54 protein-coding genes (1 of these 54 running past the window's edge) are annotated in these 56363 nt (G+C 66.8%); 35 read left to right on the forward strand and 19 right to left on the reverse strand.

The window, feature by feature from the left end; translation table 11 throughout:
- The first annotated feature begins 238 nt into the window (after positions 1 to 238).
- Positions 239 to 1006, forward strand: coding sequence for an exodeoxyribonuclease III (gene xth, locus AC3WTC_RS10565; RefSeq protein ID WP_032976774.1), 768 nt, complete (start codon positions 239 to 241; stop codon positions 1004 to 1006).
- A gap of 72 nt (positions 1007 to 1078) precedes the next feature.
- On the opposite strand, the gene AC3WTC_RS10570 is transcribed toward xth, so the two are convergent.
- Positions 1079 to 1330: a GlsB/YeaQ/YmgE family stress response membrane protein gene (locus AC3WTC_RS10570; protein WP_025878785.1), complete on the reverse strand. Its 252-nt coding sequence runs from the start codon at positions 1328 to 1330 to the stop codon at positions 1079 to 1081.
- An 84-nt stretch (positions 1331 to 1414) separates the two neighbouring features.
- Here AC3WTC_RS10570 and AC3WTC_RS10575 point away from each other — a divergent pair, with 84 nt between their 5' ends.
- From AC3WTC_RS10575 to AC3WTC_RS10615, 9 genes are all read left to right on the forward strand, one after another.
- A complete protein-coding gene (locus AC3WTC_RS10575) occupies positions 1415 to 2014 on the forward strand; it encodes a 4'-phosphopantetheinyl transferase family protein (protein ID WP_099785896.1) in 600 nt (199 codons plus the stop codon).
- A 39-nt stretch (positions 2015 to 2053) separates the two neighbouring features.
- A complete protein-coding gene (rsmG, locus tag AC3WTC_RS10580; protein WP_025878787.1) occupies positions 2054 to 2692 on the forward strand; it encodes a 16S rRNA (guanine(527)-N(7))-methyltransferase RsmG in 639 nt (212 codons plus the stop codon).
- A gap of 112 nt (positions 2693 to 2804) precedes the next feature.
- Positions 2805 to 3602 carry a ParA family protein gene (locus tag AC3WTC_RS10585; protein ID WP_032976776.1) on the forward strand — a complete coding sequence of 266 codons (798 nt, stop codon included), beginning with the start codon at positions 2805 to 2807 and terminating at the stop codon, positions 3600 to 3602.
- Entirely contained in the window at positions 3602 to 4525 is a 924-nt protein-coding gene (locus tag AC3WTC_RS10590) for a ParB/RepB/Spo0J family partition protein (RefSeq protein ID WP_025878789.1), read from the forward strand. The genes AC3WTC_RS10585 and AC3WTC_RS10590 overlap by 1 nt, the downstream gene beginning before the upstream one ends.
- A gap of 142 nt (positions 4526 to 4667) precedes the next feature.
- Positions 4668 to 5393 (forward strand): suppressor of fused domain protein, encoded by a 726-nt coding sequence (locus AC3WTC_RS10595; protein ID WP_032976777.1) that lies wholly within the window; start codon positions 4668 to 4670, stop codon positions 5391 to 5393.
- Between the two features lie 64 nt (positions 5394 to 5457).
- Positions 5458 to 6423 (forward strand): NAD-dependent epimerase/dehydratase family protein, encoded by a 966-nt coding sequence (locus tag AC3WTC_RS10600; protein WP_025878791.1) that lies wholly within the window; start codon positions 5458 to 5460, stop codon positions 6421 to 6423.
- A 90-nt stretch (positions 6424 to 6513) separates the two neighbouring features.
- Positions 6514 to 7236: a glycosyltransferase family 2 protein gene (locus AC3WTC_RS10605; RefSeq protein WP_025878792.1), complete on the forward strand. Its 723-nt coding sequence runs from the start codon at positions 6514 to 6516 to the stop codon at positions 7234 to 7236.
- On the forward strand, positions 7236 to 7583 hold the full coding sequence (locus AC3WTC_RS10610; protein WP_025878793.1) for a lipid-A-disaccharide synthase N-terminal domain-containing protein: 348 nt from the start codon (positions 7236 to 7238) through the stop codon (positions 7581 to 7583). Before AC3WTC_RS10605 ends, AC3WTC_RS10610 begins: the two co-directional genes overlap by 1 nt.
- A gap of 245 nt (positions 7584 to 7828) precedes the next feature.
- Complete coding sequence (locus AC3WTC_RS10615; protein WP_025878076.1) at positions 7829 to 9601, forward strand: DUF885 domain-containing protein; 1773 nt, start codon at positions 7829 to 7831, stop codon at positions 9599 to 9601.
- 122 nt (positions 9602 to 9723) lie between these two features.
- Here AC3WTC_RS10615 and AC3WTC_RS10620 read toward each other — a convergent pair whose 3' ends face one another.
- From AC3WTC_RS10620 to AC3WTC_RS10640, 5 genes are all read right to left on the reverse strand, one after another.
- Complete coding sequence (locus tag AC3WTC_RS10620; RefSeq protein WP_492711394.1) at positions 9724 to 12933, reverse strand: efflux RND transporter permease subunit; 3210 nt, start codon at positions 12931 to 12933, stop codon at positions 9724 to 9726.
- Positions 12934 to 12942: 9 nt separating this feature from the next.
- Positions 12943 to 14142 carry an efflux RND transporter periplasmic adaptor subunit gene (locus tag AC3WTC_RS10625; RefSeq protein WP_059065637.1) on the reverse strand — a complete coding sequence of 400 codons (1200 nt, stop codon included), beginning with the start codon at positions 14140 to 14142 and terminating at the stop codon, positions 12943 to 12945.
- Entirely contained in the window at positions 14139 to 15392 is a 1254-nt protein-coding gene (locus tag AC3WTC_RS10630; RefSeq protein ID WP_059065635.1) for a TolC family protein, read from the reverse strand. Before AC3WTC_RS10630 ends, AC3WTC_RS10625 begins: the two co-directional genes overlap by 4 nt.
- A gap of 56 nt (positions 15393 to 15448) precedes the next feature.
- Positions 15449 to 15793: a hypothetical protein gene (locus AC3WTC_RS10635; RefSeq protein ID WP_032976781.1), complete on the reverse strand. Its 345-nt coding sequence runs from the start codon at positions 15791 to 15793 to the stop codon at positions 15449 to 15451.
- A gap of 242 nt (positions 15794 to 16035) precedes the next feature.
- Positions 16036 to 16434 (reverse strand): RidA family protein, encoded by a 399-nt coding sequence (locus AC3WTC_RS10640; RefSeq protein WP_059065633.1) that lies wholly within the window; start codon positions 16432 to 16434, stop codon positions 16036 to 16038.
- 110 nt (positions 16435 to 16544) lie between these two features.
- On the opposite strand from AC3WTC_RS10640, the gene AC3WTC_RS10645 reads away from it, so the two are divergent.
- Positions 16545 to 17438 (forward strand): LysR family transcriptional regulator, encoded by an 894-nt coding sequence (locus tag AC3WTC_RS10645; protein WP_099589324.1) that lies wholly within the window; start codon positions 16545 to 16547, stop codon positions 17436 to 17438.
- Here AC3WTC_RS10645 and AC3WTC_RS10650 read toward each other — a convergent pair.
- The gene (locus AC3WTC_RS10650; RefSeq protein ID WP_492711395.1) at positions 17407 to 18639 is read right to left on the reverse strand and encodes a nucleotide disphospho-sugar-binding domain-containing protein; all 1233 of its coding nucleotides are present in this window, start codon (positions 18637 to 18639) and stop codon (positions 17407 to 17409) included. The genes AC3WTC_RS10645 and AC3WTC_RS10650 overlap by 32 nt on opposite strands.
- A 203-nt stretch (positions 18640 to 18842) precedes the next feature.
- On the opposite strand from AC3WTC_RS10650, the gene dnaQ reads away from it, so the two are divergent.
- From dnaQ to AC3WTC_RS10690, 8 genes are all read left to right on the forward strand, one after another.
- Positions 18843 to 19352 (forward strand): DNA polymerase III subunit epsilon, encoded by a 510-nt coding sequence (gene dnaQ / locus AC3WTC_RS10655; RefSeq protein ID WP_025878062.1) that lies wholly within the window; start codon positions 18843 to 18845, stop codon positions 19350 to 19352.
- A 240-nt stretch (positions 19353 to 19592) separates the two neighbouring features.
- Positions 19593 to 19829 (forward strand): 50S ribosomal protein L28, encoded by a 237-nt coding sequence (gene rpmB / locus AC3WTC_RS10660; protein WP_005411638.1) that lies wholly within the window; start codon positions 19593 to 19595, stop codon positions 19827 to 19829.
- A 10-nt stretch (positions 19830 to 19839) separates the two neighbouring features.
- Complete coding sequence (gene rpmG / locus AC3WTC_RS10665; RefSeq protein WP_170272460.1) at positions 19840 to 20007, forward strand: 50S ribosomal protein L33; 168 nt, start codon at positions 19840 to 19842, stop codon at positions 20005 to 20007.
- Between the two features lie 205 nt (positions 20008 to 20212).
- Entirely contained in the window at positions 20213 to 21631 is a 1419-nt protein-coding gene (gene cls / locus AC3WTC_RS10670) for a cardiolipin synthase (protein ID WP_025878058.1), read from the forward strand.
- Positions 21632 to 21655: 24 nt separating this feature from the next.
- Complete coding sequence (locus tag AC3WTC_RS10675; RefSeq protein WP_492711396.1) at positions 21656 to 23077, forward strand: FAD/NAD(P)-binding protein; 1422 nt, start codon at positions 21656 to 21658, stop codon at positions 23075 to 23077.
- A 9-nt stretch (positions 23078 to 23086) separates the two neighbouring features.
- The gene (gene uvrD / locus AC3WTC_RS10680) at positions 23087 to 25279 is read left to right on the forward strand and encodes a DNA helicase II (RefSeq protein WP_032976788.1); all 2193 of its coding nucleotides are present in this window, start codon (positions 23087 to 23089) and stop codon (positions 25277 to 25279) included.
- Positions 25280 to 25376: 97 nt separating this feature from the next.
- Positions 25377 to 25703, forward strand: coding sequence for a low molecular weight protein tyrosine phosphatase family protein (locus tag AC3WTC_RS10685; protein ID WP_492711397.1), 327 nt, complete (start codon positions 25377 to 25379; stop codon positions 25701 to 25703).
- Positions 25704 to 25913: 210 nt separating this feature from the next.
- Positions 25914 to 26468: a hypothetical protein gene (locus AC3WTC_RS10690; protein WP_492711398.1), complete on the forward strand. Its 555-nt coding sequence runs from the start codon at positions 25914 to 25916 to the stop codon at positions 26466 to 26468.
- A gap of 89 nt (positions 26469 to 26557) precedes the next feature.
- Here AC3WTC_RS10690 and AC3WTC_RS10695 read toward each other — a convergent pair whose 3' ends face one another.
- A complete protein-coding gene (locus AC3WTC_RS10695; RefSeq protein ID WP_442251881.1) occupies positions 26558 to 26716 on the reverse strand; it encodes a hypothetical protein in 159 nt (52 codons plus the stop codon).
- A 78-nt stretch (positions 26717 to 26794) separates the two neighbouring features.
- Positions 26795 to 28393, reverse strand: coding sequence for an RNA repair transcriptional activator RtcR (gene rtcR / locus AC3WTC_RS10700; RefSeq protein WP_492711399.1), 1599 nt, complete (start codon positions 28391 to 28393; stop codon positions 26795 to 26797).
- A 181-nt stretch (positions 28394 to 28574) separates the two neighbouring features.
- Here rtcR and AC3WTC_RS10705 point away from each other — a divergent pair, with 181 nt between their 5' ends.
- The 4 genes from AC3WTC_RS10705 to AC3WTC_RS10720 all read left to right on the forward strand — a co-directional run bounded on the left by AC3WTC_RS10705 (position 28575) and on the right by AC3WTC_RS10720 (position 33614).
- Positions 28575 to 30122, forward strand: coding sequence for a VWA domain-containing protein (locus tag AC3WTC_RS10705; RefSeq protein WP_223482973.1), 1548 nt, complete (start codon positions 28575 to 28577; stop codon positions 30120 to 30122).
- A gap of 528 nt (positions 30123 to 30650) precedes the next feature.
- On the forward strand, positions 30651 to 31877 hold the full coding sequence (locus tag AC3WTC_RS10710; protein ID WP_134833270.1) for an RtcB family protein: 1227 nt from the start codon (positions 30651 to 30653) through the stop codon (positions 31875 to 31877).
- A gap of 81 nt (positions 31878 to 31958) precedes the next feature.
- Positions 31959 to 32975 (forward strand): RNA 3'-terminal phosphate cyclase, encoded by a 1017-nt coding sequence (gene rtcA, locus AC3WTC_RS10715; RefSeq protein WP_025878045.1) that lies wholly within the window; start codon positions 31959 to 31961, stop codon positions 32973 to 32975.
- A 192-nt stretch (positions 32976 to 33167) separates the two neighbouring features.
- Entirely contained in the window at positions 33168 to 33614 is a 447-nt protein-coding gene (locus AC3WTC_RS10720) for a universal stress protein (RefSeq protein WP_025878044.1), read from the forward strand.
- A gap of 251 nt (positions 33615 to 33865) precedes the next feature.
- On the opposite strand, the gene AC3WTC_RS10725 is transcribed toward AC3WTC_RS10720, so the two are convergent.
- Positions 33866 to 34150, reverse strand: coding sequence for a DUF2782 domain-containing protein (locus tag AC3WTC_RS10725; protein ID WP_025878043.1), 285 nt, complete (start codon positions 34148 to 34150; stop codon positions 33866 to 33868).
- 97 nt (positions 34151 to 34247) lie between these two features.
- Between AC3WTC_RS10725 and polA the strand changes: the two genes are divergently transcribed.
- Positions 34248 to 37022 carry a DNA polymerase I gene (gene polA, locus AC3WTC_RS10730; protein WP_049466689.1) on the forward strand — a complete coding sequence of 925 codons (2775 nt, stop codon included), beginning with the start codon at positions 34248 to 34250 and terminating at the stop codon, positions 37020 to 37022.
- A 315-nt stretch (positions 37023 to 37337) separates the two neighbouring features.
- On the forward strand, positions 37338 to 37820 hold the full coding sequence (locus AC3WTC_RS10735) for a DUF421 domain-containing protein (protein ID WP_025878041.1): 483 nt from the start codon (positions 37338 to 37340) through the stop codon (positions 37818 to 37820).
- Between the two features lie 96 nt (positions 37821 to 37916).
- Here the strand turns inward: AC3WTC_RS10735 and hemF are convergent, their stop codons facing one another.
- The 9 genes from hemF to AC3WTC_RS10780 all read right to left on the reverse strand — a co-directional run bounded on the left by hemF (position 37917) and on the right by AC3WTC_RS10780 (position 48281).
- Complete coding sequence (gene hemF, locus AC3WTC_RS10740) at positions 37917 to 38813, reverse strand: oxygen-dependent coproporphyrinogen oxidase (RefSeq protein WP_093819539.1); 897 nt, start codon at positions 38811 to 38813, stop codon at positions 37917 to 37919.
- Positions 38814 to 38823: 10 nt separating this feature from the next.
- A complete protein-coding gene (locus AC3WTC_RS10745) occupies positions 38824 to 40005 on the reverse strand; it encodes a hypothetical protein (RefSeq protein ID WP_492711400.1) in 1182 nt (393 codons plus the stop codon).
- A gap of 41 nt (positions 40006 to 40046) precedes the next feature.
- Complete coding sequence (locus tag AC3WTC_RS10750; protein ID WP_492711401.1) at positions 40047 to 41240, reverse strand: hypothetical protein; 1194 nt, start codon at positions 41238 to 41240, stop codon at positions 40047 to 40049.
- 35 nt (positions 41241 to 41275) lie between these two features.
- Positions 41276 to 41839: a hypothetical protein gene (locus tag AC3WTC_RS10755; RefSeq protein WP_140225361.1), complete on the reverse strand. Its 564-nt coding sequence runs from the start codon at positions 41837 to 41839 to the stop codon at positions 41276 to 41278.
- A gap of 30 nt (positions 41840 to 41869) precedes the next feature.
- On the reverse strand, positions 41870 to 42289 hold the full coding sequence (locus AC3WTC_RS10760; RefSeq protein ID WP_059065604.1) for an NUDIX hydrolase: 420 nt from the start codon (positions 42287 to 42289) through the stop codon (positions 41870 to 41872).
- Entirely contained in the window at positions 42286 to 44658 is a 2373-nt protein-coding gene (locus AC3WTC_RS10765; protein ID WP_492711402.1) for a S9 family peptidase, read from the reverse strand. The genes AC3WTC_RS10760 and AC3WTC_RS10765 overlap by 4 nt, the downstream gene beginning before the upstream one ends.
- A gap of 462 nt (positions 44659 to 45120) precedes the next feature.
- Positions 45121 to 46209 (reverse strand): BsuBI/PstI family type II restriction endonuclease, encoded by a 1089-nt coding sequence (locus tag AC3WTC_RS10770; RefSeq protein ID WP_492711403.1) that lies wholly within the window; start codon positions 46207 to 46209, stop codon positions 45121 to 45123.
- Entirely contained in the window at positions 46210 to 47796 is a 1587-nt protein-coding gene (locus tag AC3WTC_RS10775) for an HsdM family class I SAM-dependent methyltransferase (protein ID WP_492711404.1), read from the reverse strand.
- 203 nt (positions 47797 to 47999) lie between these two features.
- Positions 48000 to 48281, reverse strand: coding sequence for a hypothetical protein (locus tag AC3WTC_RS10780; RefSeq protein WP_492711405.1), 282 nt, complete (start codon positions 48279 to 48281; stop codon positions 48000 to 48002).
- Positions 48282 to 48597: 316 nt separating this feature from the next.
- Here AC3WTC_RS10780 and AC3WTC_RS10785 point away from each other — a divergent pair, with 316 nt between their 5' ends.
- From AC3WTC_RS10785 to AC3WTC_RS10830, 10 genes are all read left to right on the forward strand, one after another.
- Positions 48598 to 49995: a cytochrome ubiquinol oxidase subunit I gene (locus tag AC3WTC_RS10785; protein WP_280884361.1), complete on the forward strand. Its 1398-nt coding sequence runs from the start codon at positions 48598 to 48600 to the stop codon at positions 49993 to 49995.
- A 1-nt stretch (position 49996) separates the two neighbouring features.
- Complete coding sequence (gene cydB, locus AC3WTC_RS10790; RefSeq protein ID WP_025878022.1) at positions 49997 to 51010, forward strand: cytochrome d ubiquinol oxidase subunit II; 1014 nt, start codon at positions 49997 to 49999, stop codon at positions 51008 to 51010.
- 229 nt (positions 51011 to 51239) lie between these two features.
- On the forward strand, positions 51240 to 51986 hold the full coding sequence (locus AC3WTC_RS10795; protein WP_492711406.1) for a beta-ketoacyl synthase chain length factor: 747 nt from the start codon (positions 51240 to 51242) through the stop codon (positions 51984 to 51986).
- Positions 51979 to 52776: a lysophospholipid acyltransferase family protein gene (locus AC3WTC_RS10800; protein WP_025878020.1), complete on the forward strand. Its 798-nt coding sequence runs from the start codon at positions 51979 to 51981 to the stop codon at positions 52774 to 52776. The genes AC3WTC_RS10795 and AC3WTC_RS10800 overlap by 8 nt, the downstream gene beginning before the upstream one ends.
- Positions 52763 to 53020 (forward strand): phosphopantetheine-binding protein, encoded by a 258-nt coding sequence (locus tag AC3WTC_RS10805; protein WP_005411610.1) that lies wholly within the window; start codon positions 52763 to 52765, stop codon positions 53018 to 53020. The genes AC3WTC_RS10800 and AC3WTC_RS10805 overlap by 14 nt, the downstream gene beginning before the upstream one ends.
- A 16-nt stretch (positions 53021 to 53036) precedes the next feature.
- Complete coding sequence (locus AC3WTC_RS10810) at positions 53037 to 53294, forward strand: acyl carrier protein (RefSeq protein WP_025878014.1); 258 nt, start codon at positions 53037 to 53039, stop codon at positions 53292 to 53294.
- Between the two features lie 22 nt (positions 53295 to 53316).
- Positions 53317 to 53868, forward strand: a complete 552-nt coding sequence (locus tag AC3WTC_RS10815) for a COG4648 family protein (RefSeq protein ID WP_099844437.1) — start codon at positions 53317 to 53319, stop codon at positions 53866 to 53868.
- The gene (locus tag AC3WTC_RS10820; protein WP_492711407.1) at positions 53861 to 55549 is read left to right on the forward strand and encodes an ApeI family dehydratase; all 1689 of its coding nucleotides are present in this window, start codon (positions 53861 to 53863) and stop codon (positions 55547 to 55549) included. The genes AC3WTC_RS10815 and AC3WTC_RS10820 overlap by 8 nt, the downstream gene beginning before the upstream one ends.
- Entirely contained in the window at positions 55539 to 56309 is a 771-nt protein-coding gene (locus AC3WTC_RS10825) for a glycosyltransferase family 2 protein (RefSeq protein WP_223482985.1), read from the forward strand. Before AC3WTC_RS10820 ends, AC3WTC_RS10825 begins: the two co-directional genes overlap by 11 nt.
- 1 nt (position 56310) lies before the next feature.
- Positions 56311 to 56363, forward strand: the 5' portion of a protein-coding gene (locus AC3WTC_RS10830; RefSeq protein ID WP_481446407.1) for a lysophospholipid acyltransferase family protein. The gene runs 889 nt beyond the window's last position; the window shows 53 of its 942 coding nt (coding positions 1-53); the start codon lies at positions 56311 to 56313; its stop codon lies off the right edge, out of view.

The following is a 56363-nucleotide window of genomic DNA, read 5'->3' on the forward strand; positions in this document are numbered from 1 at the left end:
CCCCCCCCCCCCCCCCCCCCCCCCCCCCCCCCCCCCCCCCCCCCCCCCCCCCCCCCCCCCCCCCCCCCACTACCGGTAGGGGCCAGCCCGCGCGGCCCGTTCTGGTAGGTGCCAACCTTGGTTGGCGCGCGTGAACCCCAGGCGCCGACCAAGTTCGGCCTCTACCAAGGCAACAGCGGGAAGCAAAGCGCCGACCAAGGTCGGCCTCTACCAAAGCCCACCCGGGTAGAATGCCCGCATGAAAATCGCCTCGTGGAACGTCAATTCGCTCAATGTCCGCCTGCCGCACCTGGAGCAGTGGCTCAAGGACTTCGGCCCGGACATCGTAGGCATCCAGGAAACCAAGCTGGAGGACCACAAGTTCCCGGACTCGGCGCTGGTCGCCGCCGGTTACCGCAGCGTGTTCGCCGGGCAGAAGACCTACAACGGCGTGGCGCTGGTGTCGCGCGAGCCGGCGCAGGACGTGCAGATCGGCATTCCCGGCTTCGAGGACGAGCAGAAGCGGGTCATCGCCGGCACCTTCGGCGACCTGCGGGTGATCAACCTGTACGTGGTCAACGGCCAGGACGTGGGCACCGACAAGTACGAGTACAAGCTGCGCTGGTTGGAGGCGGTGCACGCGTGGATCGCCGAAGAACTGCAGCGGCATCCGAAGCTGATCGTGATGGGCGACTTCAACATCGCCCCCGATGCGCGCGATGTGCATGACCCGGAGGTGTGGAACGACAACCACATCCTGACCTCGACTGCCGAGCGCGGCGCGCTGAACAAGCTGCTGCAGTTGGGCCTGCACGATGGCTTCCGCCTGCACAACGATGAGGCCGGCACCTTCAGCTGGTGGGACTACCGCGCAGCGGGTTTCCGCCGCAACCTCGGCCTGCGCATCGACCTCACCCTGGTCTCCGATGCGCTGAAGGGCACTGCGGTGGCCTCGGGCATCGACCGCGAGCCGCGCACCTGGGAACGTCCCAGCGATCATGCGCCGGCTTGGGTGGAATTGGGTTGAACGAACGGGGCCCGGCGATTGCCGGGCCCGTTGCGATGCATCTGCCGGCCAGCGGCCGGCACTACGGCCGCGTCAGCGTATGCTCTTGCGGGTGAACAGGTTGACGATGGCCAGAAGAATCACCGCGCCGATCAGCGAGAACAGGAACGTGCGCAGGGTGATCGCTTCATTGATGCCGCCGCCGAACAGCCAGCCGGAAATCAGTGCGCCGACGATGCCCACCACGATGTTGAGGATGATGCCCTGCTGGCCATCGCGCTTCATGATGATGCTTGCCAGCCAGCCGACGATGCCGCCGACGATCAGCCAGATGATGATGCCCATGATCGACTCTCCGGTGGATAACCGCGTCCAGTTGACGCGCAATGCCGTGAACCCGCTGTGCAATCCTGTGACGGGCGCGTGCGGATGAGCCTGCCAGCCACCCTTGAGGGCCCCTGGCGGTTTGGTCCGGTTACCGTCTGGCGCTGCCCGCACGTCCCCGGCCAGCGCGGTGAGCCGCAGGCCCGGCAGGTGCTGGCACAGGCCCTGGGGGGCGAGCCGGATGCGCTGCCGCTGGTGCGCGACGACAAGGGCCGGCCGGAACTGAGCGGCGCGCTCGCCCACTACGGAACCGGCTGGAGCCACAGCGGCGAGGTGCTGCTGGTAGCGCTGGGCGAGGGCGTGCGGCTGGGCGTGGACCTGGAACTGCTGCGGCCGCGCCCGCGCATGCTGGAAATCATCCAGCGCTTCTTCCATCCCGACGAAGTGGCCTGGCTGCAGGGCCTGGACGAGGCCGACCGCGAACATTGGTTCTTCCGCGTCTGGTGTGCCAAGGAAGCGATGCTGAAGGCACACGGGCAGGGCATTTCCTTCGGCCTCCACCGCCTGCAGCTGGCCCCGGCCAACGATGGCGCCCTGCACCTGCGCTGGTGCGACCCGGAGCTGGGCGAGGCCGCGCGCTGGCACCTGCACGAATGGCAGGCCAGCGGACAATTCCGCGCCGCATTGGCCTGGTATCCGCAGTGAATCGGCGAATCAACGGCGAAAACCGGCGATAATGCCGGCATGAGCGAACACGATCTTCCCGCCGGCGTAGCCAACACGCTGCAGCAGGGCCTGGCCAGCATGGGCCTGGCCGCCGAGCTGGCCCCGCCGCTGCTGCGCTACCTGGCGCTGCTGCACCGCTGGAACGGCACCTACAACCTCACCGCCATCCGCGATCCGCAGGAAATGGTCACCCGCCATCTGCTCGATTCGCTGGCGATGCAGCCGTTCGTGGCCGATGGCAGCCTGGCCGACCTCGGTACCGGCCCCGGGTTGCCGGGCATCCCGCTGGCGATCGCCTGCCCGGGCCTGCAGGTCACCCTGGTGGAAAGCAACGGCAAGAAGGCCCGCTTCATGCGCGAGGCCGTGCGCCAGCTGGGCCTGGGCAATGCCCGCGTGGCCGAATCGCGCGCCGAAGCGCTGGCCGAGCCGGGCAGCTACGACCAGCTGACCGCGCGCGCGATGGACACCCTGGCCGGCATCGTCCGCGTCGGTGGTCACCTGCTGCGCCCCGGCGGCGTGTTGCTGGCCATGAAAGGCGTCTACCCGCATGAGGAGATCGCAGCGCTGCCGGCCGGTTGGCAGGTGCGCGAGGTGGTCCCGCTGAGCGTGCCCGGCCTGGCCGGTGAACGCCATCTGGTCACCGTCACAGGTCCCTGAACCCCGCCGCCCGCCCCTTGTGGAACAAGCGGTTGGCGATCCACGATTTCCGCACGGGCCCGGTTGTACGCATAATGACCGGTCCCAGCACACGTCGACGAGGCACACCCGCATGGCCCGCATCATCGCCATCGCCAACCAGAAGGGTGGCGTCGGCAAGACCACGACCGCCGTCAACCTGGCCGCTTCCCTGGCCAACGCACCCAAGCGCGTGCTGTTGGTCGACCTGGATTCCCAGGGCAACGCGACCATGGGCAGTGGCGTGGACAAGCGCGAGCTGGTCTCCTCCACCTACGACCTGCTGCTGGGCGAGTCCAGCGCCGCCGACGTGCGCGTGCAGACCGCCGAAGGCTACGACCTGCTGCCGGGCAACATCGACCTGACCGCGGCCGAGATCCAGCTGATGGCGCAGAGCGAGCGCGAGCAGCGCCTGAAGCGCGCGCTGGCACCGATCCGCGATGAGTACGACTACATCCTGATCGACTGCCCGCCGGCGCTCTCGCTGCTGACCCTCAACGCACTGGCCGCCGCCGATTCGGTGATCGTGCCGATGCAGTGCGAGTACTACGCACTGGAAGGCCTGAGCGCGCTGGTGGAAACCATCGAAGCGCTGCGTGCCAACCTCAACCCGGCGCTGGAGATCGAAGGCGTGCTGCGCACCATGTTCGACGTGCGCAACAACCTGGCCAATGCCGTGTCGGCCGAGCTCACCGAGCACTTCGGCGACCGGGTGTTCCGCACCATCGTGCCGCGCAACGTGCGCCTGGCCGAGGCGCCCAGCCATGGGCAGAGCATCGTCGGCTACGATCGTGCTTCGCGCGGCGGCGTGGCCTACCTCGGCCTGGCCGGCGAGATCATCCGTCGCAACAACGAACGCAACAAGGCCAGCAAGGCCGTGGAGACTGTCTGATGACCAGCAGCAAGCCTGCAGCCAAGAAGCGAGGCCTCGGCCGCGGCCTGGACGCACTGCTCGGTCCGAAGGGCGCGGTCAGCCAGGTGCAGGCCAGTACGGCGGTGATCGAGCCGCTGCCCGGTGAAGTGCTGCGCAAGCTGCCGGTAGGCCAGCTGCAGCCGGGCAAGTACCAGCCGCGTCGCGAGATGGACCAGGGCAAGCTGTCCGAACTGGCCGACTCGATCAAGTCGCAGGGCGTGATCCAGCCGATCCTGGTGCGTCAGCTGCCGGCAGGCAACTTCGAGATCGTCGCCGGTGAACGTCGCTGGCGCGCCTCGCAGCTGGCCGGCCTGGACGAAGTGCCGGTGGTGGTGCGCGAGCTGGAAGACCGCACCGTCATCGCGATGGCGCTGATCGAGAACATCCAGCGCGAAGACCTAAACCCGCTGGAAGAAGCCGAAGCGCTGCAGCGCCTCATCAGCGAATTCACCCTGACCCATGCCGAGGCCGCCGAGGCCGTCGGTCGCTCGCGCGCGGCGGTGTCCAACCTGCTGCGCCTGCTGGAGCTGCCGATCGCCATCCGCCTGCTGCTGGAAACGCGCCGGCTGGAGATGGGGCACGCCCGCGCGCTGCTGACGCTGGCCCCGGAACTGGCCAGCAAGCTGGCCCAGGAAGCGGCCGACGAAGGCTGGTCGGTGCGCGAGGTCGAGCGCCGCGCGCAGGCGTTTGCCGCCGGCAAGGTGCCGAGCAACCGCCCGCAGCCGGTGGCCAAGGTGCAGCAGGCCGACATCGCCTCGCTGGAGACCGAGCTGTCCGAAGTGCTGGGGACTTCCGTTGCGATCAACCATGGCCGTGGCGGCAAGGGCAAGCTGATCATCCATTACGCCAACCTGGACACGCTCGATGGCGTGCTGGAGCGGCTGCGCACGCGCCAGGGCTGACCCCGGCGCATCTTCATGGGCGCACGGCCCGTTCCTGCCGTATGCCGTCGATTGCAGGGAACGCACCGCCGCGCGTGCCGGAGGCCGCGTCGTCCACCGCAGGTGGGCCGCTCCGCCCCGTGGCTCATCCAGGGAGCAGGACATGACCATTGAAGTAGACGACGTCAGCCCGGGCGGCAGCCCGATCCTCGTGCACAGCCGCGAGAAGGACTTCACCCCGGCCCAGGGCGAGTCGCACATCGAGGAGATCAGCGCGCACATCGAGCGCCATCTTGGCCCGATCTCCGGCGTCTTCCATGAAATCATCTCCGATATCGTGCACATCGACGTGCATGTGGTGCCCGCCACCGACGAGTGCCCGTACCTGCGGCTGGTGACCTCGGGCATGAGTGATCTGCCGATGGCCGTGCCAGACGAGGTGGACGCCCCCCGGCACATGGAACTGATGGTGACCCTGCCGGCGGATTGGCCGATCACCCAGGATGCCTTCGAGGATGAGCGCAACTATTGGCCGGTGCGTCTGTTGAAGACCCTGGCGCGGCTGCCGCACGAGTACGACACCTGGCTGGGCTTCGGCCACACCATTCCCAACGGCCATCCGTCCGAGCCCTATGCACCGGGCGTGGGGTTCGATGGGGCCATCGTGCTGCCGCCGGTCACGACCCCGGACGACTTCGGCACGCTGGCGCTGGAAGACGGCACCACCATCGAGTTCATGGCGATCGTGCCGCTGTACCCGGAAGAGATGGACCTGAAGCTGAAAAAGGACTCGGAAACCCTGCTGGATCGCTTCGATGCGAAGAACATCCAGGATGTCATCCAGCCGGGGCGCACCAATGTGGCCAAGAAGCGTTTCGGCCTGTTCTAGGCCCTGCGCGTACCATCAGACGCCATCACTATTGAATTGACCGTTGAATTCCAGGCTCACCGCAATGACCATCCTGCTCACCGGCGCAGCCGGCTTCATCGGTGCCTACACCGCCCGTGCCCTGCTTGATGCGGGCCAGTCGGTGGTCGGCCTGGACAACTTCAACGATTACTACGACCCACAGATCAAGCGCGACCGCGTGGCCGCGCTGTGCCCGACGCTGGATCTGCGCACGCTGGACCTGACCGACCGCGACGGCCTGGCCGCGCTGTTCGAGGAAGTACAGCCGACTGCGGTGATCCACCTGGCCGCGCAGGCCGGCGTGCGCTATTCGCTGGAAAACCCGCACGCCTACGTCGACAGCAACCTGGTCGGCTTCGTCAACATGCTCGAGCTGTGCCGCCACCGTGGCGTGCAGCATCTGGTGTATGCGTCCAGCAGTTCGGTGTACGGCGATTCGGCCACGCCGCCGTTTTCCGAAGACCAGCGCGTGGACCAGCCGCGCTCGCTGTACGCCGCCACCAAGGCCGCCAATGAACTGATGGCCTACACCTACGCACAGCTGTATGGCCTGCGTGCCACCGGCCTGCGCTTCTTCACCGTGTATGGCCCGTGGGGCCGGCCGGACATGGCGCCGCTGCTGTTCTCGCGCGCGGTGCTGGCCGGTCGTTCGATCGACGTGTTCAACGAAGGCCGCATGCAGCGCGATTTCACACATGTCTCCGACATCGTGGCCGGTATTCTCGGCGCCCTCGCGCATCCGGCGGATGGTCCGGTGCCGCACCGGGTGTTCAACCTCGGCAACCACACGCCGGTCGAGCTGGAGCGCTTCATCGGCGTGATCGAGCAGGCCGCCGGTCGCCCCGCGCAGAAGGTCTACAAGCCGATGCAGCCGGGTGACATGGTGCGCACGATGGCCGATACCCGGCGCGCACATGACGCATTTGGCTACGAACCGGTCATGCCGATCGAACAGGGCCTGCCGCCGGTGGTGCAGTGGTGCCGCGAGTATTTTGCTGATCGCGCCTGAAAACCGATCCTCACGCCGCCGGATTCATCTTCGGATAACCTCGGCTTCGGAAAATGCGCGGTCTTTGTCCCTCCTTGGCCGAGTCCCCCCATGAGCCAACCCGAGCTGTCCGTCGTTGTCCCCGTATTCAACGAGCGCGACAACGTCGCGCCCCTGGTGGCCGAAATCACCGCTGCACTGCGCGGACGGCTGCCGTTCGAGATCGTCTACATCGACGATCATTCGCGCGATGACACCTTGGCCGTGCTGCAGGGCCTGAAGGCCACCACGCCGGAGCTGCGCGTGCTGCACCACGTCTCGCAGAGCGGGCAGAGCACCGCGGTACGTACCGGCGTCAAGCACGCGCGTGCGCCGTGGATCGCCACCCTCGACGGTGATGGCCAGAACGATCCGGCCGACATCCCCAAGCTGCTGGACGCCCGTGATGCGGCCGATGCCCAGGTGAAGTTGTTCGCCGGCTGGCGCGTCAACCGCCAGGACAGCGGCAGCAAGCGCTGGGCCAGCAAGTGGGCCAATGCCATCCGCGCGCGCATGCTGCGCGATGACACCCCCGATACCGGCTGCGGCATCAAGCTGTTCGAGCGCAACGCCTTCCTCGATCTGCCGTACTTCGACCACATGCATCGCTACCTGCCGGCGCTGATGCAGCGTGCCGGCTGGAAGACCACCAGCGTGCCGGTCAACCATCGCCACCGTACGGCCGGCGTGTCCAAGTACAACAACCTGGGCCGCGCGCTGGTGGGCATCCGCGACCTGCGCGGCGTGGCCTGGCTGATCACCCGCAGCAAGCGCACCGCGGTGGAGGAGCGTTGATGGATCTGGAGCTGCACTGGCTGGACCAGCCGCTGACCTGGTTGTACTGGACCGGCCTGCATGTGACCGGTTGGAAGCTGATCGGCTACACCGGCGCGTTGATGTTCGGTGGCCGTTGGCTGGTCCAGTTCGTCGCCTCCAAGCGCGCCGGCAAGCCGGTGATCCCGCGGCTGTTCTGGTACATGAGCGTGGTCGGCAGCCTGATGACGCTGAGCTACTTCCTGTTCTCGGCCAAGCAGGACTCGGTGGGCGTGCTGCAGAACCTGTTCCCGGCGTTCACCGCGTTGTACAGCCTGCAGCTGGACATCAAGCATCGCGGCTGGAAGCGGGACAAGGCCAGTCACTGACGCCCCGGTAGATGCCGACCTTGGTCGGCGCTGGTTTTCTCCGGGTGCCAACCAAGGTTGGCAGCTACCCGAGCGGCCACGCAGGCACCGCTGTGCCCGGGTGATGCCGACCTTGGTTGGCCCGATGCGTCCGCGGCAGGAGCATCCACGCATGGCGTGGATCTACTGAGGCAGGACCTTCGTCCCATGCCATGCGCGGTGCGGGGTGCCATGATCGGGGTCTGCCTTCCCGGGAACCTGTGCTTGTGAAAACCCGTCTTGCCGTAGCCCTGCTGATCGCCCTGTCTGCCCCTGCCGTGGCCCTGGCCGCACCACCCACCGCCGTCGCGCCGGCCAGCGTGGCTACCGAGTCGCCCGCCGATGCCGCCTTCCGCGCGCTGTACGAGAAGGAATGGAAGTGGCGCCAGCAAGGCGGCGGCGAGGCCAGCGAGGACGAAGACGCGCCGGCCAATGCCACCCGCATGCCCGACGTCGGCCCGGCCGCGCAGCAGGCACGCCTGGAGGTATGGGACCAGACCCTGGCCGCGCTGAAGAAGATCGACCCGAAGACCCTTTCGCCCGACAACCAGGTCAACTACGCGATCTACCGCGACCAGGTGTTCAACCTGGCCGAAGAAGTGCGCCTGCGCGGCTACGAGATGCCGTTCAACGCCGATTCCTCGTTCTGGTCCAACCTGTCCTTCATGGCCCGGCGCGAAATGAAGACCGTGCAGGACTACCAGAACTACATCGCGCGCCTGAATGATGTGCCGCGCTACTTCGACCAGCAGACCGGGAACATGCGTGCCGGCCTGAAGCGCGGCTTCAGCGTGCCGCGTGCGGTGCTTGATGGCCGCGAGGTGTCCATCGCCACTGTCGCCGAACTGAAGGACCCGACCGAATCGCCGTTGTACGCGCCGTTCAAGAAGCTGCCCAACACCGTCCCGGCTGCCGAGCAGGCCAAGCTGCAGGCACAGGCCCGCGCGGCGATCAGCGGCAAGGTGGTGCCGGCGTTCCAGCAACTGCGCACTTTCTTCGTCAACGAATACGTGCCACAGGCGCGTACCACCCTGGCCGCCGAAGCGATGCCTGACGGCAAGGCGTACTACAAGCAGCAGATCCACGAATACACCACGCTGGACCTGTCGCCGGACGAGATCCACCGCATCGGCCTGGATGAAGTGGCACGCATCCAGAAGGAAATGAACGACATCATCAAGCAGGTGAAGTTCAAGGGCAGCTTTGCCGAGTTCCTGACCTTCCTGCGTACCGACCCGCAGTTCTACGCCAAGACGCCGGAAGAACTGCTGTCGCGCGCCGCATGGATCTCCAAGCGCGCCGATGGCCAGCTCGGCAAGTACATGACATTGCCGCGCGCGCGCTTCACCATCGTGCCGGTGCCGCCGGACATCGCGCCGTTCTGGACCGCCGGCCGTGGTGGCATGGGCACCTACTGGCTCAACACCTACAACCTGCCGTCGCGCCCGCTGTACAACCTGCCGGCGTTGACCCTGCACGAATCCGACCCGGGCCATGCACTGCAGGGTGCCATCGCTGCCGAGCAGAAGAACCTGCCGGAGTTCCGCCGCAATGCCTACATCTCCGCCTATGGCGAAGGTTGGGCGCTGTACTGCGAGAAGCTGGGCGTGGAAATGGGAATCTACGAAACCCCGTACGAGGATTTCGGTCGCCTGACCTACGAGATGTGGCGCGCCACGCGCCTGGTGATCGACACTGGCGTGCACAGCAAGGGCTGGAGCCGCGAGCAGGCGCTGGCTTACCTGCGTGACCACACGGCGCTGAGTGAGCACGAAGTGACCACCGAAGTGGATCGCTACATTTCCTGGCCGGGGCAGGCGTTGAGCTACAAGCTCGGCGAGATCGCCATCGTGCGCCTGCGTGCGCAGGCCGAGAAGGAGCTGGGCGACAAGTTCGACGTCAAGGGCTTCCACGACACGCTGCTGAAGCAGGGTTCGGTGCCGTTGCCGGTGCTGGAGCAGCAGATCCAGGCGTACATTGCCGAGCGCAAGAAGGCCTGATCGCCGCGCCGCCGGGCATGGCCCGGCGCTACCGGAACGTGCGGTGGTAGCGCCGGGCCATGCCCGGCGAGCGCGAAGCGCGGTAGACGGGGTCGGATCACAGGATCCGACCCCGTGATCTTTCAGCCCGCCGTCCGCACCTTCGCCACGCGCGCGGCGAAGGTCGGCAGCACCAGCAGGGTCAGCACCGTGGCGGTGATCAAGCCACCGATCACCACCGTCGCCAGCGGCTTCTGCACTTCCGCACCGGAACCACTGGCGATCGCCATCGGAATGAAGCCGACGATGGCCACCAGTGCGGTGGTCAGCACCGCGCGGATACGGCTGGAAGCACCGTTGATCGCGGCCATCATCGGCACGTCACCGGCGTCCAGGCGCTCGCGGATCGCCTGCATCAGCACCAGGCCGTTGAGCGTGGCCACGCCGGACACGGCGATGAAGCCCACTGCGGCCGACACCGAGAACGGCATGCCGCGCAGCAGCAGGGCGAGGATGCCGCCGACCAGCGCCAGCGGCACGCAGCTGAACACCAGCACCGCTTCCTTGCCGCTGCGCAGGGCCATGAACAGCAGGCTGCCGATCAGCAGGAATACCACTGGCACCACCGTGGCCAGGCGCTTCTCCGCGCGCTGCAGGTTCTCGAACTGCCCACCCCAGGTCAGGTACGCACCGGGCGGCAGCGCCACGTCGGCCACGGCGGCCTGTGCTTGGCCAACGAATCCGCCGAGGTCGCGGCCGCGCACATTGGCCTGCACCACCACCCGGCGGCTGCCGTTGTTGCGGCTGATCTGGTTCGGCCCTTCGCTGACGCTGATGCGCGCCACCGAGGACAGCGGAATCACCACGCCGGCCGGCGTGGCGATCGGCAGCGAGGCCAGCTGATCCGGGTCGTTGCGTGCGCTGTCATCCAGACGCACCACCACATCGAAGCGACGGTCGCCCTCGAAGATCTTGCCGGCTGCCGTGCCGCCGATGCCGGTGGACAGCGCATCGCTGACGTCGGCGGCGGTCAGCCCGTATTGCGCTGCCGCTACATGGTCGATCTTGACGTTGAGCGTGGGCAGGCCGGAAATCTGCTCCACCCGCACATCGGCCGCGCCCTCCACCGCGCGCAGCTTCAGCGCCACCTGGTCGGCCACCTTCTGCAGCTGGCTGAAGTCATCGCCGAAGATCATCACTGCCAGGTCGGTGCGCACGCCGGAAATCAGCTCGTTGAAGCGCAGCTCGATCGGCTGGCTGAACTCGAAGCTGTTGCCCAGCTGCTGGCCGGCCAGTTCTTCGAAGCGGGCCACCAGCGCCTCCTTGCCCAGCTTCGGATCGGGCCAGTCCGCACGCGGCTTGAGCATGATCACGCTGTCGGAGATGTTGGTCGGCATCGGGTCGATTGCCGCTTCGGCGGTGCCGGTACGCGAGAACACCGTTTCCACTTCCGGTTGCTGGGCGATGGCCTTCTCCAGTGCCAGCTGCATCGCCAGCGACTGCTCCAGCGAAGTAGACGGGACGCGCAGTGCCTGCATCGCCACGTTGCCTTCATCCAGGGTAGGCATGAATTCGCGGCCGAGCAGGCCGAACGAACCAATGCCCACCAGCAGCATCAACGCTGCACCGGCGATCACTGCGCGCGGCCGCGCGACGGCCTGGCGGATGATCGGCTCGATGCGTCCACGCAGCACGCGGATCAGCTTCGTTTCGTGCTGGCCATCATCACTGTGTGCCTCGCCTTCCTTCGGCTTGGGCTCGCGCACCATCAGCGCGGCCATCGCCGGCACGAAGGTGAAGGAGAAGATGAAGGCACCCACCAGGGCCAGCATGAACGTGGCGGCCATCGGGTGGAACGTCTTGCCCTCCACCCCTTCCAGGGTGAGGATCGGTGCGAACACCAGCAGGATGATCAGCTGGCCGAACGCTGCCGGGCGCGCCATCTTTCGCGCCGAATCGGCCGCTACGCGCAGGCGTTCCATCGCGGTCAACGCACGGCCCAGTTCGGCACGACGCTGGCCCAGCATCAGCAGCGTCGACTCGATCACGATCACCGCGCCGTCCACCAGGATGCCGAAGTCCAGCGCACCCAGGCTCATCAGGTTGCCACTGATGCCAAAGCGGTTCATGCCGATCACCGCGAACAGGAACGACAGCGGGATCACCAGTGCGGTGATCGTCGCCGCGCGCAGGTTGCCGAGCAGCAGGAACAGCACCACCACCACCAGCAGCGCGCCCTCGGTGAGGTTCCTGGCCACGGTCTTGATGGTGGAATTGACCAGCACGCTGCGGTCCAGCACCGGCGCGGCCACGATGTCCGCCGGCAGCGAGGCATTCACCTGCTGCAGCCGTGTGGCGGCCGCCTGGGCCACGGTGCGGCTGTTGCCGCCGGCGATCATCAGCGCGGTACCGAGCACGGCTTCATGGCCGTTGCGGCTGGCCGCACCCAGGCGCGGTGCGCGGCTGAGGCCGACATCGGCCACATCGGCCACCCGCACCACCACGCCGTTGCGGGTGGCTACCGGCGCCTGTGCCAGATCGTCGGTGGTCAGTGCCAGACCGTCGGCACGCACCACCAGGCCTTCGCCGGCGCGCTGCACGAAGCCGGCACCGGCCTGTACGTTGGAGCGCTGCAGGGCCGTCACCAGATCAGCCAGGCCCAGGCCATGCGCGGCCAACCGCGCGCTGTCCGGATGCACGCCGTATTCCTTCACGTAGCCACCGACGGTGTCCACGCCCGCCAGCCCGGGGCTGGAGCGCATCTGCGGCGCGATGATCCAGTCCTGCACGGTGCGCAGGTAGGTGGCACGTTCTTCCGGCGTGCGCAGCAGGTTGCCTTCCGGCGTGCGGTAGACCTCGCCGGCCTGCCAGCCGGCTTCACCGGGCTTGGCCAGCTTCGCAGAGTCGAACGCGGTGAAGTCCACCGTCCACATCAACACCTCGCCGAGGCCGGTGGTGACCGGCGACAGCATCGGCGAGGCACCCTCGGGCAGCGCTTCGGCGGCCTCGCGCATGCGTTCGGCCACCTGCTGGCGGGCGAAGTAGATATCGGTGGCATCGGTGAAGATCGCGGTGACCTGCGAGAAACCATTGCGCGACAGCGAACGGGTGGTGGTCAGGCCGGGGATGCCGGCCAGCGCGGTTTCCAGCGGATAGGTCACCTGCCGCTCGATCTGCTCGGGCGTCAGTGCCGGTGCCACCGTGTTGATCTGCACCTGGCGGTTGGTGATGTCCGGTACCGCATCGATCGGCAGCTTGCCGAGCTGGAACAGGCCCACGGCGGCAACGAGTGCAGCCAGGGCCACGACCAGCCAGCGGTGGCGTACCGCGGTTTCAATGATGAGCTTGAACATGGAAGGTCCTCAGTGCCCGTGCTCGGCTTCGCCCTTGGCCAGTTCGGCCTTGAGCAGGAACGCGTTGGCGCCGACGATGCGTTCGTCGCCGTTCAAGCCGCCGAGAATCTCGATGCGGTCACCGGCACGTCGGCCGGCCAGTACCGGCTGCACCTTGAAGCCGCCCTGGACGGCGACGAATACCGCGCTGCTGCCGCCGACGTTCTGTACCGCATCAGCCGGCACGCTCAACGCGCCGTCCTTGCCGTCGGTGACCACCACCGCCGACACCGGCGAACCGGCCGGTGGCAATGCGGCATCCACCGGCATGGCACGGATCACCGCCACGCCACCCTGCTGGCGCACATCGGCGGCCGAACCGGTGACGGTGGCACTGAAGCTGCCGCCCGGCACGGTCACTTCCAGCGTCATGCCCGGCGTGACCTGCGCGGCCAGCGCCGGTGGCGCGGTGAACACCAGCTCGTTCATCGACGGATCGGCGACGTCGGCCACCGGGCTGCCGGCCGCCACCACGCCGCCGGGCGTGACCTGCACGTTGCCGACGATGCCGGCCACCGGGCTGGTGACGCGCACGCGGCCGCTGCTGTCGGGCGAACCGTTGGCGGCGGCCTGTGCCTGCGCGGCGGCGGCCTGCGCCTGCGCCGCCAGCGAGCGCGCGCGTGAGGTTTCCAGTTCCTGGCGAGCGACCACGCCCTGTTCGACCAGCGCCTTGTCGCGGCCGTGGGCCAGGCGCGCCGCCTCTGCCTCCGCGGCGGCGGCAACCGCATTGGCGCGGAACACTGCCGCCTCGCCACTAACCACGATCGCCAGCGTCTGGTTCTGCTTCACTGCCGTGCCCGGTGCGACCAGCACGCGCTCCACGCGACCGGTCACGGTGGAAGCGACCGAGGCACGTGCACCGATCGACGGTTCCACCCGGCCGGACAGCCGCGTCGAACCACCGCCGCCGCGGCCGACGGCCACCACGTCGATGCCGGATGCCTTGATCTGCTCTGGCGTCAGCTGCACCACGCCTTCATCGGCATCTGCTGCGTTGCCGGTTTCGGCCTTGGCGTCGGTGCTGTCGGCGGCGTGGCCATGGCCATCGTCGGCCGTTGCCTTGCCGGCGGGCTCCGAGACTGCCGGGGCCTGTGTGTTACCAGAACAACCGGCCAGCAATGCAGTCAGCAACAAGCCGCCAACCAGCGGGAAAGAACGGGACAGGTTCATCGGGCCTCCACAAAGGGTGCGCGCCCTTCGAGGCGGGCGAGATCGATTTCCGCGCCGACGCGCGACAGGCGCGCGTCCACGGCGGTGCCGCGGGCGGCGATGAGGGCACTGCGGGTGCTGCGCAGTTCCAGCTGCGAGATGCGCCCGGCGTCGAAGCCGATGCGCGCTAGCCGATAGGCTTCCTCGGCGGCGACCACACTTTCGTCGGCGGCGCGGGTGCGGCTGCCGGCGGCCTTCAGGCCCGCTACCGCCGACAAGCGTTCGGCTTCGCTGTCGCGCCGCTGCTGGTCCAAGCGCGCTTCGGCCGCGCGCTGTTCGGCACTGGCGGCGCGGATGCCACCACGATTGCGGTCGAACAACGGGATCGAGAGACTGACGCCGAGCGTGTAGGCCTGTTCGCGGTCCTCGCGGAAACGCGTCTGCGCGGCGGTAACGCTGAGGTCGGGCAGGGCGCGCTTGCGCTCGACGTCGACCAGACGACCGGCCGCATCAACTTCGGCTTCGGCCACACGCACGGCCAGAGCCACATCGGTGGCGCCACGCGGTGCTGGCGGTGCGCGATCGAGCAGACTGTTGTCGATGGTCTGCACCGGTGCATCCAGCAGGGCCGCACCGGCCAGGCGGGCCAGCGCGGCGTCGCGGAAGGCCTGCGCCTCATCCAGCGCGGCGCTGGCATTGGCCACTTCACTCTGTGCCTGCACGGCACGCAACTGCGGCTCGCGGCCATGCTTGACCATGGCGGTGACCGCCGCCGCATCGTCGCGGGTGAGGCTCAGCGCTTCTTCGGCCAGCGTGTAGCGACGCAGGGCGCTTTCCGCCTGTGCGTAGATCGCCGCCAACTGGCTGGCGACATCGCTGCGGCTCTGCGAACCCCGCAGGGCAGCGGCCTGTGCCTCGGCGCGGGCGGCGCGGACGCGCGCGCCGCGCTGGCCCCAGACCTCCAGAGGCTGGGACAGGGTAAGCACGGTGTCGGCCCGGCCCATGCCGCCGTAGGAGCCTGTGCCCCAAGCGTTTTCGGCGGACCAGGAAAGGGATGGATTGGGCAGCGCCCGGGCCTGGTCGGCGCGGGCGTCGGCCGCCTCGGCCAATGCCGCGCCGACGCGGGCGCCGGGCAGCTGGTCCAGGCGTTCAAGCAGGGTGTCGTACGAAGGTGCGGCTTGTGCGGCGACCTGTGCGGCGGGGATCAGGCCCAGCAGCACGGCGACGACCAGCCCGGCCGCGCGCGGCGACCGACGTGTCAGGATCGACATAGGGGGATTCCGGTTGTGAGTGAAACGGGAGCCCGCGATTGCGGGACGCGCTCAACTCACGCCCGGGGAGGACGTGCCAGTTCGTCCTGGGCGACCGCATAGGTCGCCGCATCGCCTGCATTCGTCCAGCGCGCCGGTTGCGGCGTGCCAAAGGCGGCGAAGGTGCTCGCCGGCAGGCTCAGGTTGGAGTGGTGGCAGTGGTTGTGGCTGCAGGCAGCGGCGTGCTTGCCGTCGTTGTCAGTGTCACCGTCGGCATCTTCGGCACCGGCTTCCACATGCACCACGGTGCTGTCGTGCGGTTCCACCGCACACGCCAGCACATCAGCCACCGGCACGACCACGAATGCCGCCATCAGCAGCATCAGCAGGGTCGAACGAAGGTGGCGGGCGATCCGGCGCATGGAGGGGAGGCTAGCAAGCGGTTTTCGGTGGATACAATATCAATGGCCACCTCGGGAATTCGTCGGAACCTCCCGTTCAGGTGCGGGGTACGCCACTGGATGCCGCCTTCCGCTCTCGTAGGTGCCGAGCTTGGTCGGCACGCCTTTCGACGCCCAGCCTGCGATCCCAGGTAGTGCCGGCCGCTGGCCGGCAACCTCATGAGCGCAGGCAATCGCCCGCCGTTGCCGGCCAGCGGCCGGCACTACCTGTCCGCAGGCAGCTTGGCGATCACCTTGATCTCGAACTGGAACCCATACAGCCAGGTCACGCCGATGCCGGTCAGGGTCGGGTGCGGCGCTTGGCCCCAGTACTCGGGCACGATCGCCCAGGCCTTCTCGAAGTTCGTTTCCGGGTCGACCAGGAACACGGTCACGTCGATCACGTCATCGAACGTGCAGCCGGCCGCGGCCAGCACCGCGTTGAGATTGTCGAAGGCGCGGCGGACCTGGGTCTCGAAGTCCGGTTCGGGCGAGCCATCCTCGCGGCTGCCGACCTGGCCGGAAACGAACAGGAAGCCATTGGATCGGATCGCCGGCGAATAGCGGTTGCGCTCGTACAGCGCCTGCCGGCCGGCGGGAAAGACAACATCACGGTGGGACATGGGACGGATTCCAGACGGGAGCGGACCATCCTCCCCGCTGTCGCTGTCTGGATAAACCGTGATGATCGGTCTAGATTGATTGCAAATTCCAAACAATCACAGCCGCGGCCATGGACCGTTTCGAAGCGATGCGCGCGTTCGCCCGGGTGGTGGAGACCGGCAGCTTCACCCGCGCCGCACACACCCTGCAGCTCAGCCGCACCACGGTCACCCAGCTGGTGCAGCAGCTGGAAGCGCATCTGCGGTTGCGGCTGCTCAACCGCACCACGCGCCGGGTCAGCGTCACTGCCGATGGCGCGGCGTATTACCCGCGCATCGCTCGCCTGCTGGCCGAGCTGGAAGAGGTCGAAGGGGGGCTGGGCGAGGCCGCCGCACAACCGCGCGGGCGCCTGCGCGTCGACGTGCCGGGGCCGTATGCGCGCCTGCGGCTGGTGCCGGCATTGCCGGATTTCCAGGCGCGCTATCCGGAGATCCAGCTGGATATCGGCGTCAGCGACCGCGAGGTCGATGTCATCGCCGACAACGTCGATTGCGTGATCCGTGGTGGCGCGCCTGCCGATCCCGCGCTGGTGGCACGACCGCTGGCGCGCCTGCCGATCGGCTTCCATGCCAGCCCGGGCTATGTGCAGCGGTTCGGTGTGCCGGAACACCCGCGCGCGCTGGAAGGGCCGGACCACCACACGGTCGGTTTTCTCAGCCCACGCAGTGGCCGCGCCCGCGTGTTCACCGCGCAGCGTGGCGCCGAGCGCGTCGAGGTGCAGGGGCGTCATTCAATCGGCTTCGATGATGGCAACGCCTATCTGGCCGCTGGCCTGGCCGGCCTCGGCGTGGTCGCGCTGCCCAGCTACATGGCCGAACCGCATGTGGCGCGCGGCGAGCTGCTGCCCGTGCTGCACGATTGGCAGCTGCCGCCGATGCCGATGCACGTGATGTTCCCGCCGAACCGGCACATGAGCCAGCGGCTGCGGGTGTTCATTGATTGGGTGGTGGAGACGTTGGGCTGAGCCACCGCTCGAGTGCGGCCACGCCGCATGCCACTCCATCCTCGTTCGCCATTGCAGCGCCCAGCGCGGCCGCCCGTGCGCGTGTATTGGCATGCTCGGCGAACGCCAGTGCATCGGCCAACACCCTCGGCTGCAACCGCTTGGGTGACAGTGGCGCCGGTGCCACGCCCAGGTGCTGCAGTCGATCGGCCCAGAAGAACTGGTCGGCGGCGAACGGCATCACCATCGACGGTATGCCGGCGCGGCAGGCCGAATGCGTGGTGCCGCTGCCGCCGTGGTGGATCGCCAGTGCGCAGCGCGGCAACAACGCTTCATGCGGGGTCGGGCCGATCACCCGTACCGAGTCGGGCAGCGTCATGTCGGGCACGCCGACCCAACCGGGAAACAGCAGCACGCGGCGTGGCGCCAGCGCCGACAACAGCGCCGGCAGCACACGTTCGCGCTCGAAGCCGGTCATGCTGCCGAAGCCCAGATAGACCGGCGGCGGTCCTGCATCGAGGAAAGCCTGCAGTTCGCACGACGGATGCCACGGCGCAGCAGGGGCCGACCATTGGCCGCACACGAGGTGGTCGGCCGGCCAGTCCGAAGGCGGTGGCAGCAGCTGTGGCGAGATGCCATACAGCATCGGCAGGCCAGCCCAGAGGGAACGTCGTGGCAACTGCCCGGCGTGCTGGCGGGCCGCGTTGATCGGGCCGCGGAACTGACGCCAGATCAGGCCGTTGACCAGGCCATAACTGGCCCGGTTCAACCAGCCCGGCGAGCGTCCGGGCGGCAGGAAGGGCGAGCGGAACGCGCGCGTCGGCGTCAGCGGGATCATGCCGGCGCCGATCACCGGAAGATCGCGACGCTCGCCGACGCTCATGCCGACGAACGCAGCCAGGCCACCGGTCAGGATCGCATCGCAGCCGTCGGCTGCAGCATCGGCCTGGCGCATCCAGCCGGCGACGTGTTGCAGTGCCATCCGTGCCAGCCCGGTGCTGGCGGCGGCAACGCCATTGCCGCGTGAGACCAGCGCCACCACTTCGTCGTGGATGTCGCCTTCCAGCGCGGCGTGCGGGACGCCCAGGGCCTTCGCGCTGTCGAGGGTGCCGCCGTCGGCCAGCAGCATGACCTCATGACCGGCCGCGATCAGCCCATGGCAGAGCATGACCAGCGGGCGCGTATCGCCTTCGGTGCCGTAGGTGAGGGCCAGCAGTCGCATTGGAGCCTCCGCAGTGAATCACCAGTATGCCGACATCGCTGTGTTCATCCGCGCTCCTGCCGACGCACCGCGTGGGACAATCCCGCCTCATCTGCAACCGCCGCACGGGGCGCGCGCAACAGGATCCAGCACCGCATGACCGCACTGCCATCCCTACCGTTCCTTGTCTGCCGCATGCCGGCCGCTGCATACCGGCGCGCGCCGTGAGCCGCGTCGTCGCACTGGACACCGAAACCACCGGTATCTCGCATCGCCTGGGCCATCGGGTGATTGAAATCGGGGCGGTGGAACTGGTCGATGGACAACTCAGCGGCCGCCAGTTCCACACCTACCTGCAGCCGCAGCGGAAGGTGGACTGGGGCGCGCAGCGCGTGCACGGCATCAGCGATGCCATGCTGGTGGGCAAGCCGCTGTTTGCGAGCAAGGCCGCCGAACTGCTGGAGTTCCTGCGTGGCAGCGAGATGGTCGCGCACAACGCCACCTTCGACGTCGGCTTCCTCGACAACGAGCTGCGCCTGGCGGGGCTGGCCGGTGGGCTGGCCCAGCACTGCCGCGTGACCTGCAGCCTGAAGCTGGCCCGCAGCCGTTGGCCGGGCATGCCCAACAAGCTCGACGATGTGCTGCAGCGCCTGCGTATTCCCGGCACCCGCGGCCTGCATGGCGCACTGAAGGATGCCCACCTGCTGGCCCAGGTGGTGCCGCATCTGCGCTGAGGGCAGGGCGCCGTCAGCGTGTTCAGGCGTGGCCTGTGGGTAAGTTGCGCAAGGTCTTGATTGCGTGCATAATGCGCGGCTCGCTGTGTCCGGTTTCGTGCCGGGCGGCGCCCCCGGGAGCACGTCCCCGGCCGCCCAACGCCAGCGTAACCCTTTGATTCTCTTGACGTGTGGTGGGCAACCACCGAGGCCGCCGTCCCCCGGGCTACGGGGAGACACAACTTACTATCGAGGTGCGCCATGTCCCGCGTATGCCAGGTTTCCGGCAAGCGAGTGCAGACGGGTAACAACGTCTCGCACGCCAACAACAAGACCCGTCGTCGTTTCCTGCCGAATCTGCACGAGCGCCGCTTCTGGGTTGCCAGCGAGAACCGCTGGGTGAAGCTTCGTGTTTCCGCGCATGCACTGCGCACCATCGACAAGAACGGTATCGATTCCGTTCTGGCTGAGCTGCGTGCGCGCGGCGAAAAGGTCTGAGGAGTAGACGATCATGGCAGGCAAGCGCGATAAGGTCCGTATGATTTCGACCGCTGGTACCGGTCACTTCTACACGACCGACAAGAACAAGAAGAACACCCCGGGGAAGATGGAATTCTCCAAGTACGATCCGGTCGTGCGCAAGCACGTCCCGTACAAGGAAGGCAAGATCAAGTAATCCGCAAGGATTGCGGGTCGCTTCCGAAAAAACCCGCCCTCGTGGCGGGTTTTTTTGTGCCCCCGCCCCAGGTAGGTGTCGACCTTGGTCGACACGTTCCGACCCCGTGGGTGCCGACCGTTGGTCGGCACGCTGTCCCCAGCGCTGCTCGACTCTGCACACCCCGCTGGGCAGAATGGCCCCACACCTCCCAACGGGCGACGCGATGCTGTTCGAGTGGCTGCTGGGCTCGTACCTGCTGTTGATCGACTGGCTGATCCGGCTGGTGGCGCTGTGCTGGATCCCCACCCGTACTACGCCGGGCGCGGCGCGCAGCTGGCTGCTGCTGGTCGGCTTCGTGCCGCTGCTGGGCCTGCCGCTCTATCTGCTGTTCGGGCATCCGTGGCTGTCGCGCGAGCGCATCCGCCGGCAGGCCGAGGCCTCGCAGGTCATCCGTGAAGAACAGGCGCTGCAGCGCCGCCTGCGCTGGACGCCGCAGCCCGATTCGGCCAGCGCCGAAGTGGTGCCGCTGGTGCAGCGCCAGGGCGATTTCATGCCGGTGCACGGCAACGCGATCGACCTGCTGACCGACTATGACGAATCACTGCACACCCTGATCGCCGACATCGACCAGGCCCAGGACCGGGTGCACCTGCTGTACTACCTGATGTTCGATGACACGGTGGGCGAGGCCATCGTCGAAGCCCTGCAGCGTGCCGCAGCGCGCGGCGTGCAGTGCCGCGTGCTGCTGGATGCGGTCGGCGCCAAGCGGGGCCTGCGCGCATACAGCAAGCGGCTGCGGTCACGTGACATCGAAGTGCGCGCGATGCTGCCCGGCGGCCTGCGTTGGCGCCGCAGCGGACGCATGGACCTGCGCAACCATCGCAAGATCGCAGTGATCGACAACGAAGTAGGCTATGTCGGTTCGCAGAACCTGGCGCGCCCTGAATTCGTTGCCGGCCACCCCAACCGCGAGCTGGTGGCGCGCGTGCGCGGGCCTGCGGTGGCGCACCTTGAAGCGGTGTTCGCCAGCGACTGGTACATCGAAACCGGGCAGCGCCTGGAGGTCATCGCCGACGTGCCGGTGTGCAGCGAGGACATCGCCACCCAGCTGCTGCCCAGTGGCCCGGCCTACCCGTACAGCAACGCGCGCGATGCGGTGGCCGCGCTGATCCATCTTGCCCGGCGGCGGCTGGTGATGGTCACGCCCTACTTCGTGCCCGACGAAGCAACGCTGAGTGCACTGCGCATCGCCGCGCTGTCCGGCGTGCAGGTGCAGCTGATCCTGTCGGCCAGCAACAACCAGCGGCTGACCTCGTGGGCGCAGGAGGCCTACTACGACGAGCTGCTGCGCTGCGGTGTGCAGATCGCGCTGTACGAGCCGCAGTTCCTGCATGCCAAGCACATGAGCGTGGATGAGGACATCGCCGTGCTCGGGTCGATCAACATGGATATCCGCTCGTTCGCGCTGAATGCCGAAATCGGCCTGATCTGCTACGACCGTCAGCTGGTCACGCAGTTGTGCGCCATCGAGGACGACTACCTGCGCCAGTCGCGCCTGCTGGACCTGGAGCAGTGGCGCAAGCGCCCCGCGTGGCTGCGCAGCCGCGAGGGCATCGCGCGCCTGGCCGATGCCTTGATGTAGGCCAGCGCCAGCCGGGCAGGGCCGATGGCCTACAATCGGCGCATGACTGATTCACCGTTTAGTGGCGAACTGGACCTGGCGATCATCGGCGGTGGTGCGGCCGGGGTGCTGGTGGCGATCCAGGTGTTGCGCCAGGCCCAGGCACCGCTGGCACTGGCCATTTTCGAGCCGGCCTCGCAGCTGGCACAGGGCATTGCCTATGCCACGCCGTGGCCGGAGCACCTGCTGAACGTGCCGGCGGCGAAAATGAGCGCCTTCCCCGACCAGCCCGGCGACTTCCTCGATTTCCTGCAGGCCGCCAACGCGTACCCGGGCGAGGCGCGCGAAGTGCTGGGCGAACGCTATGTGTGTCGCCACTACTTCGCTGCCTACCTGCAGCAGCGCCTGCGCGAGGCCGAAGCGGCCAGTGCGGCGCGATTGCAGATCGTGGCCCAGCCGGTGCTGGCGTTGCATCCGGATGACCACGGTTACCAGCTGCAGCTGGGCGATGGCCAAACACTGCATGCAGCGCAGGTGGTGATCGCCACCGGCAACAGCATGCGGCCGCTGCCGGTGGACGGCGCCGATGCGTTGCCCGCCGATGACGTGGTCGAGGCCTGGGATTACGACGGCGTACGCACGCTGGCCAGTGACCATGCCCTGGCCATCGTCGGCTCCGGGCTGAGCATGGCCGACACCGTGCTGGCGTTGGTGGCCGGCGGCCATAGCGGACCGCTGCACGTGATCTCGCGCCACGGGCTGCTGCCATTGCCGCACGCCCACGGCGGTCTGCCGGCGTTCGACCCGCAGGAGCTGCTGACGATGAGCCTGCGCCAGCGCCTGCACGCGCTGCGCCAGCACGCGCGCAAGGCACAGGTCGACGGCATGCCCTGGCAGGGCGTGATGGATCGCATCCGCCCGCACGGCCAAGCGCTGTGGCAGAGCATGGACGCCGCCGACCAGCGCCGCTTCCTGCGCCACGTGGTGCGCTACTGGGACGTGCACCGCCATCGCATTGCTGAACCGGTGGCTGAGCAGTTGCAGGCGCTGCAGGCCAGCGGCCAGCTGCGCGTTCACCGCGCCCGCCTGCAGCGCGTGTGGCGCGACGGTGATGCCCTGCGGCTGTCGGGCCGCGAGGCGGGCGGCGGCAACGTGCAGTGGACGATCGCTGCGGTGGTCAATGCCACCGGTGTGGAGACCCGCGCCTCGGCACTGCGCAATCCCTTGCTGCAACAGCTGCAGGCCGATGGCCTGGCCCGCCCCGGCCCGCATGAGCTGGGCCTGGACAGCAGTGTGCCGGGCGACCGGTTGTGTGCAGTGGGTGGCCAGCCACAGGCGCGCCTGGGGGTACTTGGCAGCCTGCGCATTGGCAGCCTGTGGGAAAGCCTGGCGGTGCCTGAACTGCGTCAGCAGGCGCAGGCACTCGCCGCGCAGGTGGTCGCAGGAGCTGCGACCTCGATGCCGTAAAATGGAGGCATGGATGTCTCCCACTTGCTTGATGGCCTGAACCCGGCCCAGCGCGAAGCCGTCTCCGCTCCCCTCGGTCACCACCTGGTGCTGGCCGGTGCCGGGTCGGGCAAGACGCGCGTACTCACCCACCGCATTGCCTGGCTGCATGAAGTCGAAGGCGTGCCGACCCACGGCATTTTCGCGGTGACCTTCACCAACAAGGCCGCCGGCGAGATGCGCCATCGCATCGACGCGCAGCTGCCGCATGGCAGCCGCGGCATGTGGATCGGCACCTTCCACGGCCTGGCCAACCGCCTGCTGCGCCTGCACTGGCAGGATGCCAAGCTGCCTGAAGGCTTCCAGGTGATGGATTCGGACGACCAGCTGCGGCTGGTCAAGCGCGTGGTGCAGGCGCTGGAGCTGGATGACGGTAAGTACCCGCCCAAGCAGATTGCCTGGTGGATCAACGCGCAGAAGGATGAGGGCCGTCGCCCGCAGCACATCCAGCCCGAGCCGAACGATGCGTGGCTGGAAACCATGCGCCAGGCCTACGCCGAGTACCAGGCGCGGTGTGACCGTGCCGGCCTGGTCGATTTCGCCGAGCTGCTGCTGCGCGCGCACGAACTGCTGCGCGACAATCCGCCGTTGCTGTCGCATTACCGCGCGCGGTTCCGCGAGATCCTGGTGGACGAATTCCAGGATACCAACGCCATCCAGTACGCCTTCGTGCGGGTACTGGCCGGGCACGAGGGCCACGTGTTCGTGGTCGGTGATGACGACCAGGCCATCTACGGCTGGCGCGGTGCCAAGGTCGAGAACGTGCAGGGCTTCCTGCGCGATTTCCCGGGCGCGCAGACCATCCGCCTGGAGCAGAACTACCGTTCCACCGCCAACATCCTCAGTGCCGCCAATGCGGTGATCGCGCACAACCCGGACCGCATCGGCAAGCAGCTGTGGACCGACAGTGGTGACGGCGAGCCGATCGACCTGTACGCGGCGTACAACGAGATGGACGAGGCGCGCTACATCGTCGAGCGCGCACGGCAGTGGGTGCGCGACGGCGGCAGCTACACCGAAGTGGCCGTGCTCTACCGCAGCAACGCGCAGTCGCGCGCGCTGGAAGAAGCGCTGCTGAGCGAACAGGTGCCGTACCGCGTGTATGGCGGCATGCGCTTCTTCGAGCGCGCCGAAGTGAAGGATGCGCTGGCCTACCTGCGCCTGCTGTCCAACCGCAACGACGACGCTGCATTCGAGCGCGCGGTGAATACGCCCACCCGTGGCATCGGTGACCGCACGCTGGACGAAGTGCGCCGCGAAGCGCGCGCCCAGGGCATCTCGCTGTGGGAAGCCACCATGCTGGTGACCCAGGGCAGCGCACTGGCGGCACGTGCCCGCAATGCGCTGGCCGGCTTCCTGGTGCTGGTCAACGAACTGCAGGCGCAGACCCTGCAGATGACCCTGGCCGAGCGCGTGGACCATGTGCTGGTGCGCTCGCAGCTGCGCGAGCACTGGAGCAAGGAAAGCCGCAACGCGCTGGACTCGGAATCGCGCACCGACAACCTCGACGAACTGGTGTCGGTGGCCTCGCGCTTCGTGCGCCGTGCCGACGACATCGAGGAAGTGGGCGAGGACATGGACGAGCTGGTCGCGTTCCTGGCCTACGCGGCGCTGGAGGCCGGTGAGGGCCAGGCGCAGGCCGGCGAGGAAGGCGTGCAGCTGATGACGCTGCACTCGGCCAAGGGCCTGGAATTCCCGCTGGTGTTCCTGGCCGGCGTGGAAGAGGGGTTGTTCCCCAGTGCACGGTCGCTGGAGGAAAGCGGGCGGCTGGAAGAAGAGCGTCGGCTGGCCTACGTCGGCATCACCCGCGCGCGGCAGAAGCTGGTGCTCAGCTACGCCGAATCGCGGCGCATCCACGGCCAGGACAACTACAGCCTGCCTTCGCGTTTCCTGCGCGAGATCCCGCGCGAGCTGCTGCACGAAGTGCGGCCGAAGGTGCAGGTCTCGCGGCCGGCGTCGATGGGCGCAAGCCGGGTGATGGGACACGCCGCCATCGAAACGCCGCCGATCAAGCTGGGTGCGCTGGTCAACCATCCCAAGTTCGGCGAAGGCATGGTGACCGACTACGAAGGCAACGGTGCCCACGCACGCGTGCAGATCGAGTTCGCCGACGCCGGCAGCAAGTGGCTGGTGATGGCGTATGCCAACCTGACGGTGATCTGATCACCGCCGGGGTCGGATCCCTCCCGTAGGAGGGCTCTGACCCCGACGCGATGGAAAGCAGCCGAGCACGGGCTCGGCTCTACAAAGGCGAGTGCTGATGACCCGCAACGTGCTCTTCCTCTGCAGCCAGAACCGTCTGCGCAGTCCGACGGCCGAGCAGGTGTTCGCCGATTGGCCGGGCGTCGAAACCGCCTCGGCCGGGTTGCTTGCCGACGCCGAGGAAGTGCTCAGCCCCGAGCTGCTGCAATGGGCCGATCTGGTGTTCGTGATGGAGCGGGCGCACCGCAACCGGCTTTCCAGCCGCTACAAGGCATGGTTGAACGGCAAGCGGGTGATCTGCCTGGATATTCCCTATGACTACGAGTACATGGATCCGGTGCTGGTGGAACTGCTCAAGCGCAAAGTGATCCCGTTCCTGCGCTGACCGGAGTGATTGCAGGGCCGAGCCCACGCTCGGCTGATTCTACGGGGAAAGGCAGCCGAGCACGGCTCGACTCTACAAAAGGCAGCCGAGCATGGGCTATGCCGCTCGTGCTGACCGTCACCCTTCGGGCCGTCGCAAGCGACGTTGGCAGCGGTTCCTGCCGCTACCTTCGGCTCTACAATGGCGTCCACATCTCCCAGGAACGCCCTCATGACCGAACCCACGCTGCATGTCACCGTGAAGTTGAACGCCAGGCTGCAGCCCGAGCATCGCCATGAGCTGTTCGAGGATCCGCTGGACGCGCTGCTGCAGGCGGCCGATCTGGGCGGGATCACCGGAGGCGGTACTGCGATGTCCGACGAGGGCGAAGTCGAGTACGGCGATATCGAAGTGGCACTGGCCGATGCCGGGGGCGTGCCGAAGCTGGTCGACCTGCTGGAGCAGCTGGGGGCACCGAAGGGGTCGCAGGTGCAGGGCGCAGGCGAGGCCGACCGCAGCTTCGGCGTGACCGAAGGCCTGGGCATCTACCTGGATGGCCTGACCCTGCCGGACGAGGTGTACGAGCAGTGCGATTCGAACCACGTGTTCGAGCAGCTGTCCGAGCGCATCGATGGCCTGGGCGAGATCTGCAGCTGGTGGCAGGGCCCGAGCGAGACCGCGCTGTACATGTACGGCAGGTCGTTCGAGGCGATGCGTGATGCGATCGCTGAATTCGTCGGCAGCTACCCGCTGTGCCAGAACGCACGCGTGGTGCAGATCGCCTGAAGCTGCGGTTTCGGGTGGAGCGGGCCGGCTGCTCCAGGTGCCGGGATAGCGGCGGCTGCCGGCCAGCGGCCGGCACTACCGGAGCGGGGTCAGCGTGCTGGCTGGGCGGCCGCAGCCTGCTGAGCGTTGTCGGCCTTGGCCAGTGATTTGCCGAACTGGTAGCCACCCACGAGCAGGACGACGGCAGCGACACAGGCCAGCACGATGATCAGGCCGGTTCTGGAAGTCGAGCGGGGGCGGTCCTGCATGGGAAATCTCCGTTCAGGTAGGGGGTCGCAGCCGGAGCATGCGCCGTGACCGGTGCACGCGCAAGCCGGGCCGTCGCGCTACCGGGCCGGCCCCCGCACCTGCTCCCAGTCCAGCCCGAACTTCGCCAGGTACTTGCGCAGGCGGTCGGCATCGTTGGTGCTGGCGCGCTGGGTGCGCGAGACCGCAAACAGCTCGCGCCCGGCGGCGGACAGCGACTTCGAGCGTGCACAGACCCGCACCACTTCTTCCAGCTGCACGCGGTCGAAACGGTCCAGCGCGTCCACGGTATCGCCCAGCAGGGCATCCAGCGGAGACGGCGCATCGCCGCCGCGCCACTGTGCCCGCAGGCGCGCGATCTCGTCCTCCACGCCCTCGATCTGGATGCGCCCGGCGCTGGCCAACGTGGCCAGGCGCATGATCGACGCGCCCAGGTCGCGGAAGTTGCCACGCCACGCCGCTTCCGGGCTGGTGGCGAATGCGAGATAGCGCGTGCGCGCCTCGGTGTTGAAGCGTACCCGCGCATGTTGGTCCTGCGACCAGCGCTCCAGCTCGAACTCGATGTTCGGCTCGATGTCTTCCATGCGCTGCGCCAGCCCGGGCAGGTGGTACGTCCACAGGTTGAGGCGCGCCAGCAGGTCTTCGCGGAAGCGGCCTTCCAGCACCGACTGCTGCAGATCGCGGTTGGTGCCGGCGATCAGCTGGAAATCGCTCTCCACTTCGCGGTCACTGCCGACCGGCAGGAAGCGCTTCTCTTCCAGCGCCCGCAGCAGCATCGCCTGTTCGTCCTGGCCGAGTTCGCCGATCTCGTCCAGGAACAGCAGCCCTTGGTGCGCTGAGCGCAGCAGGCCGGCACGGTCGCTGGAAGCGCCGGTGTAGGCGCCTTTGGTGTGACCGAACAGGGTGCTCATCGCACCGTCGCCGCGCAGTGTTGCGCAGTTCACTTCGACGAAGCGACCGGGCAGCTGGTGCTTGAGCTTCTTCAGCTCGAACACGCGCTTGGCCAGCTGGCTCTTGCCGGCACCGGTCGGTCCCATCAGCAGCATCGGCGCACGTGAGCGGGTGGCCACCGTCTCGATCTGCTCGATCATCCGGTTGAAGGCGGCGTTGCGGGTGGCGATGCCGCCCTTCAGCAGGTCGCGATCCAGCAGCTGCTGCTGGGCGAAGCGCTGGGCGATGTGGTCGTAGCGCGACAAATCCAGGTCGATGATCGCGTACGTGCCGGCGGCACCGTCCTGCTTGCGCGGTGGCGAGGTCTGCAGCAGCCGTCCGGGGAAATGACGGCTCTCGGTCAACAGGAACCAGCAGATCTGCGCCACGTGCGTGCCGGTGGTGATGTGGACGTAGTAGTCCTCCTCCTCCGGCTGGAACGGGTAGCGCGCGAGAAAGTCGTGCAGGGAGGCGTAGACCCCCTCGAATTCCCATGGATCGGCCAGGTAGGTGTCGTGACGCTGCACGCTGATGCCCGGCGCGGCCTGCGCCAGGTCCTCGCAGACCACGCGCGCCAGCTTGCTGTAGCGGCGCTCATCCAGCAGCAGCTCGATGCGGTCGGGCAGGAAATCCTCATGCATGCCCAGCGAAACGGTCGGGCGCCACTTCTGCCAGCGGCCCGGACCCTCGCCTGCGTCGAGCTGGGTGCCCAGCATGCCGAATACTACCTGCCGACGCGCCATATCCATTCCTATAAAAGAGGCGCGGGAAATATATATCTTTTCGCCGGTGTCCGCTGGGTAGGATGGCCTTCTTCTATTGAAATCACTTCAAAATCAATAGCATGCGATGGTTTCGCAAAAGTTGGCACGGCCATTGCTCTATATCCGGCAAGACACGACGCGGGCTGTTCCCGCCGAGGACATCAGCATGGCCAACCTTTCGCTCTTCTCCTGGATGCGCACGCCGCAGCCGCCGCAGGCAGACACCGTCAATGAAGCCGGTGGCCTGGCCTACCGCCGCGACCCGCGTGCCGCGCTGGCGCTGTATGCGGCCACCGGGTGCCTGAACAACACCTTCTACAGCGACGCCGAGGCACAGCTGCAGCAGGTGCTGGCGCTGACCGCGCAGGTCGAGCCGCGCTTCATCGCCCGTACCGCCCTGTACGCCCGCCAGGTCGCACACATGAAGGACATGCCGGCGCTGCTGCTGGCGGTGCTGAGCCTGCGCGACCCGGAGGCGTTCGCCCTGGTTTTCCCGCGGGTGATCGACAACGGCCGCCAGCTGCGCACCTTCGTGCAGATCATGCGCAGCGGCCAGGTGGGGCGCCGCTCGCTGGGCTCGCTGCCCAAGCGCAGGGTGCGTGAGTGGATCCAGCAGGCGTCGGCGGAAACGCTGGTGCGTGCGGCGATCGGCCAGCAGCCGTCGCTGGCCGATGTGATCCGCATGGTGCACCCGAAGCCGGCCAACGCCGAGCGCAAGGCGCTGTATGCATGGATCATCGGTCGTCCCTACGACGAGGCGCAGCTGCCGGCAGTGGTGCAGGCGTACGAGGCGTTCAAGCGTGACCCGCGCGGACTGCCGCCGGACCTGCCGTTCCAGTACTACAGCACGCTGCCGCTGGACGCGGCGCAGTGGTCGGCACTGGCCCGCAATGCATCGTGGCAGTCGATGCGGATGAACCTCAACACGTTCGCCCGCCATGGCGTGTTCGACGATCCGGCGATGGTGCAGGTGATCGCAGAGCGCCTGCGTGATCCGCAGCAGGTGTGTCGTGCCCGCGTACTGCCCTACCAGCTGCTGATGGCCTTCCACGCCGGCGGTGGCTTGCCGGCGCCGATCCTGGAAGCGTTGCAGGACGCGATGGAGATCGCCACGGCGTCGGCCCCGGCATTGCCCGGGCGGGTGGTGGTGGCGGTTGACGTGTCCGGTTCCATGCAGTCGCCGGTAACCGGCTACCGCAAGGGCTCCAGCACGGCGGCGCGCTGCGTGGACGTGGCGGCGCTGGTTGCAGCCTGCGTGCTGCGCGGCCAGCCGCAGGCCAAGGTGTTGCCGTTCGATACCGAGGTGCGCCACGTGCGCCTGAACCCGCGCGACAGCGTGATGACGTTGGCCCGCCAGCTGGCCATCAACGGCGGTGGTACGTCGGTCAGCGCGCCGCTGCACTACCTCAACCTGCGGCGCGAGCCGGTGGACCTGGTGGTGCTGGTGTCGGACAACGAAAGTTGGCGTGACACCCGCCAGGGCGGCCAGACGGCCACGATGCTGCAGTGGGATGCATTGAAGCGTCGCTGCCCACAGGCGCGGCTGGTGTGCATCGACCTGCAGCCGGTGGCCAGCAGCCAGACCGTGCAGCGCGGTGACGTGCTGCACATCGGTGGCTTCAGCGATGCGGTGTTCGACCTGATGGCGCAGTACGCCGCTGCGGCCGAGGACGGCAGCAGCTGGGTCGAGCGCATCCAGGACATGGCGTTGTAAGGCGGCAGGGAGGCCGCACGGACCGCCCGGCTGGCAATGGGGCCAGCCGGGCAGGGCCAGGAATTCGTTTTCGCGGTGAATGCTGGTGGAACTACATTGGTTGTCCCTTCGGGGTCGGGTTCGAGTCCCGCGTTTCCTGCCTGTCGTGAGGAAGCAGACGTTCCACCTCCCTTGTCACCGCACTTTTTCAAACGGCACCGGCAACGGTGCCACCGCTTCAATGCCGGCAGCGCGAATGCCGGAGGAACTACAGCCCCTTAAGCTCCAGGTCGCGGGTTCGACTCCCGCCTGCCACGGCAACGCGGCAGTAGCTCAGTGGTAGAGCAGGATGTTCCTCCAGATTCTTGTCGTGCTGCCGGCACCTTCGCTTTCGTTGCGCGGGGAATGCAGGTGGAACTACATCGGAAGCCCTTCGGGGTCGGGTTCAAGTCCCGGCCGTCCTCCGCGGCAACGCGGGTGACGGAATGTTCCACCTCCTTTGTCACCGCACCTTCTTTGTTTTTGCTTTGGATGAAAGGAAACATCACCATGACCACCCTCAATTACGACGTGATCCAGCAGCCGGGCGCTGCACCGATCAAGCTGTGGACCCGCGGCGTGCCGCTGGAAGACCAGGCGCGCGAGCAGCTGCAGAACATCGCCAAGCTGCCCTTCATCCACAAGTGGATCTCGGTGATGCCCGACGTGCACCTGGGCAAGGGCGCGACCGTGGGTTCGGTGGTGCCGACCATCGGCGCGATCATTCCTGCAGCGGTGGGCGTGGACATCGGCTGCGGCATGATCGCGGTGCGCACCACGCTGGTCGCCAGCGACCTGCCGGACAACCTGTCGGCGGTGCGCAGCGCGATCGAGCGGGCGGTGCCGCACGGCCGCAGCGTCACCCGCGGGGGCCGTGACAAGGGCAGCTGGGACACGCCGCCCGAATTGGCGGTGGAAGGCTGGGCGCAGCTGGTGGATGACTTCGCATTGATCTGCGAGCGTCACCCGCGCCTGAAGAACACCAACAACCTCAAGCACCTGGGAACGCTGGGTACCGGCAACCACTTCGTCGAGGTCTGCCTGGACCAGGAGCAGCGCGTGTGGTTCATGCTGCACTCCGGTTCGCGTGGCGTAGGCAATGCCATCGGCACCTACTTCATTGAGCTGGCCAAGCAGGAAATGCGCCGCTGGATGATCAACCTGCCCGACCAGGACCTGGCCTACCTGCCCGAGGGCAGCCAGCACTACGGCGACTATGTGTTCGCGGTGGACTGGGCGCAGCGTTTCGCACGCATGAACCGCGAGGTGATGATGCGCAACGTGGTGGCTGCGGTGCGCACGGTGATCAGCAAGCCGTTCGAGGCCGAGGCCGAGGCGGTGAACTGCCACCACAACTACGTGAACCGCGAGACCCACTTCGGCAAGGAAGTGATGCTGACCCGCAAGGGTGCGGTGAGTGCGCGCAAGGGCGAACTGGGCATCATTCCGGGCAGCATGGGGGCCAAGAGCTTCATCGTGCGTGGCCTCGGCAACGAGGACAGCTTCCACAGCTGCAGCCACGGTGCCGGCCGCGTGATGAGCCGTACCCAGGCACGCAAGCTGATCACGGTGGATGACCACGCCAAGGCCACCGCGCACGTGGAGTGCCGCAAGGATGCGGAGGTGGTGGATGAATCGCCGGCGGCCTACAAGCCGATCGAGGCGGTGATGGAGGCCCAGCGCGATCTGGTCGAGATCGTGCACACGCTGCGCCAGGTGGTGTGCGTGAAGGGATGAGGCAACCCGTGCGCGGCGTACACTGCGCCGCGCACGGCAGCAGGGCCCGGCATCGAACAACGGGCACGGAGGAACAGACAGATGGACATGATTGAACTGGATGGCGGGCACGGAGGCGGACAGCTCCTGCGCTCGGCACTGACCCTGAGCCTGTGCACCGGCACCGGCTTCACGCTGCACAACATCCGCGCGATCCGGCGCAAGCCGGGGTTGATGCGCCAGCACCTGACCGCGGTGAACGCTGCGGCGCGGGTCGGCAACGCCTGTGTGCACGGTGCAGAACTGGGCGCTACCTCGTTGCGCTTCGAGCCGGGGCGGGTGAGCGCCGGCACCTACCACTTCGCGACCGGCAGCGCCGGCTCGGCCACGCTGGTGCTGCAGACCGTACTACCCGCGCTGTGGCGCGCGCAGGGGCCGTCGCAGCTGCGCCTGGAAGGCGGTACCCACAACCCGCTGGCACCCAGCGCGGATTTCATCGCGCAAAGCTATCTGCCGGCGCTGGGCCGGATGGGCGTGCAGGCGTCGATGCAGCTGCTGCAGCACGGTTTCCATCCAGCCGGTGGCGGCGTGATGGAGGTGCAGGTGCAGCCGTGCGCGGCGTTGCAGCCGCCGTCGTTGGAGGTGCGTGCACCGTTGCAGGCGATCGAGGCACAGGTGCTGATGTCCGGCCTGTCCAGCGGCATCGGCCTGCGCGAACTGCAGGTACTGGCCGAGACGCTGGGCGTGGACCCGCACCCGCGCAACGTGCAATCGATACGGCCGGCGCTGGGACCGGGCAACGTCGCCCTGGTGCGCGTGCGTCATGGTGATCACGTGGAGGTGTTCAGCGGCCACGGCGAGCGCAGTGTCTCCGCCGAGCAGGTCGGGGCGCGCCTGGCCGGGCAGGTCAAGCAGTACCTGGACGGGACCGGTGCTGTTGGCGAGTACCTGTCCGACCAGTTGCTGCTGCCGATGGCGCTGGCGGGCGGCGGTGCGTTCACCACCCACGTGCTGAGCGATCACCTGGTCAGCAATGCGCGGTTGATCGAGAAGTTCCTGCCGGTGGAATTCGACTGGCAGCCGCACGACGGTGGCTGGCGGGTGACGGTGCAGGCCTGAGTGCCCGCCGGGCGTGGCCCGGCGCTACCGGAGCATTCCAGTCGCCTGTCGATCCTGGGCGCGTCGGCCGATCATGCCGCGCTGCGCAGGCATCGCTGCGCGCTGCCGGATTGATCCTGCGCAAGGCACGATCTCCACACAGGCTGTGTAATGGTGTCGTTCCCACTGGCTGGATCACCGCGGAGCCCCACCATGTACAAGCGCATCCTGATCGCCACCGATGGCTCGGAGCTGGCCGACAAGGGCCTGGCCAAGGGCCTGGAGCTGGCCAAGGACCTTAACGCCGAGGTCGACATCGTCACCGTCTCCGAGCCTTGGGCCGTCGGCATGTACGACGCCATGGGCTGGAGCGTGGGGTACATGAACAGCCCGGAGTACAAGGCCGACCGCGAGGAAGGCGCGCAGAAGGTGCTGCAGCCGGCCCTGGCCAAGGCGGCCGAGCAGGGCATCACCGCCAATCCGGTGCATGTGCTGGACCGCTACGCGGCCGACGGCATCATCGAGACGGCGGGCCAGCGCAACAGCGATCTGATCGTAATGACCTCGCACGGCCGCCGCGGCGTCACCCGCGTGCTGCTGGGCAGCCAGACCGCCGAGGTGCTGGCGCGCAGCACGCTGCCGGTGCTGGTCATCCGCTGATACGGAAGCGTTCCCGGGGAGGGGACCCGACGCCGGCCGCAGGATGCGCGCCGGCGTTGTTTTTTCCGGCGGCCCGAAGAGCATCCACGCATGGCGTGGATCTACTCCAGTTCACCGTCAAAGGTCCACGCCATGCGTGGATGGGGCCACCGCAATGCCAGTAGATCCACGCCATGCGTGGATGGGCCGTGCCGATCGCCTTGATGGGGTCAGAGCCCTTTCCCGTGGAAAGGGATCCGACCCCGGCCACATCACCAGCTGTACAGCTTCCAGTACACCGGCGACACGCCATCCTTGTCATTGTCGAAGCGGCCATCGCCGTTCTTGTCATACATGTAGAACGGGGCGCCGCGTGCCGGCGTCACCTTGACCATGCGCAACTGGCCGGACACCCGGTATTCCTCGATGGTGTCGCCGTTGTCCATCGTGCGCTTGGAAACATCGGCGCCCTTGACGTCCACCGGGGGAGCGCCCGCACCGCCCATGCTGGCGCAGCCAGCAAGCAGGAGCAGGGAAGCCAGCATCAGGGTCTTCATCGGCGGGGCCTTTGCCTGGAAAGAGCCTTGATTATGCCCCAACGCCGCGTCGCTGCCGTGTCGCCGCGATGCAGGAACAGGCGCGTAGAATCGACACATGAGCAGATTAGTCCTGATCGACGGGTCCAGTTACCTGTACCGCGCGTTCCACGCGCTGCCGCCCCTGTCCAATGCACAGGGTGAGCCCACCGGCGCGCTGTTCGGCGTGGTCAACATGCTGCGCTCGACGCTGAAGGAGCGCCCGGCCTACGTCGCCTTCGTCGTCGATGCCCCAGGCAAGACCTTCCGCGATGACCTGTACGACCAGTACAAGGCCAACCGCCCGCCGATGCCCGATGAACTGCGCAGCCAGGTCGAGCCGATGTGCCGCATCGTCGAAGCGCTGGGCATCAGCATCCTGCGCATCGACGGCGTGGAGGCCGACGATGTGATCGGCACCCTGGCCCTGCAGGGCGTGGCACAGGACCTGAAGGTCACCATCTCGACCGGCGACAAGGATTTCGCGCAGCTGGTCCGGCCGGGCATCGAACTGGTCAACACCATGACCGGCAGCCGCATGGATTCGGACGCGGCGGTGATGGACAAGTTCGGCGTGCGCGCCGACCAGATCGTCGACCTGCTGGCGCTGATGGGCGATACCGTGGACAACGTGCCCGGCGTGGAGAAGTGCGGGCCGAAGACGGCCGCCAAGTGGCTGGCCGAATACCAGCATCTGGACGGGGTGATGGCAGCGGCGCCGACCATGAAGGGCAAGATCGGCGAAAACCTGCGCGCTGCGCTGGAGCGCCTGCCGCTGAACAAGGAGCTGGTGACCATCCGCACCGACGTCGCGCTGGACGCCAGCCCGACCACGCTGGCCCTGCGCGATCCGGATGTGCCCACCCTGGGCGAGCTGTACCTGCGTTACGGCTTCACCCAGGCATTGAAGGAGCTGGGCGGGCCGGTACCGGCGCCTGCAGTGGCCAACGACGCGACGCCGAGCCTGCGCGGCACCGCCGCCGGCTTTGCCCGTGGCAGCGCCGAAGCGCCACCCGTTGGCGAGCTCGATCCGGCGCTGTCGGCGCCCGGCGAGTACGAGACCGTGCTGACCACCGAGCAGCTGCAGGCCTGGGTTGCGCGCGTGCAGCAGGCTGACCTGATCAGCTTCGACACCGAGACCGACGCACTGGATGCGATGCGTGCGCGCCTGGTCGGCATCAGCCTGGCGGTGGAGCCGGGCAAGGCCGCCTACATCCCGGTCGGCCACGATTATCCCGGCGCGCCGGCACAGCTGCCGCTGGCACAGGTGCTCGATGCGCTGCGGCCGGTGCTGCAGGACCCGGCGAAGAAGAAGCTCGGCCAGCATGGCAAGTACGACCTGCACGTGCTGCGCCGCCATGGCGTGGACGTGCAGGGCTACCACGACGACACCATGCTTGAGAGCTTCGTGCTCAATTCCACCGCCACCCGCCACGACATGGATTCGCTGGCCCTGCGTTACCTGGGCTACAACACCATCAAGTTCGAGGACGTGGCAGGCAAGGGCGCCAAGCAGATTTCGTTCTCGCAGGTGGGCATCGACGAGGCCGGCCGCTACGCCGCCGAAGACGCCGACATCACCCTGCGCCTGCACCACGCGCTGCAGCCGCAGCTGCTGGCCGAACCGACCCTGGACAGCGTGTACCGCAGCATCGAGATGCCGCTGGTGCCGGTGCTGGCCAGCATCGAAGCCAATGGCGTGCGGATCGACACCGACGAACTGCGCCGGCAGAGCCAGGACCTGTCCTCGCGCATGCTGGCCGCGCAGCAGAAGGCCACCGAACTGGCCGGGCGCAGCTTCAACCTGGATTCGCCCAAGCAGCTGCAGGCGGTGTTGTTCGACGAGCTGAAGCTGCCGGCGGTGGTGAAGACCCCCAAGGGCCAGCCCAGCACCAATGAAGAGGCGCTGGAGGCGATTGCCGAGCAGCACGAGCTGCCCCGGGTGATCCTCGAGTACCGTGGCCTGGCCAAACTGCGCAGCACCTATACCGACAAGCTGCCGGAGATGGTCAACTCCGAAACCGGCCGGGTGCACACCAGCTACCACCAGTCCGGCGCCGCCACCGGCCGCCTGTCCTCGTCCGATCCGAACCTGCAGAACATCCCGATCCGCACCGAGGATGGCCGCCGCATCCGCCGTGCGTTCATCGCCCCGGAAGGCTTCCAGCTGCTGGCGGCCGACTATTCGCAGATCGAGCTGCGGATCATGGCGCATCTGTCCGGAGACCCGGGCCTGGTGCGGGCCTTCGAGCAGGGCGCCGACGTGCATCGCGCCACCGCCGCCGAGGTGTTCGGCCGCACCCTGGAAGAAGTGACCAGCAACGAGCGCCGCGCGGCCAAGGCGATCAACTTCGGCCTGATGTACGGCATGAGCGCGTTCGGACTGGCCCGCAACCTCGGCATCGACCGCGGCCAGGCGCAGGATTATGTGGCGCTGTACTTCAGCCGCTATCCGGGCGTGCGTGACTTCATGGAGCGCATGCGCGAGCAGGCCCGCGAGCAGGGCTACGTGGAGACCCTGTTCGGTCGCCGGCTGTACCTGAACGACATTCATGCACGTAACCAGGGCCTGCGTGCTGGCGCTGAACGTGCGGCGATCAATGCACCGATGCAGGGCACCGCCGCCGACATCATCAAGCGCGCCATGGTCGATGTGGACAAATGGCTGCGTGACAGCGGCGCACCGGCGCGGATGATCCTGCAGGTGCACGATGAACTGGTGTTCGAAGCCGAGGCCGGTTTCATCGAAGAACTGCGTAGCAATGTCGTGCAGCGCATGTCGCAAGCGGCACAATTGCGGGTGCCGTTGGTGGTCGATACCGGTACTGGCAGCAATTGGGATGAGGCGCACTGAGTCGCATTCAGGCCGAAAACGCCGTGAATTCGTTCATTTGCATGATATTTCTGACTCAAACATGAATGTTTCCCTGATGGGTGCTTATTAAATTGGGCCCCTTCACGAACCGTTAGTGTTCGGAGTGCTTCTATAACTCCCGACAGGCGCAATGCCTGTCGTGGATCTCTCCCATCCCCTGGAGCAGATCTCGGAACGGGGGCTCCTCCCCAAGCGCCCGTTCCCCGGCCCCGTTGACCTCCCCCTGGTCAGCGGGGCTTTTTATTTGTGCGCTGCTGCGCCACGCTGGGCCACCGCCCAGCAGGGAAACCCGCGATGCCCGATCTGTTCGACTTGGCGATGCCGTGGTGGGAATTCATCCTGCGCGCGGTGGTGGTCTACGCAGTCGTGCTGGGCATGGTCCGGCTCAGCGGCAAGCGCGCGCTGGGACAGGTCACCCCGTTCGACGTGCTGCTGATCGTGCTGCTGGGCAACGCGGTGCAGAACGCACTGCTGGGCACCGACACCTCGCTGGCCGGCGGCCTGCTGCTGGCCGCCACGCTGATCCTGCTGAACTATGGCGTAGGCTGGATCACCGCCCGCAGCCGCCGCATGGAACGGCTGATCGAGGGCGAACCGGTGGTGATCGCGCGCAACGGCAAGCTCTTCGACAGTGTGCTGCGGCGCGAGCTGGTCAGCCGCGCCGATTTCGATGTCGCCATGCGCCAGCAGAGCTGCATCGGCGTGGAAGAAGTGGAACTGGCACTGCTGGAAACCAACGGCCACATCACCATCATTCCCAAGCGCAAGGACGATTGAGCGGGTGCGGTCGATATCGAGCTTGCCCGACCGCCTGTCGCCTCGGCCCGGTCCCGGTAGTGGTCGAGCTTGCTCGACCGCTGTGGGCGCCACACATCACACCCAGTCGCGCGGCACCAGGTAATCGGCCAGGCGCGCCTCGGCGCTGCCTTCGTCGGGGCTGAAGCCGTACTCCCAACGCACCCGCGGCGGCAGGCTCATCAGGATGCTCTCGCTGCGCCCGCCACTCTGCAGGCCGAACAGCGTGCCACGGTCGTAGACCAGGTTGAACTCCACGTAGCGGCCGCGGCGGTACAGCTGGAACTCGCGCTCGCGTTCGCCGTAGGGCGTGTCCTTGCGCTGCTGCACGATCGGCAGGTAGGCATCGAGGAAGCCATCGCCGACCGCGCGCAGGTAGGCGAAATCGCGTTCGAAATCGCCGTGCAGATCATCGAAGAACAGGCCGCCCACACCACGCGTCTCATTGCGGTGACGCAGGAAGAAATACTCATCGCACCAGCGCTTGTGCGCCGCGTAGCGCTCTTCACCGAACGGTGCACACAGATCGCGCGCCACCCGATGCCAGTGCTGCATGTCCTCGTCGAACGGGTAGAACGGGGTCAGGTCGAAGCCACCGCCGAACCAGCTGGCCACCACCTCGCCGTCGCGCTGGGCCTGGAAGAAGCGCACGTTGGCGTGGGTGGTCGGCACGTAGGGGTTGAGTGGGTGGAACACCAGCGACACACCGGTGGCGCGCCACGAGGCACCGGCCAGCTCCGGCCGGTTGGCCGAAGCCGACGGCGGCAGGCGACTGCCCGCCACATCGGAAAAGCCGATACCGGCCTGCTCGAACACCGCGCCATCGCGCAGCACGCGGGTGCGGCCACCGCCACCTTCGGCGCGCTGCCACAGATCTTCCTGGAAGCGTGCCCGGCCATCGGCGGATTCGATCGCTGCACAGATGCGGTCCTGCAGGTCGGTGAGGTAGGCGCGCACGCGCTCGAATTCGTTCATGGCGCGTACTTTACCGCAGCGCCGTGCCTGCGCTGGCGCGCGCCCCGCAGGTCGGCGACGAACCATCACGCTGGTAGCGGGCGAAGCGGGCCCAACGGTCGTTGCCTACAAGATCGCCATTGGCCAGCTGCCAGAACACGTGGTCCTCACCTTCCTCGTTCCGCACCCGGATGGCGCCCTCGCGCATGACCGCCGGCTGCCTGCCGGACGCATCGACCTGGACCTGGGCGTCGTCGCCGAACACCAGGGAGTGGCCCTGCGCCGCATAGCGGCCGCAGGGCAGCTTTGCCACGTCCACGATGACCAGGTCTGCGCTGCTCAGTGCGGCCAAGGGGGCGACGCTGCTGCAGGCCTGCGGGTCCCGACCGATGCTGCAGGCCAGCTGCAGGGCATCGCGGGCCGGCAGCAGGCGCGCCGATGCCCACAGCGCCACGGCCGCGGCATGGCAGGAACTGGCACTGGGATGCTCGCGGCACAGCGTGCTGACCTCGTCCAGCTGCGCCGCCGGTAGCGGCACGTCGCGCGGGATGCTTCGCGCCACCGAGAACGCCCAGGCCGCGTCACGGACCCGGCCCACCGCTTCGGCCTGTCTGCATGCTTCTGCGTCGACGTCCGTGCGGCCACGCTGGCATGCCGCAGGTTCAGCAGGTTCCTCGCGATTGCTGGCCAGGGCGATGTCGAGCACCAGGGCATTGCGGGCGTCGCTGCGATAATCCTCGATCAAGCGATTGCAGCCGGCCGGCACGCCTTCACGGCACCACTGCCGCCAGCGCTCGGGTCCGGCCACTGCCATGTCATCCATGCAGCTGGCGATATCGGCGCGGCAGCTGCCCGCTGCGAACACCGGCGACGCCTGGCAGACCGCCGTGCTTTCCAGCGTGTAGTAACGCTCTTCGCCGGCCAGCGCGTGGCCCTCGTCGATGATCTGCAGGGCCTCGATGTCGCCGGTGGCCAGGTTGGCCAGCATCAGCACGTCCTCCAGCTGCTCCAGGTTGTAGGGCTCCGGGGCCGCGCCGGGGATGAGGCGGGAGCCCTGCACTGGGCTTTCCACCGTCAGCCGGGCGCCGCTGTCAGCGTCCTTGAAGGTGCCGCACAGCAGTGGTTGCGCGGATGCTGCCGGGCCGAGCGACAACAGCAGCGCGGCGATCCACCCGCGTGACAGGTGGCCGCGGTGGGCAGTGGAGGGGGGCATGCAGGAACTCCTTGCAGAAACGGTACGTGGAACGATGGTCATCATCGGCGGGCAGACGGTGCGGTATCACGGGTGGGCGCAGCCTTGCAGCGCACAGCACCCGGCTGCCGCTGGTAACGCTGGTAGCCGGTCCAGGCATCCATGCCCAGCAGGTCGCCATTGGCCAGCAGGCGCAGCACATGATCGCTGCCGTGGTCATTGCGCAGATGGATGGCACCGTCCAGCAGTCGCACCTGCGAGCGCTGGCTACCGATCGTCGCGTGGCCATCGTCGCCGAACGCAACCGCATCGATCGTGCCGCCGTCGGCCCGGTACAGGCCACAGGGCGGCTCGGTCGCATCGACCAGGCGCAGCGCGGCACCGAGTGCCTGCAGGGGCTCGACCCGTTCGCATGCGCTGTCGCGACCGCTGTCGCAGACCACCTGCAACGCCTGCACGGCCGCCCGCGGATCGCGCGCATTCAACTGCTGCTCGGCCACTTCGGTGCAGAAGCGGCCAGCGCGCTGCTGCAGGCACAGCTGCTGCAACTGGTCGCGCTGCGCCGCCGGCAGTTCCACCCACGCTGGATCGATGCCACGGGCGAACGCCTGACCACTGGCCTGTGCCACCGCGGCGGCCAACGCGTCACGACGGGCATCACGGCAGGTCAGCACCTCCTCGCGCTCCGCATCGGTGGTGCAGGGCGCCGGTGCGGCGGTAGCCAGCGCTACGCCCTTGGCAGACGCGGCGGCGAGGAGCGCATCGTCCACGTAGCCCAGCAACAGGCCGCTGCAGGCCGCGCCCACGCCCTGTTGGCAGGCGGTCAGCAGCTGCGGCGGCGTCGCCGCGTGCAGGCGAGCCATGCAGCGGTTCGCATCGGCCAGGCAGCTGCCGGCGGCGTTCACGGCCACCGGCTGGCAGACCGCCCGTGCACGCAGCTGATAGTCCTGCAGCGTGTCGTTGATGCGTCTGCCATCAGCACTGGCAGTGAGCGCTGTTGCCACGCCGTCATCCAGGTTGACCAGCACCAGGCCGTTGCCATCGCGTTCGATCTGCAGCGATTCGAGATCAAAGCCCGTCGCCAGGCGACGGCCCCGGTTGTGTGAGTCGATCACCAGCGCGGCATCATTCTGCGCATTGACGTACCGGCCACATCGCAGCGGCGCGGGCGTGGAAGCGGAGGCTGCGGCCGGCGCCGGCGGGGTGGCCAGCAGCAGCGCGGTGACGACCAGAAACATTCGGAGCAGGGCAGGCATGCGACATCCTTGTCGTGCGGAAGGCAGGAAGAAGTTCAGCGGAAGCGCGCGCGGATGTCCGGTCGCAGCAGGCGCCAACCCAGCCAGCCCTGCAGCCCCGCAAACAGCACCGAGGTGCCGACCAGTGTCAGGGTGAACAGCACACGCTGCACCTGCAGCTCATGCTGCGCCGTGGGGTCGCTGGCAAGGAGCGCGATCAACACCAGCAGCAGGCGATCCATCCACCAGGCGATCACGAAGTTGGCCAGCGCGCTCAGGCCCAGCATCCACACATAGGCCCACAGGCCCCAGCGTCGCTCGCGCCACAGGCCCCAGCTGGCCAGGGTCGAGAACAGGCAGAGCAGGGCAACCAGCAGCGAGGTGGCCGCCGGGTGTTTCAGCATCCACCACAGGCTGCCGTCGAGCTGCTGTTCCCATGCCAGTGTCACCAGCGTGGTCCAGAACCCGGTACGGGCCAGTACCGCGGCCATCAGCGCCTGCGCGAGGAAATAGAGGGTGACCAGCAGGCTCAGCCAGAACGAGCCCTGCGCCACTGCGCCGACCCAGTTGCTGGGTGGCGGTGGGGCAGGTGCTGGAATCGAGGGAATCGAAGCTGACATCCGTTGTCCGGGTGAGCGATGCCCGCCGGGTCAGCGGGCCGTCGCCAGGGCAGCGACCGCCGGCAGGATATGGTGTTCACTCAAGGGTGCCAAGGGCTGGCCGTGCGGCGGCTGCAGCGGCACCCAGGCCAGTTCGGCGATCTCCGCACGCGCGCACGGCTCACCTTCGATCCACACCCGCCAGGCCTGCGCCTGCACGCGATGGCCGGGCTCGTTCACCGCCCAGTCCTCGAAACTCCCGAGTGCGATGGCCGAAGCGGTGTGCAGCTGTACACCCAGTTCCTCGTCCAGTTCGCGTGCCAGTGCCTGCAGGGGTGCCTCGCCCGGGTCGGGCTTGCCGCCTGGCTGGATGAAGCGGCTGGCACCGTGCTTGCGCACCACCAGTGCCCGGCCACGGTCATCGAGGATGACCGCGGCCACGATGTGGATCGTGGCCGCGGCAGCACTCACTTCAGGTTCTGCTCGAACAGCTTGAGGATGCGCTTGTACTGGTCCAGCCAGGAATCGGCACGCACGTAGCCATGGCGCTCCACCGGGTACGGCGCGATCGACCAGTTGTCCTTGTGCAGCTCGATCAGGCGCTGGGTCAGGTTCACCGAATCCTGGAAGAACACGTTGTCGTCCATCATGCCGTGGGCGATCAGCAGGTTGTCCTGCAGGTTCTGTGCGTACTCGATCGGCGAGGACACGCGGTACGCCTCCGGATCGATGTCCGGGGTGTTGAGGATGTTGCTGGTGTAGCCGTGGTTGTACTGGTGCCAGTCGACCACCGGGCGCAGCGCGGCGCCGGCCTTGAACGTGCCCGGCGAGCGGAACAGGGCCATGAAGGTCATGAAGCCGCCGTAGGAGCCGCCGTAGATGCCGGCGTGGTCACGGTCACCCTGCTGGGTGTCGACCAGCCAGTCCAGGCCGTCCTTGTAGTCTTCCAGCTCCGGGTGGCCCATGTTGCGGTAGATCGCCGTGCGCCAGTCGCGGCCATAGCCTTCGCTGCCGCGGTAGTCCATGTCCAGCACGATGTAGCCCTTCTGCACCAGCAGGTTGTGGAACATCTGCTCGCGGAAGTAGGCCGGGTAGCGCTGGTGCACGTTCTGCAGGTAGCCGGCACCGTGCACGAACATCACGATCGGGTACTTCTTGCCGGGTTCCTTGTTTTCCGGCTCGTAGTACTTGGCCCAGACCACGCCGGCGCCATGCTTGGACGGCACCGCCACCAGCTTCGGCTGGATCCACTGGCGCGCCTTGTACTCGGCGGTACGGGTATCGGTCAGCACGCGCGCCTGGCCAGTGCCGGTACTCGGCACCACCGCCAGCTGCGCCGGCAGGTAGGCGCCGGAATAGCGCACCAGCAGCTGCTGGCCGTCCGGCGACAGCGAGAAATCTTCCACGCCATTGAGGCTGGTCAGCTCGCGCACCTGGCGGGCAGCGGTATCGACCGCGCAGACTTCGTAGTCATGCGGGGCCTGCTGGTTGCACAGGAAGTAGAAGCCCTTGCCGTCGGCCGACAGCACCGGCGCCGAGGTTTCCCACTTGCCGCTGGTCAGCGCCTGCGGCTTGCCGCCACCGGCCTGGGTGTACAGGTGCGAGAAGCCGGATTCCTCGGACAGCAGCCACAGCGTGCGGCCATCGGCCATCCAGCCGAAATCGTTGAAGCCCCAGTTGATCCAGGCGTTGTCGGTCAGCCGGTGGCGGTTCTGCACGCGGCCGTCGGCGGCAGCAACGCTGACGATCCAGCGGTCCTTGTTGTCGTTGGCGCGCAGCATCACCGCGGCCTGCTGGCCGTCAGCGCTCCAGCGGATGCCACCGCCCATGAAGTCGCTCATCACCTGCACGCTGCGGTCGCCCTTCAGTGCGTCCTTGCCGGCCTTGCGGCGCAGCTCGGCCAGCGGATCGGTGCCGATGCCCGGCAGGCTGGACAGCGACAGCTTCTCGGCCTTGCCGCTGCGTACATCCACGAACCACAGGGTGTGCGGCTCGAAGCCGTTGCGGCCGACGCGCTGACGGGTGTCCTCGGTTTCCTCATAGCCCGACTCGGTCACGTACAGCGGCATCTTGCCGCCGCGGCCGTCATCGAAGTCCTTCGGCTTGGTGGTCACGATCAGGTGGCCCAGGTCCGGCGACAGCACGCTGTCGACGATCTCCACGTCGGCACCCAGGAATACCGGACCCGGTGCGCGGGTCGGGTCGGCCTGGCGCCAGCGCTGGTCCTGGTCCTTCAGCGCCTCGCGCTGTTCGCGGTCGCGGCGCAGGGTTTCCAGCGTGCGCAGCTGCTGGTCGCGCAGCACGTCGGCCTTCGGCGGCGTGCTGGGATCCTTGTCGGCCTTCAGGCTGGCCACCTGCTGCACGCCGCTAGCCGCGGTCCAGTGGAACCAGTTCTGGCCGACGCGCCAGATCACGCCATTGTCGGCGGCGAAGTTCACGCCGCTGGCGCGCTCGTTGCTGCGGGTCAGCTGGGTCAGTGCGCCGCTGCGCAGGTCGCGCACGAACACGTCGCCGTTGCGCACGAACGCGCTGCGCGTGCGGCTGCGGTCGTACACCGGATCGGCCACGTCCAGGCTGCCGCGCTGGTCATCGGCCACCTGCGCGGCCACGCCACCGGCGATCGGCTGGCGGAAGGTGTCGCGCACCGGGCTGCCGTTGCGCTTGAGCTGGTACTCCACCTGCTGGCTGTTCCACGACCACCAGGCCTTCTCCACCGGCGGACCGATCCAGTCCGGGTCGGCCATGGCCTGTTCGATGGTGATCGGTGTCGGCGCAGCCTGCGCGGCCGGAGCGGCCAGCACGGCAGACAGCAGGAGGGACAGGGGCAGCACTCGGGACATGGGCGGACAGCACCAGAAGAGGAAACCGGGCAAGCGTAGCAGCCGTCCCGGCCCCGGGCAGGGGCCACAGGTCATGGGCATCAAAATTGCCTCGCGCGACCAGCCGCCCGGCTTGGATACCCGGAAATCCGGCAAAAAAAGCCCGAGCACAAAGAACGGAGCTATTTCCCCTTCTTTTGTATCTTGGAAGACCAAATTCTGATCGGGGCACTGTGGCTTGCCGATTGCTTTGTGTCAGTGTGGCGGCCAGAGTCTTCAATCCAGCCGTTTCGCTTAGCTTTGCTCATAATTGGGCCAAGGACCCGAGCTTCGCCTGGTTTCTTCAAGCCGGTAGCCCAGACGTCATCAGCCGTAAACTCAGCCTCCTTCTCAGCAACCTTTTGCACCGCTTCGAGTGCCTGCTTCTTCCACTTCTCATCGACCACTGGATGCCCCCTGTCACTCCTTGCCAACAACTACCGATCATATCCCTTCGCGATTCAGGGGGCTAGCGGCTCCTCGCTCTCGAAACTCTATGATGTTGTCTGGCTCGGAGGCACACCAAGCATAGGAGTTTAAGGCTAGGTCGGTGATGCATTTCCTGAATGCCGATGATGAGCGGTCTGAGAATGCCGTTAGGAACGCCAGATGGTTCTCGTCAAAACCGGCTTCCTTGGCTAGTTTGGTCAAGGAGTTTTTCCTCTCCCGGTTGATCGGACCGTCTGTGGCGACAACCTCGACGAACATGACCAGCATATCTGAGCCGCCGGGATCAGAGCCAAGGTCCACGAGAATGATGTCTGGAAGGGCCTTGGAGGAGTCAATTGTCAGTCGTAGCTCTCGTGCTAGGGCATCGTCCTGAGTCACCACCTTTCTTCCTGATTCGGAGAGCCACAGAACGATTGGTTCAACCAGGAATCGCGCTGCAAACCCTTCGATAACTGCCTTGGTAATGCCGCTAGATGGACCTGGGCTGAGTGAGCGAAGCTCTCCGTTCGGAAGCCGAACAGCCACTGCGTCGGATGAGATCTTGGCTCCGCGTTTCACCAGCAGAAGACGGCTCACAGCTGCCTTTGAGAGATGGGTTGATTGCCAGCTCCCAATTGCCTTAGTCAGCGCCTCGCCGACCAATGCTTGATCAAACAGCTCAGAGAATTCCCTTTCCAAAGCGTACTTTGGTTTGGAGGAGGTCGTAGCAATGCCAGGCCTTTCAATGACAGCTCGAAAAGGAACAAGTCCATTCCTGAGTGTCTCGTCGCGCACCGGCTCGCGACTATTCTCCGCATACCATGCATCGGCTGGACGCCAGTTCTTCTGCGTCAGTGACCTAAGCGTCCAGGCTTCCCTGCTTTCATAGTCGATCAGATCGGATTGGGTGTCGGACATTCCTGTTATCTGACTGGGCCTTACCCAGCGATCGGTGCCCTCAATTGCGGTGGTGTAGAACATTACATAGATCGCTCGAGCAGCCATTTCGCGGGTGACATAGTTCCTGTTCTCCGTTCCGTCCGGGAATATGGCCTGCAGTCGCTCTGAAATAAGTGATATCGAGGGAAGCATGAAGGAGTCCAATCAATTAATTCCATAGTAGGAAGCGACAAGCTTCTCAACATCTTCTTTGGATGCCATTGCCTCCAGATTAGATTGCAACTCCAGCAACTGATGAAGTGTGGGCAAGGGGAGTGCGTTTAGCTCGTATGCGGAAACTGCAACACTCCCGCTGATGCATCGAAACGCTCGATCAACTGTCGAAGTATTAAATAGTGCAGAGATTGTAGTCGGTGCGATCTTGGAAACACCTGATGTTGGCACATAGATCATGTTCAGGTGATTTTCGATCACGGCACCGCCGTGCTCCTGCAGGAACGAGTCTGGAAGAACCGAGCATACGAGACGCCGCCCTTGCTCCTTCGAAGTCGTTCTCTGCACCAGGACGCACGTTTCCCGAGTTACGAGATGTGGCTGATCGACGTTGATATCGATGAAAGGGACATGGTTCCGCTTGTCTGCCCGGAAGGAGAACTTCTCAGCTGAAACAGACTCCGCCCAGATCAGCGGGAGGCTGACGGAGGAGCGCTCGGTTCGAAGCTGTTCTTTGTGACGATTCCACACCAAGGGTCCGGTGGATACGCAATAGAACAAGCTGGAAAGCCGCGTTGGCATGTTGGCAATCTCTGACAAGAATGCAGCGTCTTCGGATGTTCGAGGAAGCATCCAAGGTGCGCCTGATGCTCTGACTGAAACGCGACCAACTGGTTCAGATAGGGAAGAGTTGAGGCCTTGTGGTATCAGCGCTGAAACCTGTACGGAACTACTAGATGCAGGCACGGTTCTTTTCTTGAAGACGGCAAGCATCGTCTCCTGAAGAACATCGTCAAAAACGCCCAATCTATCTGAGACTATGTCAATCGCCACTGGAGGAGATTTACTTATCAAGAGGTCTCGTAGCGCCTTGAAATACTGGCCTCCTAGAAAAGAAGTTGGCGTGACGTAGCAAACGAAGCCCCCTCTCTTGGCAAGCCTGACTCCTAGATCGGTGAACAAGCCGTAGAGATTCGCATGCCCAAAAAGAGACCTTGCATACTTCACTCGCATGCCTTTGCTTAGCGATACTCGACCATATGGGGGATTGCCAACCACCAAGTCATACGTTGATTCCGTCGAGGACCGCAGTGAGTCCTCGACGGTGATCACATCGGCTAGTCGCCTCTTGGCTGCAATGCATAGGGGCAGAACAGAAGCTTCAAGCACCACGTGAGCGATCCAAGCCGCAAACGAGTCGATCTCGCTGCCGCGGAGCCGATTCTCGATTTGGCGAAGCTTCCAGGTCGGCTGGGTTTGTTCAAGTTTTTCAAGCATCCGGTGTGCAATTGGTACCAGAAATGCTCCACCCCCACAGGCTGGGTCAATTACCTTGCCTGCCGAGAAGTCGAATCCAGATGCCTCCGCCATGTCAAGAAGTCGCTTTACTAGCGGTGGCGGGGTGTAGAAGGCCCCGAGTGCGGAGCGTCGAGCGGCGGGAATCATCGCAGTGTAGACGTTACCGATAAGAAAGCCTGCGTCCTCGACTGGGAACTCTGATATCAACTTACCAGCCCCTTCCGCAACTCTTTGAACGTCAGAGGGGAGGGATATTTCCTCTGCTTCAAGGGCTTTCACGCAAAGCGACGCGCTGTGCCGTTTGCATACCGCGTTCCAGTAGGCACCTACGACGGCAGCGCAGAACGACTTGGCGTGAGAGAGTCGGGTACGATCGGTCCTCTTGGAGCCAGCATAGCCCTTGGCCATCGCCAAGCATGCCTCGTATCGCTGCAGGGGGTCGCCTTTTGAGTCGATCCAGTCCACGCTCACCGGTGCTGCCTTCACAAACCTTCTCCTTCTACTGCTTCTTTTGAGGTTGCCCGCTTACCAAAGGCCCCTCGAGCCTTCATGCGGGGACCTCTCACTCTCAACAACGGCTGCTCGAAATCCACGCCGTGTTCAGCCATCGACGCCATCAATGTTGCAATGACTGCCAGATGTTGTGGGACAACGGACTTGGAGCGATTGGTGATCGAATTCGGGTGCTTGCCCAGAAGCTCGGCAAAACCACGGACAGACACGTTGGCCTTGCCAAGCTGGCGCTTGAACTCGGTGTAATCCACGCGTCAGCCCTTCAATCAGATAAGTTCGCCCGAATTGTAGAAGCCCACGTGACAAATTAAAAGCAAATTAGTGTGCTTTGCACGCTAATTTATTTGTATTTGGTCCGCAGTTCGACTGCCGACATTGTAGGTCACGCGGGGCGCACGCACTAAGATAGCCTTCATCGGTCCCGGCCTCTGAGCGCGGCTTCAGATGTCAGATGCAAATGTCCCCCTGCGACCGATTGATGCAGCGCGTCACCGGGTCGCATGTTCCTTTCACAGAACTCTACCCAAACTGGTCTGAATTTCTCAGAGCCCCCGCCGGAGGCGTCCCTTGGACGCGTTGTTGTTGTCGCGGATCCAGTTCGGATTCGTCATCAGTTTCCACGTACTGTTCCCGGCCTTCACCATCGGCACGGCCAGCTGGCTGGCCTTCATCGAATGGCGCTGGCTGCGCACGAAATTGCCCGTCTGGCGCGAGCTGTATTTCTTCTGGCAGAAGATCTTCGCGGTGTCCTTCGGCATGGGCGTGGTCAGCGGCATCGTCATGGCCTTCCAGTTCGGCACCAACTGGCCGCGGCTGAGCGAAGTGGCCGGTACGGTCATCGGACCGCTGCTGACCTACGAAGTGCTGACCGCGTTCTTCCTCGAAGCCAGCTTCCTCGGCGTGATGATGTTCGGCTGGGGCCGGGTGTCGCCGCGCCTGCATTTCCTGTCCACCTGCATGGTGGCGCTGGGCACGCTGTTCTCTACCTTCTGGATCCTCTCGTCCAACAGCTGGCTGCATACGCCGGCCGGCTACGAGATGGTCAACGGCGTCGTGCACCCCGTCGACTGGTGGCAGGTGGTGTTCAACCCGTCCTTCCCATACCGGCTGGCGCACATGGCGCTGGGTTCGTTCATCACCACCTGTTTCGTGATCGGTGGTGTGGGCGCATGGTATCTGCGCAGGGGAACGCACGTGGAAGCGGGGCGGCGGATGTTGATCGCGGCGGTGGCGTTCGCGGCGCTGACCGTGCCGGTGCAGATCTTCGTCGGCGACATGCATGGCCTGAACACGCTCAAGCACCAGCCGATGAAGATCGCGGCGATGGAAGCGCACTGGCATGAGACCAAGGAGGGCGAGGGTGTGCCGCTGGTGGTGTTCGCGCTGCCCAACGAGAAGGAGGAGCGCAACGATTTCGAGGTCGCCATTCCCAAGCTCGGCAGCGTGATCCTCACCCACACCCTGGACGGTACGTTCGATCCGCTGACGTCGGTGCCGGCCAGCGAACGGCCGCCGGTGACGCCGGTGTTCTTCGCCTTCCGCATCATGGTCGGGCTGGGCACGCTGATGCTGGTGCTGGCCTGGGTCTCGGCCTTCCAGCTGTGGCGGAAGAAGCTGCTGGCCTCGCCGTGGCTGCTGCGTGGCTGGAACTGGATGCTGCCCAGCGGCTTCATCGCGCTGCTGTCGGGCTGGTTCGTCACCGAGATGGGGCGGCAGCCGTGGGTGGTCTATGGCGTGCTGCGTACCGCCGATGCCGTTGGCCCGCAGAGTGCATGGATGACCGCGCTGTCGCTGGGTGTCTATGTGATCGGCTATGCCTTCGTGTTCGGCTGGGGCATCTGGTACCTGGTGAAGATCCTGCGCCACGGCCCGCAGCCGTACGACGAAGGCCCGTCGCTGGACCATGGCAGCCACACCCCGGCGCGGCCGCTGTCGGCCGCCGACGAACCGCTGGAGGAGCGCTGACATGGACCTGATGACCTGGCTGCCGGTGGCATGGTTCGCGGTGATCGGCTTCGGCGTGCTGATGTACGTGGTGCTGGACGGCTTCGTGCTCGGCATCGGCATCCTCGCCCCGTTCGCCGAGGACGAGGAACAGCTGGACCTGATGATGAACACCGCCGCGCCGATCTGGGACGGCAACGAGACCTGGCTGGTGCTCGGCGGCGCTGGCCTGATGGCCGCCTTCCCGAAGGCGTATGCCGTACTGCTGTCGGCGCTGTACCTGCCGGTGCTGCTGCTGGTGGTGGCGCTGGTGTTCCGTGGCGTGGCCTTCGAGTTCCGTTTCAAGGCGCACCGTTCACGGCGGCTGTGGAGCGTGGCGTTCGGCCTCGGTTCGCTGCTGGCCACGTTCGCCCAGGGCGTGATCCTCGGCACGCTGGTGCAGGGCCTGCCGCTGGTCGATGGCGTGTACCAGGGCGGCGCGTTCGGCTGGTTCAGCCCGTTCGCGATGCTGACCGGTGCCGCGCTGGTAGCCGGCTACGCACTGCTGGGCAGCACCTGGCTGATCCTGAAGACCGAAGGCCGCGTGCAGGCGCTGGCCCGGCAGATGACCCGCCCGCTGGTGGTGGCGGTGATCGCGGCAATGGGCCTGGTCAGCAGCTGGCTGCCGTTCCTGCAGTCGCGGCTGATGGACCGCTGGTTCAGCGACGGCAACTTCTGGTGGCTGTCGCCGGTGCCGCTGCTGACCTTGGCGGTGGCCATCGCGCTGTGGCGCAGCGCCACCCATCCGCGTCGCGACCTGCCGCCGTTCCTGCTCAGCCTGGCCTTGTTCGTGCTCGGCTTCGCTGGCCTGGTGCTGGGCATGTGGCCGTACCTGCTGCCGCCGTCGATGACGCTGTGGCAGGCCGCCGCGCCGGCCTCGTCGCTGGGCTTCACCCTGGTGGGGCTGGTGGTGCTGCTGCCGGTGATCCTGGGCTACACGGCATGGTCCTACCGGGTGTTCCGCGGCAAGGTACGCGCCGACGCCGGCTACCACTGAACCGGCTCGCTGGATCGGTCCATGCGGGGGGCGGTCGCTGACCGCTCCCCGTTGTGCTTTGTGAAACATGTCATCCCTGTGTCGGACGTGCTAGCGTGCGCTCCTTTCCGGCAGCCAGGGGGGCAGCCGGCGACGTCCTGGACGGATGCATGGCTGCAGGAATGGGGGGCAGCCGCGTGTCGCCGTAATGGCTCGAGACTCTCGTTCGCCCATCGAAACATCACCGGTAATGATCGAATTTTCCGTTGTCGACTGGGCCGCCTGGGCGCCTGGCCTGACCGAGCGTAGCCAATGGATGGGCTGGGCCGGAGCACCGTTCCTGCCGCAGGGCGAGGACACACCGGCGCTGGCCGAGATTCCGGCCATGCAGCGCCGCCGTATCGAACGCCTGGGCCGCATGGCGATCCAGGCCGCGTGCTGGTGCGAGGACGGGCAGGGCGCTGACAGCCAGGTGCCGCTGGTGTTCGCCAGCCGCCATGGCGATGTCGCCCGATCGATGGACCTGCTGGGCTCGCTGGTGGCCGATCAGCCACTGTCGCCCACCGGCTTCGGCCTGTCGGTGCACAACGCGATCGCCGCGCTGTATTCGATCGCCCGCGGCCACCGGGGCAACTACCTGGCGTTGTCCGCTGGCCAGTCGACGGTGGAAGCGGCGTGCCTGGAGGCCGTCGGTCTGCTTGGTGATGGTGCCAGTGAAGTGCGGATCGTGGTCTATGAGTCGCCGTTACCCGACGTTTACGCCGAATTCGCCGACGAACCCGACCCATTCTTCGCCTGGTGCTGGCGCCTGGCACCCGCCGGTACTGCCGGCGGCAGCGATCTTTCGCTGTCCTGGCAGGTCGCCGGCGACGCCGAGCCGACCGCGTCGGGCGTGCTGCCGCATGCGCTGGACCTGCACCGCTTCCTGCTGGCCGGGGATCCGCAGCTGCAGCACGTGACCCAGGGCCAACGCTGGTCCTGGCGCCGCCGTGGCTGAGGCGCTGCGCCGCCTTGATCATGCCTGGCGGGTGTTCGGCACCGGCCTCAGCTTCGCCGCGTTTGGCGTCGGCGGTCTGTTGCTGGGCGTGCTGGTGATGCCGGTGCTGCTGCTGATGCGCGACCCGGTGGCGCGTCGCCGCCGGGCCCGCCGGCTGGTCCAGCGCGCCTTCGCCAGCCATGTGTGGCTGATGTGCCGGCTGGGGGTGATGACCCTGCAGGTCGACGGGCGCGAACGCCTGCAGCGCGACGGCCTGCTGGTGCTGGCCAACCACCCGACCCTGATCGACGTGGTCTGCCTGATCGCCCTGCTGCCCAATGCCGACTGCGTTGTGAAGCGGGCGGTGGCCTGCAACCCGTTCATGCGCGGCCCGGTGCGTGCCGCCGGTTACATCTCCAATGACGACGGCGCTGGGCTGGTCGATGACTGCGCGGCAGCCGTGCACGCCGGCGGCACCCTGGTGATCTTCCCGGAAGGCACCCGCAGCGTGCCGGGGCAGCCGTTGCGGCTGCAGCGTGGCGCGGCCAACATCGCCGTGCGCGGGCGCCTGGACATCACCCCGGTGCGCATCACCTGCACCCCGCCGACGTTGACCAAGGGCCAGAAGTGGTATCGTGTACCCTCACGTCGTTTTCACGTTCAGCTGCAGATCGGCGAAGATATCCCGATCGCGCCGTTCCTGGCCGAAGATGACTCGCCAAGGGGGGATGCCCTGGCGGCCCGTCGCGTCACCGACCACCTCACTCGTTATTTCGACCTGTCTGGAGATCCGACCCGTGCAAGCACTTGAGCACGAGATCAAGGAATTGATCATTTCCTCGCTTTCACTGGAGGACATCACCCCGGAGGACATCGATCCGACCGCGCCTCTGTTCGTGGAAGGCCTCGGCCTGGACTCGATCGATGCACTGGAACTGGGCCTGGCGCTGCAGAAGAAGTACGGTGTCAGCCTCTCGGCCGACTCGGAAGAAACCCGTCGCCATTTCTCCAGCGTGCGCGCGCTCGGCGAGTTCGTCGCCGCCCGCCAGTCGTAAGGCGCCAGGAACTGCCATGACCAAGAATGAACTGTTCGAGCGCATCGTCCGCATCCTGACCGACAGCTTCGAGATCGAGCCGGCGCGGATCAGCCCGGAATCGCGCCTGTACGACGACCTGGACATCGACAGCATCGATGCCGTGGACCTGATCGTGCAGCTCAAGCCGCTGCTCGGCCGCAACCTGCAGCCTGAAGCGTTCAAGGCCGTGCGCACCGTGCAGGACATCGTTGATGTCGTGCATGGCCTGCTGCCCGGTCAGGCCGCTGCCTGACAGCAGCACGGACGCCGCGACCATGGCACGGGCACGCATGGTCGTGGTGGCAGCGATTTCGCTTGCCTATCCGGTGCTGGTCTACGTGGCGATGGGCCGCTTCGAGCCGCGCTGGCTGTCGCTGCTGCTGTTCGCGCTGGCCCTGCTGCGCGCGCTGAGCACCCGCCAGCCCTTGTGGTGGGCCGCCGCCGCCGGCGCGGGCCTGCTGGCCGGGCTGGCCACCGTGCTCAACCAGGCCCTGCCGCTGAAGCTGTACCCGGCGCTGGTGAACGTGGTGATGCTGACGGTGTTCGCCACCAGCCTGCGCTTCGGTCCGCCGCTGGTGGAACGCCTGGCGCGCCTGCAGGAGCCGGACCTGCCACCGTTCGCGGTGGTCTATACCCGCCGCGTCACCCAGGTGTGGTGCGGCTTTTTCGTTCTCAATGGTGGTCTCGCCCTGCTCACCGCGCTGTATGCGTCGGACCGGGTCTGGATGCTCTACAACGGAATGTTGGCGTACGTGATGATGGGATTGTTGTTCGGGGGCGAATGGCTGGTACGGCGTCGGGTCAAGGCAGCGCACGCGCATGGCTGACTGGATTGCCCTGGACCGGCTGCTGATCGCGGCGCAGCCCGGTCGTGACATCGGTATCTGCGATGGCACTGCCCTCGACCATGTCGCCTTCCGCCTGCGCGTACTGGCCTGGCATGACGCTTTCAGCGCTGCCGAAGGTCGTGACTGGGCGCTCTACTTCGATGACACCGTGGCCTTCGCTGCAGCGTTGTTCGGTGCCTGGCATGCCGGCAAGCGGGTGTTCCTGGCCGCCGACAACCTGCCCGCGACATTGCAGGCGCTGCAGCCGCAGGTGAGTGGCTTCGCAGGTGACCTGTCGGCGGATTACCAGCCGTTGCAGGCCACCAACAGCGTCGCCGCCGACGTGGCGCTGCTGCCGCTGGACGAGCGCGCCTGCGAACTGTGCGTGTTCACCTCCGGCAGCACCGGCCATCCCAGCGCGATCAGCAAGCGGCTGGACCAGCTGGCACGCGAAGTCGATGCGCTGCAGGCCGCCTTCGGCGCCCAGCTCGACGGTACCCAGGTGCATGGCACCGTGTCCCACCAGCACATCTACGGCCTGCTGTTCCGCGTGCTGTGGCCGCTGGCTGCCGGTCGTGCGATCCAGCCCCGGCGCTTCTTCCACGAAGACCTGGTGGGCGCGCTGGCCGGTACCGATACGGTGCTGGTGGCGACCCCGGCCCATCTCAAGCGCCTGCCCGAGCAGCTCGACTGGGCCAGCCTGCACGGCCGCCTGCGTGCGGTGTTCTCCTCCGGCGGCCCGCTGCCCGAGGACGCCGCGCGCCAGGTCCGCCAGTGGTTGGGCGTGGCGCCCACCGAGGTTTACGGCAGCAGTGAAACCGGTGGCATCGCCTGGCGCCGCTGGGACACCGATGCACCGCCGTGGCAGCCGTTGCCGGGCGTGCAGTGGCGGATCGAGGAGGACTGCCTGGCGGTGGCCTCGCCGCACCTGGAGACGTTGGACTGGTGGCGCACCCAGGATCGCGTGGAAGCACTGGCCGATGGCCGCTTCCGCCTGCTGGGCCGTGCCGATCGCATCGTCAAGATCGAAGAACGCCGCGTTTCGCTGGACGCACTGGAGCGCGCGCTGCGCGAGGATGCAGAAGTCGAGGACGTGCGCGTGCTGGTGCTGCAGGGCCAGCGCGAGCAGCTGGCGGCCGTGGTGGTGCCGGCCGATCCGGCGTTGGCACGTGCCGGTGACGGCGCACGGCGTGCGCTGGGGCAGCGGCTCGGTGCGCGGTTGGCGCAGGGCCACGATGCGGTCACCCGCCCGCGGCGCTGGCGCCTGGTCGAATCGCTCCCGATCAATGCCCAGGGCAAGGTCACCCAGGCCGCACTGGTGGCGTTGTTCCAGCCGATGATGCCGGTGCCGGTCTGGGACTGTCGCGACGCGGCGGCGGCCACCCTGCGGATGACGCTGGACCCCGCGCTGCGCGCGTTCCAGGGCCACTTCCCGCAGGCGGCGATCCTGCCCGGCGTCGCCCAGCTGGACTGGGCGGTGCGCTTCGGCCGCCAGGCCTTCGTGTTGCCGGTTGGTTTCCAGCGCATGGATGCAGTGAAGTTCCAGCGCGTGGCCCGCCCCGGCGACGAGCTGACCCTGCACCTGGAGTGGGACACCGGGCGCGGCGTGCTGACGTTCCGCTACACCTCGGTGCATGGCGTGCACGCCAGCGGCAGGGTGGTGTTCGCCGATGCGCATTGAGCCGGCCACCGCTGGCGGCGCGTTCGCGCCGCTGGTGGTCATTCCCGTGTACGACCACGAACACGCGATCGGCGCGGTCGTCGATGGCGTGCAGGCTGTGGGCCTGCCCTGCCTGCTGGTCGACGATGGCTCGCAGCCGTCCTGCGCGCTGGTGCTGCGGGAACTGGCACAGCGAGCGGGTGTCGACCTGCTGCGGCTGGACGTGAACCAGGGCAAGGGCGGTGCGATGCTGGCCGGTTTCGCCGAAGCGCAGCGTCGTGGGTATACCCATGTGCTGCAGATCGATGCCGACGGCCAGCACGACACTGGCGACCTGCCGCGCTTCATCGACGCCGCCCGCGCGCGGCCGGACGCCGTGATCTGCGGCATTCCCGCCTACGATGCCAGTGTGCCGAAGGCGCGCCTGTATGGTCGCTACGCCACCCACATCTGGGTGTGGATCAACACGCTGTCGCTGCACCTGCGCGACACCATGTGTGGATTCCGGGTGTATCCGCTGCCGCCGGTGCTGCGCCTGGTCGGCGAGGAAACCATCGGCCGACGCATGGATTTCGACACCGAAGTGATGGTGCGCCTGTACTGGCGACAGGTACCGGTCGACCACCTGGCTACGCGGGTGACCTATCCCGCCGACGGCGTTTCGCATTTCGATGTGTGGCGCGACAACGTGCGCATCAGCCGCATGCATACCCGGCTGTTCTTCGGCATGCTCTGGCGCGCGCCGCGCCTGCTGTGGCGCCGCCTGCAGGGGCAGGGCTGAGATGAGCCACGCGCACGACGCCCCGCACTGGGCCGACATCGGCGAGTCCACGTC

This window comes from Stenotrophomonas sp. FW305-C-20-S1, from assembly GCF_058783335.1.

Bases quoted from the DNA above. Each gene is read 5' to 3' on its own strand.
- xth (WP_032976774.1), top strand. From the start codon at position 239: ATGAAAATCGCCTCGTGGAACGTCAATTCGCTCAATGTCCGCCTGCCG.
- AC3WTC_RS10570 (WP_025878785.1), bottom strand. From the start codon at position 1,330: ATGGGCATCATCATCTGGCTGATCGTCGGCGGCATCGTCGGCTGGCTG.
- AC3WTC_RS10575 (WP_099785896.1), top strand. From the start codon at position 1,415: ATGAGCCTGCCAGCCACCCTTGAGGGCCCCTGGCGGTTTGGTCCGGTT.
- rsmG (WP_025878787.1), top strand. From the start codon at position 2,054: ATGAGCGAACACGATCTTCCCGCCGGCGTAGCCAACACGCTGCAGCAG.
- AC3WTC_RS10585 (WP_032976776.1), top strand. From the start codon at position 2,805: ATGGCCCGCATCATCGCCATCGCCAACCAGAAGGGTGGCGTCGGCAAG.
- AC3WTC_RS10590 (WP_025878789.1), top strand. From the start codon at position 3,602: ATGACCAGCAGCAAGCCTGCAGCCAAGAAGCGAGGCCTCGGCCGCGGC.
- AC3WTC_RS10595 (WP_032976777.1), top strand. From the start codon at position 4,668: ATGACCATTGAAGTAGACGACGTCAGCCCGGGCGGCAGCCCGATCCTC.
- AC3WTC_RS10600 (WP_025878791.1), top strand. From the start codon at position 5,458: ATGACCATCCTGCTCACCGGCGCAGCCGGCTTCATCGGTGCCTACACC.
- AC3WTC_RS10605 (WP_025878792.1), top strand. From the start codon at position 6,514: ATGAGCCAACCCGAGCTGTCCGTCGTTGTCCCCGTATTCAACGAGCGC.
- AC3WTC_RS10610 (WP_025878793.1), top strand. From the start codon at position 7,236: ATGGATCTGGAGCTGCACTGGCTGGACCAGCCGCTGACCTGGTTGTAC.
- AC3WTC_RS10620 (WP_492711394.1), bottom strand. From the start codon at position 12,933: ATGTTCAAGCTCATCATTGAAACCGCGGTACGCCACCGCTGGCTGGTC.
- AC3WTC_RS10625 (WP_059065637.1), bottom strand. From the start codon at position 14,142: ATGAACCTGTCCCGTTCTTTCCCGCTGGTTGGCGGCTTGTTGCTGACT.
- AC3WTC_RS10630 (WP_059065635.1), bottom strand. From the start codon at position 15,392: ATGTCGATCCTGACACGTCGGTCGCCGCGCGCGGCCGGGCTGGTCGTC.
- AC3WTC_RS10635 (WP_032976781.1), bottom strand. From the start codon at position 15,793: ATGCGCCGGATCGCCCGCCACCTTCGTTCGACCCTGCTGATGCTGCTG.
- AC3WTC_RS10640 (WP_059065633.1), bottom strand. From the start codon at position 16,434: ATGTCCCACCGTGATGTTGTCTTTCCCGCCGGCCGGCAGGCGCTGTAC.
- AC3WTC_RS10645 (WP_099589324.1), top strand. From the start codon at position 16,545: ATGGACCGTTTCGAAGCGATGCGCGCGTTCGCCCGGGTGGTGGAGACC.
- AC3WTC_RS10650 (WP_492711395.1), bottom strand. From the start codon at position 18,639: ATGCGACTGCTGGCCCTCACCTACGGCACCGAAGGCGATACGCGCCCG.
- rpmB (WP_005411638.1), top strand. From the start codon at position 19,593: ATGTCCCGCGTATGCCAGGTTTCCGGCAAGCGAGTGCAGACGGGTAAC.
- cls (WP_025878058.1), top strand. From the start codon at position 20,213: ATGCTGTTCGAGTGGCTGCTGGGCTCGTACCTGCTGTTGATCGACTGG.
- AC3WTC_RS10675 (WP_492711396.1), top strand. From the start codon at position 21,656: ATGGCCTACAATCGGCGCATGACTGATTCACCGTTTAGTGGCGAACTG.
- uvrD (WP_032976788.1), top strand. From the start codon at position 23,087: ATGGATGTCTCCCACTTGCTTGATGGCCTGAACCCGGCCCAGCGCGAA.
- AC3WTC_RS10685 (WP_492711397.1), top strand. From the start codon at position 25,377: ATGACCCGCAACGTGCTCTTCCTCTGCAGCCAGAACCGTCTGCGCAGT.
- AC3WTC_RS10690 (WP_492711398.1), top strand. From the start codon at position 25,914: ATGACCGAACCCACGCTGCATGTCACCGTGAAGTTGAACGCCAGGCTG.
- AC3WTC_RS10695 (WP_442251881.1), bottom strand. From the start codon at position 26,716: ATGCAGGACCGCCCCCGCTCGACTTCCAGAACCGGCCTGATCATCGTG.
- rtcR (WP_492711399.1), bottom strand. From the start codon at position 28,393: ATGGATATGGCGCGTCGGCAGGTAGTATTCGGCATGCTGGGCACCCAG.
- AC3WTC_RS10705 (WP_223482973.1), top strand. From the start codon at position 28,575: ATGGCCAACCTTTCGCTCTTCTCCTGGATGCGCACGCCGCAGCCGCCG.
- AC3WTC_RS10710 (WP_134833270.1), top strand. From the start codon at position 30,651: ATGACCACCCTCAATTACGACGTGATCCAGCAGCCGGGCGCTGCACCG.
- rtcA (WP_025878045.1), top strand. From the start codon at position 31,959: ATGGACATGATTGAACTGGATGGCGGGCACGGAGGCGGACAGCTCCTG.
- AC3WTC_RS10720 (WP_025878044.1), top strand. From the start codon at position 33,168: ATGTACAAGCGCATCCTGATCGCCACCGATGGCTCGGAGCTGGCCGAC.
- AC3WTC_RS10725 (WP_025878043.1), bottom strand. From the start codon at position 34,150: ATGAAGACCCTGATGCTGGCTTCCCTGCTCCTGCTTGCTGGCTGCGCC.
- polA (WP_049466689.1), top strand. From the start codon at position 34,248: ATGAGCAGATTAGTCCTGATCGACGGGTCCAGTTACCTGTACCGCGCG.
- AC3WTC_RS10735 (WP_025878041.1), top strand. From the start codon at position 37,338: ATGCCCGATCTGTTCGACTTGGCGATGCCGTGGTGGGAATTCATCCTG.
- hemF (WP_093819539.1), bottom strand. From the start codon at position 38,813: ATGAACGAATTCGAGCGCGTGCGCGCCTACCTCACCGACCTGCAGGAC.
- AC3WTC_RS10745 (WP_492711400.1), bottom strand. From the start codon at position 40,005: ATGCCCCCCTCCACTGCCCACCGCGGCCACCTGTCACGCGGGTGGATC.
- AC3WTC_RS10750 (WP_492711401.1), bottom strand. From the start codon at position 41,240: ATGCCTGCCCTGCTCCGAATGTTTCTGGTCGTCACCGCGCTGCTGCTG.
- AC3WTC_RS10755 (WP_140225361.1), bottom strand. From the start codon at position 41,839: ATGTCAGCTTCGATTCCCTCGATTCCAGCACCTGCCCCACCGCCACCC.
- AC3WTC_RS10765 (WP_492711402.1), bottom strand. From the start codon at position 44,658: ATGTCCCGAGTGCTGCCCCTGTCCCTCCTGCTGTCTGCCGTGCTGGCC.
- cydB (WP_025878022.1), top strand. From the start codon at position 49,997: ATGGACCTGATGACCTGGCTGCCGGTGGCATGGTTCGCGGTGATCGGC.
- AC3WTC_RS10795 (WP_492711406.1), top strand. From the start codon at position 51,240: ATGATCGAATTTTCCGTTGTCGACTGGGCCGCCTGGGCGCCTGGCCTG.
- AC3WTC_RS10810 (WP_025878014.1), top strand. From the start codon at position 53,037: ATGACCAAGAATGAACTGTTCGAGCGCATCGTCCGCATCCTGACCGAC.
- AC3WTC_RS10815 (WP_099844437.1), top strand. From the start codon at position 53,317: ATGGCACGGGCACGCATGGTCGTGGTGGCAGCGATTTCGCTTGCCTAT.
- AC3WTC_RS10820 (WP_492711407.1), top strand. From the start codon at position 53,861: ATGGCTGACTGGATTGCCCTGGACCGGCTGCTGATCGCGGCGCAGCCC.
- AC3WTC_RS10825 (WP_223482985.1), top strand. From the start codon at position 55,539: ATGCGCATTGAGCCGGCCACCGCTGGCGGCGCGTTCGCGCCGCTGGTG.